Here is a 57671-nt window from a genome sequence, read left to right as displayed (position 1 = left end):
CCGTCATCGCTGTTCAGGGACGCAAACTCGACCCCCTCCTCGGCATAGAGCCCGACCGGGGTCATGTCCGCGTGATACATGCCCGCATTCATTGCCAGCAAAGGCGTTCGTCCGTCTGCGGCCAGGCCCGCCACAGCCCGGGCGACGCTGCCATAAGGGGTAGCATCGCGGTCCCGGTAGACCAGCGCGATATGGTGACGTGCCGGATCCACCACACACACAATCGCCCGCGCACCCTCAAACTCGGTCTCTTCACAGATGTCGGGCTTGTTTGGCGCATCCATGCTCCCGGCCTCCTTTTGTGTTGCCTGCGGTTGCTGCCTGTGCACCGGCGTGTCTGATCCACCCGGCACCACTGTCCAAACAGCCCAGAGCGCGGCAGCAGCCAGCATCCCAAGCAAGACATAACCAGCGTAACGCGTTTCCATCTGATCACTTATAGAGCCGAGCTTCTTGTCTTGTCATCCATGGCACGTTATCTGAAGGACAACGAATTTCGTGGCCACACGTTCTGAAAGGATCCAACAATGTCCGGCATCCATGATTTTATCGAAAATGAAGTGAAGACCAACGATGTCGTGGTGTTCATGAAAGGCACCCCGCAGTTCCCGCAATGCGGTTTTTCGGGCCAGGTGGTTCAGATCCTGGATTACCTCGGTGTCGCCTACAAGGGCATCAACGTGCTCGCGGACGACGCCCTGCGTGACGGCATCAAGCAGTATTCCAACTGGCCGACCATCCCGCAGATTTACGTCAAGGGCGAATTCATCGGCGGTTGCGACATCGTCCGCGAGATGTTCCAGTCCAACGAATTGCAGCAGCACATGACCGATGCCGGTATCCCGGTCAAAGCGGCCTGAAGCTGTTCGATTGAAGCGACGGCAGGAGGCGGTTTATCCGCCTCTTTTCGTATCCGTGGACATCACCACGCGGCTCAGACTTCCGCACCCAACCCATTGCGACTGGAGACAAGACCATGACCTGGACCATCTATCTCTCGGGCGAAATCCATTCCGACTGGCGCCAGCAGATTGAAACCGGCGCCCGCGCCGCCGGTCTGCCGGTGGCCTTCAGCGCCCCCGTCACCCATCATGAAGCCTCCGACGATGCCGGCGTTGCCATACTCGGTGCCGAGCCGGACAAGTTCTGGCACGATCACAAGGGCGCCCAGATCAACGCCATCCGCACCCGCACGCTGATTGGCAAGGCTGACATCGTCGTGGTCCGCTTCGGCGAGAAGTACAAGCAATGGAATGCAGCATTTGATGCCGGCTATGCCGCCGCGCTCGGCAAGCCGCTGATCGTGCTGCATTCAGACGAGCACGCTCACGCGCTCAAGGAGGTCGATGCTGCGGCGCTGGCGGTTGCCAGGACGTCCGAGCAGGTGGTGTCGATCCTGCGCTATGTCATTGACGGCGCGCTTTCAGGCTACACCACAGCACAGGACACAGCCAGGTGAGCACTGGCTATCAAGGTTTTGGCGACAAGGCCCTGCCCTTTCTCAAGGCGCTCGGTTTCCACCAGAACCGCGACTGGTTTCACGACAACAAGGAACTCTTCGAAGAGCATCTCAATGAACCGCGCGGCCGGCTGATCGACGATCTGGCCGCGCGTCTGGCCGAGAGCAACATCCCGCTCACCTGCAACCGCAAGTCCTCGACCTTCCGCATCAACCGCGATATCCGCTTTGCCAAGCAAAAACACCCCTACAACACCCATGTCAGCGCGGTCATCACCCGCTCGGGCACCAAGAAGGACCAGGGGCTGCTGTATTTTCACGTTTCGCCTGGCGATTGCTTCCTCTCGGTCGGGTTCTACGCCATGGAGCCGGACGAGCTCAGAGCTTTCCGCGACGCCATCGTGACACGCAGGACCATGTTCGATACAGCACTCGAGCCTCTGATCGATCTGGGCTATGTTTTCGATCAGGAAAACAGCCTCAAGCGCACGCCCCGCGGCTTCGAACAGATCACCGACCCCGAAACGCTCGCTCTGATTCGTCTCAGACATCTGACGCTCTCACGCCCATTTGCCGAGGAGCGGCTTGAGGGCTCGATATTGCTTGACGATCTCACCGAACTGGCCGAGGCAGCGCAGCCTTTCCTCAGCTTCGGATGGCGGGTCCTTGACCCGGTTCGCGCCGCGCGCAACGAAAAGCAGCCATAGGATGGGCAGGCCACTATCCAGCACTGCAGACCACCTACCCGATTTTAGCTGATATCAGTAGCTTGCCGGATGGCCGGGCCGGGTCTATGTAGCGTCTTGGCGATGGCTGGCCCGGCTCGCCTTCTGGTTCCCACACCAAGACGGGTTCCGGCCTCTTCGCAAGGGAGTGGCTGGGGTTCAGCTTTGCAATGAACAGATACTCTCCCACTGTTCCCGATAGAATGGAATACTCAATGCACGGAACACCGGCCGCTGGCGCAAGTCAGCCTGCGAGCATCGGAGGCATTGGCCGCCCGCATTTCATCGCCATTGTCGCCTCCCTGATGGCGCTCAATGCGCTGGCCATCGACATCATGCTGCCGGCCTTTCCGCAGATGGCCGCAGGCCTTGGCGTCGCCGATCCCAATCAGGTCCAGTTCGTGCTGCTGTCCTATATCATCGGGTTCGGCGCAGCACAGTTGGTCTTCGGCCCGGTTTCCGACCGGTACGGCCGCCGCATGCCTTTGTTTTTCGGCATCGCGCTTTATGTGGTCTGTGCCCTCGCCGGCGCTTTCGCGCCAAGTTTCGAATTCCTTCTGGCGGCGCGTTTGCTGCAGGGTGTTGGCGCAGCCGCGACGCGTGTCATTGCGCTGTCGGTCGTCCGCGACACCCATTCCGGCCGGGGCATGGCTGCCACCATGTCGTTGGTAATGATGGTGTTCATGGTCGTTCCGGTGTTCGCGCCGATGATTGGCCAGGTCATCATCCTGGCCGGCAACTGGCATCTGATCTTCGTGTTCATGGCACTGGTCTCGCTGGCCGTCGGCGCATGGGCCGCCTACCGCCTGCCCGAAACACTGAAGCACGAGAACCGCCGGCCCCTGACCCTCAAGAGCGTGCGCGAGGCCTTTGCGATCATCGTGTCCAACCGCATCGCGCTGTTTTACACCCTGGCAACAAGTTTTTATTTCGGCTCCCTGTTCGGCTTTCTCAATGTGGCGCAGCCCATCTACGTCGATCTGTACGGCCTGGGCGCCTATTTTCCGGTTGCCTTTGCCGCCGTTGCTGTTGTCATGGCCGGATCGTCGTTTCTCAATTCCCGTCTTGTCGGGCGCTTCGGCCAGCGCCGGCTCTCCCATGGGGCATTGATCGCCTATCTCGGATTTGCGCTGCTCCTGGCCGGGTTGAGCGCAATCGGGCCCATATCGTTTTCGGTGTTTTTCGGAATTTCCCTGCTTATGATGCCGCTGTTCGGGTTTGTCGGATCCAACTTCAACTCCATTGCCATGGAACCGCTGGGCGCCATTGCCGGCACCGCGTCCTCCACGCTCGGCTTTGCCCAAACGGTCGGAGGCGGCATCGTCGGCGCGCTGATTGGCCAGGCCTATGACGGCACCATTTTCCCGCTCGTCGCCGGATACGCCGTGGTGTCGGCCATTTCGCTGCTGATGGTTCTGATCGCCGAAAAGGGCCGGCTGTTTGGCGTCGGCGAATAGACGCCAAGCCTTGGCTTGACCGAGTCGCCAGTCAGCCTCGCCACAGCGCTTCGCGCACCATCTGCCAGCTTTCCACATCGCTGGTTGCCAGTATGCCGCCGTCGAGATGCTCCGGCCGGTAGGCGCTGCCATCGAAACGACGGACATAGCCGCCCGCTTCCTCGGTGATCAACGCGCCGGCGAGATGGTCCCACGGCATCAGCTTGTTGTAGAGCGCAAAATGAATATGGCCGCCAACCAGCAAGCGGTACTCCTGCGCCGCGCAGCGATACGCCACGCCGCCCAGGCACAGCGCCTGATTGCGGGCAATCGCGCTGCGATCGGGCTCTGGCATGTATTGCCACGAAGCCGACCCGATCATCTCGCCAATCGAACCGGCAGGATCAGCTACCTTCAAGGCGCTGTCCCGCCCGTCAGGCCGCCGCAGCACCGCGCCGCCGCCCTTTTGCGCCATGATCCAATCCTTGCCCACCGGATCGTGAATGATCCCGGCCAGGGTTTCGCCCCCCTTGACCACCGCAAGCATCACGCCGAATGCGGCGACGCCCGAGGCAAAATTGAAGGTGCCGTCAATCGGATCGACCACGAAGGCCAGCCTGTCGGTCCGGCTCCAGCCCTCAAGCAGCGCCGGATTGTCCTCCACCGCTTCCTCACCAATCACCACCGAACCCGGAAACCGTTCAAGCAGGGCCGCGGTGATCACGCGCTCCGCCTTCACATCGGCTTCGGTCACAAGATCGGCTGCCGACGTCTTCTGCTGAATCGCGCCCGCACCGAGATTGCGAAACCGTGGCATGATTTCTGCCGCGCCCACATCCAGCAGCAGCGCCGCAAGCCAATCCATATCCGTTGAACTTAAAGTGGTCATGAGTCCGCCTTCCTTGGGTGTGCGGTAAGAGCCGCAAAATCAAACAGGGATCTGTCAAGCAGGTGTGACGGCCGGGTGTTCGACAGAGCCCGGATCATCGAATCCTTGCGACCAGGCATGCGTTGCTCGATGTCCGTGATCATCGTCTTCATGGCGTTGCGCTGCAGTCCGTCCTGGGAGCCGCACAGATCGCACGGTATGATGGGGAACCTCAGCGCTTCGGAAAACCGCGCGAGATCTTCCTCGGCGCAATAGGCCAATGGCCTGAGCACCATCAGGTCGCCGTCGTCGTTGAGCAGTTTCGGCGGCATCGCTTCGAGCCGCCCGCCATGAAAGAAATTGAGAAAGAAGGTTTCGAGAATGTCATCACGATGGTGCCCCAGCACCAGCGCTTCGCAGCCCTCTTCCCGCGCAATCCGGTAGAGATTGCCGCGCCTGAGCCGCGAACACAGCGCGCAATAGGTGGCGCCTTCCGGTACCTTCGCGGTCACCACCGAATAGGTGTCCCGGTACTCGATCCGGTGCCGAATTCCGTGCGCGGTGAGATAATCCGGCAGAACATGTTTGGGGAAGTTCGGCTGGCCCTGGTCGAGATTGCAGGCAATCAGATCAACCGGCAGCATGCCGCGCCATTGCAGGTCCATCAACAGCGCCAGCAATCCGTAGGAATCCTTGCCGCCCGACAGCGCCACCAGCCAGCGCGGCCGCATGCCCGATTCCGTCTCTGCAGGCCGCACCATGGCAAAATCTTCGATCGCCTGCCGCACATTGCGGATCAGCCGTTTGCGCAGCTTGTTGAACGAAACGCTCGAAGGCGCCTCGGCATACAGCGACGGCCCGGCCATGGCGATTGGCTCGGCCGAGGCCGCAACACTGTCCATCTGATCTCTCACATCACTCATGGCCACCGGGATGATGACTTTGTCCGGATCAGTCAAGCCCCGAACACCGACCATTCCATCTGCCGGGCCAATTGTTCGAGCGCCGCACTTCCGAGCTTCGAATTGCCGACCGGGTCAAGCCCCGGCGACCAGACCGCAATCGAGGCCTTTCCCGGCGCGATCGCCAGAATTCCGCCGCCGACACCGCTCTTGCCGGGCAGGCCGACGCGGAAGGCGAATTCACCCGATCCGTCGTAATGACCGCACATCAGCATGATGGCATTGATCCGGCGCGCCCGTTGTTCCGACACCACCTGCGCTCCGGTGACAGGATCGCGTCCCTGATTTGCCAGGAACAGTCCGGCCCGGGCCAGTTGCTGGCAGGTCATGACGATGGCGCATTGGTGGAAATAGACCCCCAGCACATGGTCAACCGGATGATCGATGGCGCCGAAGGAGCGCATGAAATGCGCCAGCGAGGCATTGCGGTCGCCATGGTCGGTTTCAGACCGCGCCACATGCTGGTCAATCAGAATCGAATCATCATCGGTCAGATGACGGATGAACTGGACGATTTCGCCAATCGCTTCCTTCGGCTGGTGTCCGGCCATGATCAGGTCGACCACGGCGATGGCGCCGGCATTGATGAAAGGGTTGCGCGGGCGGCCTTTTTCCTGCTCAAGCTGCACGATCGAATTGAACGGATTGCCCGACGGCTCGCGGCCGACGCTGCTCCAGACAGCATCGCCCAGCTTGCCCAGCGCCAGTGCCAGCGTGAAGACTTTTGACACGCTCTGGATCGAGAACCCGGTTGCGGCGTCACCAGCCGAAAACACCCTCCCGTCCGTGAGCGCCACCGAAATGCCGAACTGACTGGGCTCCACCTTGGCCAATTGGGGAATATACTGCGCCACCAGGCCGCGATCTTCCGCCACCGACGCGTCAAAGGCGATCTCGTCAAGAACCTCCTGCAACTCAGCCATCGCCTGCTCCTAGCGCATGTCGCGTTCAAATGGACTCATCAAGACGATAACGTACATGCCGTGATCCCAACAGATACAGCGTCCCTTGCGCGTCCAGCGGGATAGCCAGCGCGGTGGATTCAGGTCGAACATTCCGCTTTCCCATGCAAAAAGGCCGCCCCGAAGAGCGGCCTTGATCTGGCACAATCCAATGAAGGCTGATGGATCAGCGCGAATAGAATTCGACGACCAGGTTGGGTTCCATCACCACGGCGTAAGGAACGTCGGCCAGTGTCGGCACGCGGACAAAGGTCGCTGACATCTTGTGATGATCGGCATCAATGTAATCCGGCACGTCCCGCTCGGCCAGCTGGGTCGATTCGAGCACGATGGCGAGCTGCTTGGACTTTTCCCTGACCGCAACGACATCGCCCGGCTTGCAACGGTAGGAGCCGATGTTGACGCGCTGGCCATTGACGGTGACGTGGCCGTGGTTGACGAACTGGCGTGCAGCGAAAACGGTCGGCACGAACTTGGCGCGGTAGACGATGGCGTCCAGACGCTGCTCAAGCAGGCCGATCATGTTTTCAGGCGTATCGCCCCGCATCCGGTTTGCTTCGTCGTAAATCTTGCGGAACTGCTTTTCCGAGACGTCGCCATAGTAGCCCTTGAGCTTCTGCTTGGCGCGCAGCTGCACGCCGAAGTCGGAAAGCTTGCTCTTGCGGCGCTGGCCGTGCTGGCCGGGGCCATATTCGCGACGGTTGACCGGGGACTTCGGACGACCCCAGATGTTTTCGCCCATACGGCGATCCAGCTTGTATTTTGACGATTCGCGCTTGCTCATCGCATTTCCTTTCGAACGGTTGCACCGGTCTGTCATCAGACCGGTTGAAGGAAACGCGCCCTCCTCTGGCCCCTGTTCTTGAGACCTGACAGAACGGTTCACGCACGCATTGTGATAAAACCGTCCACGGGACACGTAAGAAAACACGAGGGCATGACCCCTCGCGCTGCCGGTCTCTAGAGGATAGCGAGGCGGCTGTCAATGTGGACGGCAGACATCGTCGGATGCGGCCCGCAGCGCCGGCGCCGGGCGAAACCCGGCACAGCCGAAATCGTGGCTGCCGCAGCCGGTGATGTTCCCGTCGGACGCCAGGACGGCTATAGCAGACCCATCAGCAAACCGGAATCCATTGCCATGACCGACACTGTTCTAGACCGCCTGCTCCGTTACGTCGTGATCGACACCCAGTCGGACCCGGCCTCGCAGTCCCAGCCCTCGACAGAGAAGCAAAAGCATCTCGGTCATGTGCTGGTTGCCGAGTTGCTGGCGCTCGGCCTCACCGACGCCCACATGGACGAGCACGGCAACATCTATGCGACGCTGCCTGCCAACACAGACAAGACCGTGCCTGTCATCTGCTTCTGCTCGCATATGGACACCGCCCCCGATTTCACCGGTGCGGGCGTCAAGCCCAACCTGGTGACCAACTACCAGGGCGGCGACATCCAGCTTGCCGGTGACACCAGCCGGATCATCCGGGTCAGCGAGCATCCCGATCTCAAGCAGCAGATCGGCCATGACATTGTCACCACCGACGGCACCACGCTGCTTGGCGCCGATGACAAGGCCGGCATTGCCGAAATCATCACCGCGGTCGCGTTCCTGATTGCCAACCCCGGCATCCGCCACGGGGCAATCAGGATCCTCTTCACCACCGACGAGGAAATCGGCCGTGGCGCCGACAAGGTCGACATTCAAAAGCTCGGCGCTGCTTTCGCCTACACCATGGATGGCGGCCGCATTGGCGAAATCGATGACGAGACGTTTTCCGCCGACGGCGTCGAGATCGACATCCTTGGCGTCGCCCAGCACCCGGGCACCTCCAAGGGCGTGATGGAAAACGCCATCAAGATCGCCGGCGACATCATCGCCCGCCTGCCGAAGGATCTGTCCCCCGAAACCACTGACGGCCGACAGGGCTTCATCCATCCCACCGATGTCACCGGATCGATGGACCGGGCCAATCTGAAATTCATCATCCGCGATTTCGACACCGAAGGGCTCGCCGGAAAGCAGGCCCTGCTCAGATCAATCGCCGACCAGGCGATGACCGCTTATCCCGGTTCGAGCATGCGCTTCACCGCGACCGAGCAATACCGCAACATGAAACAGGTGCTCGATCAGCATCCCGAAATCATGGCCAACCTCACCGAAGCGGTCCGCCGCGTCGGTCTGGAACCGGTGACCAACGCGATTCGCGGCGGCACCGACGGCTCGCGCCTGTCGTTCATGGGCCTGCCCTGCCCCAACATCTACACCGGCGGTCACTCCTACCACTCGCCGCTGGAATGGATCAGCGTCCAGGACATGGAGAAGTCGGTGGAGACGATCGTCGAACTGGTGAAAGTCTGGGAGGAGCGGGCGTAGATCGCGCGACCGGAAAGTCTTGCCCCTCAGGCAGCGGGGCTTCAACGCGATGGCCCATCGTTCCTGAACACGACGGCGGCACCTGTCTCCACATCTTTCGTTGACATCGGCGGCCCGCTTGCTTTGTCAGATTGTGAGCACCGCTCTTCTGTTCAATGGAGTCGCATCCGGCGGGCTGGAACCATCCAGATCCATCGACGGTTGCCGGATCATCACCGCCGCTGCTGCCGGGCTGCTGCGGACAGGCCAGACCTAGGCCGGCCATTCCCAGACCACCGCTTCAATGGTGCGATGGCAGGGTGCAAACGTCTCCCCGACCCCATGAAATTGGACCCTTTGATTATTGTGAATGGACCTTTGAAGCAGACCAATGCAGCCTGTTTATTCACTCTGCGGACTCAAGAAGCTTGGAAGTCTCGCGCGACTGCGACCGTAAGCGCCGGCTCCGTGAGCGGCACCCAGGGTCTCAAATGAAACCGAGCACGCACCACAAGGATAGCAACATGAAATTTCTGGGAACCAAACTGTTGGCCACCGCAGCGGTATTCCTGTCCGTTTCGGGCGGCGCTTCGAAGGCCGAGACCTTGCGCCTCCTCACCTGGGGAAGTTATGCACCTGATGAGGTGATCAAGCTGTTCGAAGCGGAATACCCGGACATCACTGTCGAACCCACATTCTCCAACAATGAAGAAATGATCGCCAAGCTGCGCGCCACCGGTGGTTCCGGCTTTGATCTGGCACAGCCTGGTTTCAACCGTGTTGCGGCCGCGCAGGACGAATACGACATCTACAAGCCGATCGATCTTTCCAGGATCAATACCGAGGCTCTGCGTCCGGATTTTCTCGAGCAGGTCAAGCGGGTCGCCGCGGTGGATGGCGTGGTCTATTCGGTCCCGCACATGTGGGGCACGTCCGGTCTTATCGTCGACAAGAGCCAGGCCCCCGAGATCAACGATTGGCTGGATCTGTGTGATGCGAAATACGAGGGCAAGACCTCCATGCGCCTGAAGCGGTCGATCCTCGTCGGCACCGCCTTTGCGCTCGGTCACAACCCCTATGAGGCCTACGCCGACCTGGACGCCTACCAGACAATCCTCGACGAAGTTGGCGAAAAGCTGATCGCGTGCAAGTCCGTCATCAAGACCTACTGGACCGGCGGGGACGATCTCTCCAATCTGATGCTGTCCGGCGAAGTCGTGGCGTCCGACACCTGGGATTCGACTGCCTTCAAGCTCAATCAGCAAAAGCCCGACCTTGTCTATGTTCCCCCGAAATCAGGCACGCTGGGATGGATTGACACCTTCACGCTGCCAAGAAAGGGTGAGGCCGACGATGCAGCCTACAAGTGGATCAACTTTCTGCTTCGTCCGGAAATCATTCCCCTGATCTCGGCAAGCACCGGTTCGATTGTCGCCACCAAAAATGGCATCGAGCTGCTGCCCGGCGACATGAAGACCATTGTGGAAAACTCCTTCACCGAGGAAGATCTGGCCAATATCAAGTTTGCGGCCCAGATCCTGCCCGGCGTCGAGGACATCGAAGGCCATCTGCTTGAGCGGATCAAGGCCGCCAACTAGCGCTGCTGCGATTTGCCGGGGGGACACAGCCTCCCGGCAAATCGCCAACGACACTCTGCCTCCTCCAATTCACTCCGCCGCTTGCGCGCTGCCGTCTTCTTCATCCGCCGCATCAGCCGCCCCCGGCGCGGTCTCGGCCTGCAGGTCCGGTATCCCGACAATGCGGTTTCCCGCCAGGTCGGCGTGGACGATGATCAGGTCCTGCTCTTCGAAATAGCCCAGGAGACGCCGCGCCCGGCGGGCCGAATGGGTGCCGTAGGCGCGGGCGATGCGCGCATCCGACGGGCACGGCTCGCCCCGGATTGCGGCACAGGCGAGCATCAGAAAGACGCCCTGAAGATCTTCCGATACCATGGTCGACAGGTTCAGTGCTGTTTGCCAGGCATCCGACCCGGCGGTTTCGGCGTCGACACCCGAGCGGGCGATGGCGACGCGGCGGCGGAAGTCACTGAGCGACATCGGCGACCCCGGCACCCGCCGCATCCGCAGCCGCACCAGAAAGTCCTGATACAGCGTCGCGTCGGTCCGGTAGCCCGACTCCGGGTCGGCCAGGATTTCGCCCAGCACGGCGGCGATCCGCTCTTCACGCTCTTCGTCCGTCATTGCCGGCCGCGCGGCCTCACCGCCAGCCCTTGCCAGCGGTGCGTCGGTGAGCGGCGTGGCGCGCGAGAGCTCCGCCAGAATGTCGGTGGTTGGCCGTGGCGCTGGCCGCGCCCGCCGCTGAAGCGGCCGCGTCAGCTCATCCGCATCCGGGGTAAAGATCAGATCTTCGACATCGGCCACAATGTCCGGCATCGGCATCAGTTTCGGGCTCGAGGAGCGGGCCTGGGTTTCGACAGCACCAATGGCAATCGGCAGCGGCCGCCGCGACAGCGCCGGCCCGAGACCGACAAAATTGCCCCGCTGCAGATCGCGGAACATTTCCGCCTGACGCCGGTCCATGCCCAACAGATCGGCGGCGCGGGCCATGTCGATATCAAGAAATGTCCGGCCCATCAGAAAGTTCGAGGCTTCCGCAGCGACGTTCTTGGCCAGTTTTGCCAATCTTTGCGTGGCGATCACGCCCGCCAGACCGCGCTTGCGGCCACGGCACATCAGATTGGTCATGGCGCCGAGCGACATTTTTCGCGCGTCCTCGGACACATCGCCGCCAACGGCGGGCGCAAACAGTTGCGCCTCGTCGACCACCACCAGCACCGGATACCAGAACTCGTGCTCGGCCTCGAACATGGCATTGAGAAACACGGCGGCGGCGCGCATCTGCTGCTCGACATCGAGCCCTTCCAGCGACAGCACGCAGGAGACCCGGTGCCGCCGGATGCGGCTGGCAATGCCCATCAGCTCGGCTTCCGTGCGCTCACCTTCAACCACCAGGTGTCCATATTTGTCGGAAAGTGTGACGAAGTCACCCTCGGGATCGATGATCACCTGCTGCACCCATTGCGCCGATTGCTCGAGAAGCCGCCGCAGCAGATGCGACTTGCCGGACCCGGAATTGCCCTGCACCAGAAGACGGGTCGCCAGCAATTCCTCGATGTCGAGCTTGGCCGGCTGTCCGCCAGCCAAATTCCCCATGTCAATTCCGACCTGCACTTTAGGCTCAACTCCGTTTACCGACACCACACCTGACTGATTCTCTGCAACAGTCAGCTACCCGTCTCCCTAGCAGACTATTTCCACCACGCGGCGCGCGATCGGCGAAATACACAGGATTTCAGATCCCCCGGCAAGCTGACGCGGGCCGCTCAGGGGCGGAGTCTGGACGGCCGCCCCCTGTGACTGCGCCCTGTAACCGGCCCCTGTGACTGTGGCCTATGACGCGCTCCTGTGGCGGGCTGCTGTGACGGGCACCCCGTCCGGCCAGCGGCCGGTTTGGCTGGTCGCATCTGGACACGCGGTCACCCGGCAGCGCCGGTCGAATGCGCAGGGGGGCAACAAGCGGCGGGTGAGATCCGGGCCTGGCAGCCCCCTACCCGCTGTCCTGGCTCAACCCGAACCCGTGCATCAGCCGCTGCGCGCTGAGATCCGGACCGCCCGAGGTAAACACCACCGTATCCTTGGCATCGGGCAAGGCGCCGCCGACGGGCAAACCGTCCACAATGGCCAGCGCCCGCCGTGCGATCGCTTCTGCCGGGTCGATCCAGTCGACCGGCCACGGCGCCATCTTGCGCATGCGGTTGACCAGAAACGGAAAATGCGTACACGCCAGCACCACGATGTCGGTCTTGCGCCCATCCTGGCTGACAAAGCACGGTTCGATTTCCGCCTGCACCGCGGCCTCGTCGACAAAACCGTTCCGCATATAGGTCTCGGCCAGGCCGGCCAGATGTTCCGATCCCACCAGCCGCACATGCACCTTGTCGGCATAATCGCGGATCAGGTCGCGGGTGTATTGCCGCTTCACCGTGCCCGGCGTCGCCAGCACCGAGATCAGACCCGAGCGCGTGCGTTCGGCAGCGGGCTTGATCGCCGGCACCGTGCCGACAAAGGGCAGGTCCGGATAGGCCTGGCGCAGCGCCGGCAGGACGATGGTCGAGGCAGTGTTGCAGGCAATCAGCGCCAGCGCCGGATTGTGCCGCTCGATCAGGCCGGCAAACAGCGCGACAATTCGGTCACGCAGCGCCTCCTCTTCCCACCGGCCATAGGGAAAGCCCGCATCATCGGCAACATAGACGAAGCGGCGCCAGGGCATGATCACCCGCGCCTCGCGCAGCACGCTCAAGCCGCCGATGCCGCTGTCAAACACCAGAACCGGCTCAGCGCTCATTCCTCAGTCCCCCGGTTATCATCCAAAGCCTCGCCGGTCCCGGCCGGCATCCGCTGGCCCGGACGACCAAACCGGTCAAATGAGGCAAAAAGACCGCGCAGCACATTGATTTCGTCCGTGGAGAATCCCGGCCGGGTCAGCACCGCACGCAAATTGTCGACCGCCTTCATCCGCTTGGTCTCGGAGCGGAAATAGCCCCGCGCATCCAGCCCCTCCTCGATCTGGGCGAACAGCCCATGCAGGTCGGATTTCGGCGCCGGTTCCACCTCCGGCTTGTCAAAGGCTGTCTCGTGCGGATTGGACAGACCCGATTTCATCCATTCATACGACATCAGCAGCACCGCCTGGGCAATGTTGAGCGAGGCATAGGCCGGATTGACCGGGAATGTGACGATCTCGTCGGCGAGACCCACCTCCCAGTTGCGCAAGCCGATGCGCTCGCGCCCGAACAGGATCCCGGTGCGTTCGCCACCGTCTTCCCGCCGGCGCAAGATCTCGCCCGCCTCCACCGGCCCGCGCACCGGCTTGTGCCCGTCACGCGGCCGCGCCGTGGTGGCATAGACGAGATTGAGATCGGCAAGCGCTGCCTGCAATGTGTCAAACACCAGCACGCCGGCGATCACATGATCGGCGTGCGCTGCGGCGCTGACGGCCTTGTCGTTGGGCCAGCCGTCGCGGGGATTGACGATGCGCAAGTTGGACAGTCCGAAATTGGCCATGGCGCGCGCCACCATGCCGATGTTCTCGCCCAGTTGAGGTTCCACCAGAATGATCGCCGGTCCGCCTGTGATGATCTGGCGCTTTCTGTTGGTTCCGGCCACTATGTCACTCCCCGGCGCATGCCCGCCCATTCGTCAGACCGCAGTGGGTAACGGACCTCGCCGTCCCCGTCACCCTTGAAGATGGCGCGGGAGCAAATATGCCTTGTGTTGCCCATACCGATCCCTTGCATCCGCCACCGGGCCGGCCACATGCGGCGACCGCAACCGAAAAACCTGTGCAGGGGCAATCGCCCGCATCCTGCGGCCACCACGGCATTTGCATCTTGCGCCGTCAATCAGCCAGGATGCAAATCTTCCGGTGCTGCCGGACAGGTCAAAACGGCCAGGACGGATCCCGTTTTTTCTGACCGACAGCACTACTGCCGCTGCCATCCACAATCAAGCTTTGCCCCTGGCCATCCACAAACCCCACAGCTTCGCCGCGATCCGGCACTGCCGGGCTGTCCGCATGTTGTGCGCGCGTCTGGCTTTTGTTAAGAGATGCGCCAACTACACGGGTGGCCATTCGCCGCCCACCGACAACACTCTCAAAAGGTCAATCAGAATGGCAAAAATCAAGGTTGCAAACCCCGTCGCGGATCTCGACGGCGATGAGATGACACGCATCATCTGGCAATTCATCAAGGAAAAGCTGATCCTGCCCTATCTTGATCTGAAGATCGATTACTACGACCTCTCGGTGGAAAATCGCGACGCGACTGACGACCAGGTGACCGTCGACGCCGCCCACGCCATCAGGAAGCACGGCGTCGGCATCAAATGCGCCACCATCACGCCGGATGAAGGCCGGGTCGAGGAATTCGGCCTGAAAAAGATGTGGCGTTCGCCCAACGGCACCATCCGCAACATTCTCGGCGGCGTGATCTTCCGTGAGCCGATCATCATGAAGAACGTACCCCGTCTGGTTCCCGGCTGGACCAAGCCGATCATCGTCGGCCGTCACGCCTATGGTGACCAGTACCGCGCCACCGATTTCAAGTTCCCCGGCAAGGGCAAGCTCTCGATCAAGTTCGTCGGCGAGGATGGCGAAACCATTGAGCACGACGTCTTCGATGCCCCTTCGTCCGGCGTTGCCATGGCGATGTACAATCTCGATGATTCGATCCGCGATTTTGCCCGCGCGTCTCTCAATTATGCGCTGCTGCGCAAGGTGCCTTGCTACCTGTCAACCAAGAACACCATCCTCAAGACCTATGATGGTCGCTTCAAGGATCTGTTCGAGGAAGTCTTCGAGGCCGAGTTCAAGGACAAATACGCCGAAGCCAAGATCTGGTACGAACACCGCCTGATCGACGACATGGTCGCCGCGGCGCTGAAATGGTCCGGCGGGTACGTCTGGGCCTGCAAGAACTATGATGGCGACGTCCAGTCCGACATCGTTGCCCAGGGATTTGGCTCGCTCGGCCTGATGACCTCGGTGTTGATGACGCCGGATGGCAAGACGGTCGAAGCCGAAGCCGCTCACGGCACAGTCACACGTCATTACCGTCAGCATCAGAAGGGCGAGGAAACCTCGACCAACTCGATCGCCTCGATCTTTGCCTGGACACGTGGTCTCGCCCACCGCGCCAAGCTCGACGACAATGCGGACCTGGCAAAGTTCGCCGATACGCTCGAGCAGGTCTGCATCCAGACTGTTGAATCCGGGTTCATGACCAAGGACCTGGCGCTGCTGATCGGTCCTGACCAGCCTTGGCTGTCCACCACCGGCTTCCTCGACAAGGTCGACGAAAACCTGCAAAAGGCCATGGCCTGAACAATGGCCACCGGGATTGGCGTCACGCTTGAAAAGCTGTGGCGGCACAACCGGTGGCTCACTGTGTCGTTTCTGATCACATTGACGCTGGCGCTGTTTTTCATCATCCGCGCCGGCGTTTTTTTTATCTATTGGCAAAATCACGCCGACGAACCGATTGAAGGCTGGATGACGGTTCGCTATGTCGCCCGGTCTTACCGGGTCGACCCCAGAATCGTCCATGACGCCATCAACCTGCCCGAAAAGACGCCGGATCGGCGGCCGCTGATCAAGATCGCCCGCGAGCAAGGCAGGCCATTGGACGCGCTGACCGCGGCAATCATCCACGCGGTCGAGACAGACCGCGCAGCCCTCGGCCGGCCTCCGGGTGATGCATCCTCCCCGCCCGCCGCGATCCCTCCGGCAGCACCGCAGCCATGACGGGGCAATTGCTCGAGTTCCTCACCATCTATGGTCTGCCGGCTGCGGCTTTGCTGTTGGCAATCGGACAATTTGGCGTGCCGATACCCACCTCTCTGGCGCTGCTGACGCTGGGCGCACTTTCGGCCAGTGACGACACGGACGTGACCACCGCCTTCATCTGGGCGCTGGCAGGGGCGTCGTTGGGCGATCAGGCCGGCTTTTTCACCGGGCGTCTCGCCGGCCAGTCCGCCGAGAGCCGCCCTGGATTGATCGGCGGCCTTGCCAGAAAGGCCCGCGCGGCTGAACCCCGGCTGGCAAGATGGGGCGGCAGCGGCGTGTTCTTCAGCCGCTGGCTGGTTACCCCTCTGGGCCCGGCAATCAACATCGCCAGCGGCATCACCGGCCTTTCCTGGACCAGGTTCACCCTGTGGGGGGTGGCCGGCGAAGCCCTGTGGGTGTCGATCTACATCGCTCTGGGGTTTAGCTTTGGCTCCAACATCGAAACCCTCGCCGGAATTCTCGGCAATCTGACCATGGCGCTCGCCATGCTGGCTCTGGCTGCCTTGCTGGGCTGGCGGCTGAAACTGGCGGTGCAGACAGCGCAGGCCCGCACCCGCCAAAACCGGAACCCACACCTGTAACCCACCGCTGCGTTGGTTCAGTCCGCAACAACGGACCCCGGGCAGTCGCTTCGTCAATCCTGCGCCGGTCCACGGCAGCGCACGGCACGCGCCACCGTAGCGGCACAAGCAAGACGCCCGGAGATCAATCCGGGCGCAAGGTGCTCTTTGTCAACAATGGCCGGCCAGTCGCGGCCGGGCGATCAGCCGATGGCAGCGGCCACCGCGTCTATCGCCGCATCGGCCTTGGCGCCGTCCGGACCGCCGGCCTGGGCCATGTCGGCCCGTCCGCCGCCGCCCTTGCCGCCGATGGCCTCAGAAGCCGCACGCACCAGATCGACCGCCGACAGCCGCTGCGTCAGATCTTCGGTGACACCGACCACAACACTGGCTTTGCCGTCGTCGCTCACGGCAACGAATACTGCCACGCCGGAGCCGAGCGAGGCCTTGGCGGCGTCCACCAGGCCCTTGAGCTCTTTCGGCGCCACGCCGGCAACCACCTTGCCGAGATATTTGATGCCGCCAATATCCCGGCTCTCATCGCCGCCGGCGCTGCTGCCGCCAAGCGCCAGTTTCTTGCGCACGTCCGCCAGCTCACGTTCAAGCTTCCTGCGTTCATCCATCAGGGCTTCGATCCGTGAGGTCACCTCGCCCGGCTGCACTTTCAGTATCGACGCCACCTGCTTCAGCTTCTCGTCCTGATCGGCAAGGTGGCGCCGTGCCGCTTCGCCGGTCAGCGCCTCGATGCGCCGCACCCCGGCGCTGACCGCGCTGTCCGACAACACCCGCACCAGGCCGATATCGCCGGTCGCCGCCACATGGGTGCCACCGCAAAGCTCGACCGAATAGGGTCGGTTGGCCTTGTCGCCCTGCGTCGCCGTGCCCATCGACACGACCCGCACCTCGTCACCATATTTTTCGCCAAACAGCGCCATGGCGCCTTCGGCAATGGCGTCGTCCACGGCCATCAGCCGTGTCGTGACCGCGCCATTCTGCAATATCATCTCGTTGGCCATGGCCTCGACTTCGCCCAGCTCGTCGGCGGTCATCGGCTTGGGGTGAGAGACGTCGAACCGCAGCCGTTCGGGCGCCACCAGCGACCCTTTCTGGGCCACATGACTGCCCAGCACCTCGCGCAATGCCTCATGCAGCAGGTGGGTTGCCGAGTGGTTGGCGCGAATCTTCGAGCGCCGTTCATGATCGACAGTCAGCTGCGCCACGGCGCCGCGGGCGACCTTGCCCTCGACCACCTTGGCTCGATGCACGAACACACCTTCGCCTCGCTTCTGGGTATCCGTGACCTCAAGCGTGTAGCCCTCGCCGGCAATGATCCCCTGATCACCCATCTGGCCGCCCGATTCGCCATAAAACGGTGTCTGATTGACCACCACATCGACCAGCTCTCCGGCCGCGGCGGTCTCGATCTGGGCGCCATCGCGCACCAGCGCCACAATCACGCCTTCGGCGATTTCCGTGTCATACCCGAGAAAGTCGGTGGCTCCGGCCTTGTCCTTGATTTCGTACCAGACTTTTTCCGTCGCCGTGTCGCCGGACCCTGACCAGTGCTTGCGCGCCTCGGCCTTCTGCCGCTCCATCGCTTCGGAGAAACCGGCGGTGTCAACCTCGACCCCGCGCTGGCGCAGCGCATCCTGCGTCAGATCGAGCGGAAAACCATAGGTGTCGTAAAGCTTGAACGCGGTCTCGCCATCAAGCCGGTCGCCCTCGCCGAGATCAACACTGGCCTCGTCAAGCAGGCTCAGGCCGCGCTCCAGGGTCTTGCGGAAGCGGGTTTCCTCAAGCTTCAGCGTTTCCGAAATCAGCGCTTCAGCGCGTTGCAACTCCGGATACGCCCGGCCCATTTCGGCCACCAGCGTCGGCAGCAAACGGAACATCAACGGATCCCGCGCGCCCAGCAATTGGGCATGACGCATGGCCCGGCGCATGATCCGTCTCAGAACATAGCCCCGGCCTTCATTCGACGGCAGCACGCCATCGGCAATCAGGAAGGCCGACGAGCGCAGATGATCGGCGATCACCCGATGGCTGGCGCGGGTCTTGCCTTCGGCGGGAACGCCGGTGGCGTCTTCCGATGCGGTGATCAGCCGGCGGAAAAGATCGATGTCGTAATTGTCATGCTGGCCCTGCAGCAGCGCGGCGATTCGCTCCAGTCCCATGCCGGTGTCGATCGACGGCCGCGGCAGATCAACCCGCTCATCGGTCGTGATCTGCTCGAACTGCATGAACACCAGGTTCCAGATTTCGATGAACCGGTCTCCGTCCTCGTCGGCCGAGCCGGGCGGTCCACCCCAGATATGATCGCCGTGGTCATAGAAGATCTCCGAGCACGGTCCACACGGGCCTGTATCGCCCATGGCCCAGAAATTGTCATTGGTCGGGATCCGGATGATGCGGTCTTCCGGGATGCCGGCGATCTTGCGCCACAGGTCGAAGGCCTCGTCATCGGTGTGATAGACGGTGACCAGCAACCGATCCTTGTCGATACCGAATTCCCGGGTCAAGAGGTTCCAGGCAAGCTCGATCGCCCGGTCCTTGAAATAGTCGCCAAACGAGAAATTGCCCAGCATCTCGAAAAAGGTATGGTGCCGCGCCGTATAGCCGACATTGTCGAGATCGTTGTGCTTGCCGCCGGCGCGCACGCATTTCTGCGAGGTTACCGCCGTCGAATAGGGCCGCTGCTCAAGTCCGGTAAAGACGTTCTTGAACTGCACCATGCCCGCATTGGTAAACATCAGCGTCGGATCATTGCGCGGCACCAGCGGGCTGGAGGCCACGATTTCATGTCCGTTCTTGTTGAAATAGTCGAGAAACGCCGACCGGATTTCATTCACGCCACTCATGATCGACCCTTTGTCAGATAGCAGGCAGAGCCCGGAAGAATTTCGAGGCCACGATTTCCAAATCCGCCGCGCGACTGACGGACCGCCGCTTTTATCGTTCACCCGGTTGCCTGTCCAGACGCCAGCGGCCGCCACCAAAGGAAAACGGCCGCCAGTCCCGTTCGGGACTGACGGCCGGATCAAGTCAGGCACACATCATCTGGTGGGCCAACCGCCCCATAGGGGGGCGAAACGCCCCGGGCCGGAGGCGACGCGGCTCAGCCCTCTGCAGCCTCGCCATCATCGCCGCCACTGCGGTCTTCATCGAGAAACTTCTCGGCGATCAGCCCGGCATTCTGGCGCAACAACAGCTCGATCTCGTCGGCCACGGCCGGGTTGTCGCGCAGGAATTGCTTGGAGTTCTCGCGCCCCTGCCCCAGCCGCTGGCTGTTGTAGGAAAACCAGGCTCCGGATTTTTCGACCGTTCCGGCCTTCACACCCAGATCGATCAGTTCGCCCACCTTCGACACGCCTTCGCCATACATGATGTCGAATTCGACCTGCTTGAACGGCGGCGCCATCTTGTTCTTGACCACCTTCACGCGGGTCTGGTTGCCCACCACCTCGTCGCGGTCCTTGACCGCGCCGATGCGGCGAATGTCGAGCCGGACGGAGGCATAGAATTTCAGCGCATTGCCGCCGGTCGTGGTTTCGGGCGAGCCGAACATGACGCCGATCTTCATGCGGATCTGGTTGATGAAGATCACCATGCAGTTGGACCGCGAGATCGAGGCCGTGAGCTTTCTCAGCGCCTGGCTCATCAGCCGCGCCTGCAGACCCGGCAGGCTGTCGCCCATCTCGCCCTCGATTTCGGCGCGCGGCGTCAGGGCCGCAACCGAATCGATGACCAGAACATCGAGCGCGCCGGAGCGAACCAGCGTGTCGGTGATCTCGAGCGCCTGCTCGCCATTGTCGGGCTGTGAAATCAGCAGACTTTCCAGATCGACGCCGAGTTTGCGGGCATAGACCGGGTCAAGCGCATGCTCGGCATCAATGAAGCCGCAAATGCCGCCCTTTTTCTGCGCTTCGGCGATGGTCTGCAGCGCCAGCGTGGTCTTGCCCGAGCTTTCCGGACCGAAAATCTCGATCACCCGGCCACGCGGCAAACCGCCGATGCCAAGCGCGATATCAAGGCCCAGCGAACCGGTGGGAACCGTCTCGATCTCGACCACGCCCTCATTGGCGCCAAGCTTCATGATCGAACCCTTGCCGAACGAACGTTCGATCTGGGAAAGTGCGGCGTCGAGCGCCTTGCTTTTATCCACGGATTTTTCCTCTACCAGTCGCAAAGAGTTCTGTGCCATTCGGTCCACCTTTAGGTTATCATGCCGCTGCAGGCAATGAATGCTCATCTGCATCGTTTGTACTCCATTTGTTCCATTCGCGCAAGCCCCGGCGATGCCACTGAAATAACGAGACAAATATCTTCATGTTCGCTTTTTGTTTCCCAAACCGGCCCTCGTGCCCTGTCGTGCAGGAAGACGCAGTCCGGCGACAGCTGCCGCGGCCGGCGATTCGCGCAGCCCGCGTCACCGGGGCGCTGTAGCATGGCGCGAATTCTGGCCATCGGCGGCGCCCATATCGATCGCAAGGGCTGGCTTGCCCGCCCGCACCGGGCCGGTGCTTCCAACCCCGGCCACTGGGAAACCGAGGCCGGAGGCGGCGTCTTCAATGCGGCGCGCAATCTGGCCCGTCTCGGTCACGAGGTCAGCCTGGTGGCGCCACGCGGCGGTGATCAAGCGGCCGCCGTGGTGGCAGCGGCGGCTGCCGATGCCGGGGTCGAGGATTGCCCGCTCACCTTTCTCGACCGGGCAACGCCGAGCTATTCGGCGATCCTCGAACCCGACGGCAATCTGGTCACCGCACTGGCCGACATGGCGCTTTATGACCAGGTTCCCGGACGGCGGCTGCTGACATCGAGGCTGCGCCGCCGTCTTGCCGGGTCGGATCTGCTGCTGGTCGATTCCAACCTGCCGGAAAGCGCTCTCATCTTGCTTGCCGAAACGGCGGCCGACCTCGGCCTTGCGCTGGCGGTCATCGCCGTGTCCCCGGCCAAGGTGGTGCGCTGGCGCTCTGTTCTCTCCCGCATCACCTGTCTCGCCATGAATGTTGCCGAAGCCGCCGCCCTCACCGGCGAAGGCTCCGATCAGCCCGGCGGCTGGCCCTGGCATCTGGCCGCCGCCGGGCTGGCGGGCGGCCTCATCAGCGCCGGCGCTGGCCCCGTGTCCGCCTATGCAGGTGGTCAATCCGCTGTCTGCCTTCCGCCCCGGCTGGAAGACCTTGCGGATGTCACCGGCGCCGGCGATGCGCTGGCCTCGGGCTACCTTGACGGCTGGCTCGCCGGCGGATCGATCGAGGCCAATCTGACCCGCGGCATCGCTCTCGCACAGCTGACGACCGCCGTGCGCGGCCCGGTGCGGCCGGATTTGTCCCCCGCATTGCTTGCGCAAGCCGTGGCTGGCATGCCAAAGCCGGTGCACACCTAAGTCCGAGCCAATTCAGGAGCTCCAAATGACCGGATCCATCAAGATCGAAACCACCCGGGAAGTCGCCGACGCATTGGCCGCGGGCCGGCCTGTGGTGGCGCTTGAATCCACCATCATCACCCACGGCATGCCCTGGCCCGGCAACCGCGACATGGCGCTCGAGGTTGAGGCCACGATCAGGGCCGAGGGCGCGGTTCCCGCCACCATCGCCGTGCTGGAGGGGCAGCTGCATGTCGGCCTCGATGAAGCTGCAATCACCGGGCTGGCGCAGGCGAAGAACGTGATGAAGCTGTCGCGCGCCGATTTCGCCTTTGCGCTGGCCGAAGGCCGCACCGGCGCCACCACGGTTGCCGCCACCATGATGGCAGCAAAGCTGGCCGGCATCAGTGTCTTTGCCACCGGCGGCATCGGCGGCGTGCACCAGGGCGCGGAGCTGAGCTTTGATATCTCCGCCGACCTTGACGAGCTGGCCCGCACTGCGGTCATCGTCGTCTCCGCCGGCGCCAAGGCCATTCTCGACATTCCCAAGACGCTCGAAGCACTCGAAAGCCGCGGCGTTCCGGTGGTGGCCTATGGCCAGGATCAGATGCCGGCCTTCTGGTCGCGCGACTCGGGCTTGCCGGCCCCCTTGCGGCTCGATGACGCCGCCGCAATCGCCCGGTTCGAGATCGCCCGCCGCGCGTGCGGCGGCCATGGCGGCATGCTGATCGCCAATCCGGTTCCCGCGCGCGACGAAATCCCGGCCGATCAGATGCGAAAGCACATTGCCACCGCACTGGATTCGGCCAAAGCCAGGGGTATCGAGGGCAAGCAGGTCACGCCGTTCCTGCTCGGCGAGATCCTCACCCTCACCAATGGCGCCAGCCTGAAGACCAACATTGCGCTGGTGCTCAACAACGCCCGGCTCGCCGCCCGCATCGCCACAGCACTGGCCTCGGCGGCAAAATGAGCCCCGGCCGTCCCCTGCTCTCACCTGTCAAAGGATACAGTCGATGAAACCGACCCGACGCACCGGCAGCGCGCTCGATCGCGCCGAAGCCGCCTTCAAGTCTGCGACCAGCAAGCCCGTGGACGCAGCTCCCAAACCCGCAACCGTGCCCGAGGGCAAGGAGCTGGTGTCCTTGCGCCTCGACCGGGCCGTGCTCGAGCATTTCCAGGAAGACGGCCCCGGCTGGCAGGACCGCATCAACGCGGCGCTGCGCGCGGCTGCGGGACTTCGATAGCCCTCAGAGTGGTCACAACGGCAGCTTTGCCGCAGTCTCGCAAACGCCCCGGCGAAAGCGGATTCCAAGCACGAAAAAGCCCGACAGCCGAAGCTGCCGGGCTCAGAGTCGCCTCAAACGATCTCTGAAACGGGTGTGATCAGCTCAGCGGCGAGATCTGGATTTCGACGCGGCGGTTGGCGGCGCGGCCCGCATCGGTGCTGTTGTCGGCAATCGGACTGCTTTCGCCAAAGCCCTGGGTGTAGAAGCGGCGCGGGTCGTTGCCCTGCGAAATCAGATAGCTCGAAACCGACTGGGCCCGCTGTTGTGACAGGGTCAGATTGTAGCTGTCCGAACCGGTCGAATCTGTGTGGCCGGCGACATCGACCAGCGAGCGGTTGAATTTCTGCAGCACCAGCGCCACCGAATTGAGCGTCGGGTAGAACTGCGGCTTGACCGCCGACTGGTCTGTATCGAAGGTGATGTTGGAGGGCATGTTGAGCACGATCTTGTCGCCCATGCGCGTCACCGACACCCCGGTTCCCTGCAATTGCGCCCGCAATTGGGCCTCCTGCTGGTCCATGTAGCCGCCAATTGCGCCACCGGCGAGTGCCCCGACCCCTGCACCGATCAGCGCGTTCTTGCGGTCGTCCCCACCGGCGAGTGTGCCCAGAGCCGCGCCGCCCAGCGCGCCAAGGGCTGCGCCGCCGGCCAGGTTGGAGACCTTGGACTGACCGGTATAGGGATCGGTGGTGCAGCCGGCTACGAAGACGGCGGCAAGCGCCGCGATCAGGAGTTTGGATTTCATGATGGCCCCTCTTGGCAAATCTGGAACTGCGAAGTTTAGCCGAAAATGCGGCAGGATGATGAATATTCCGTCACCGCGAAATTAACCCCGTGCCGAACGGTGCTGGCCCTGCGCCGCTGCGCCTTCCTGTCGTGGTTCTGCTGCGCTCTCCTTTCGTCAACTTCGGCCATCGGGCAAGACAAGCGAAGCGACGTCGGTGCCTCCCGCTTTCGTCAACCTCGGCCTTCCGAGCCGAGCATCCATCCCGTGCTCTATCGGCGAATTGGGCTGTGTGGACAGATCGCGGAATGGATCCCGGGGTCGGGGCCCAGGGATGACGACGGGAGGTGTGGGGTGCGCCGCCAGGCAACCTGTCACGGGGGGAAGAGGCCGGTGTGGTTGACCGCCGGTTCGCACGGGCGCCCCTGCCCGTCCGTCAGGGTATCCGCCGCCTCTCGCGTGGTTCACGCGTTCACCCGAAGCGGCCGCCGGCTGCCTTGCGGCCGAGCTATTCGTCCAGCATCTCGCGCACCGACGTCGCCAGTTGCTTGAGCGAGAACGGCTTGGCCAGAAACCCGAACTTGGCGTCGGCGGGCAGGTTCTTGGCGAATGCGTCCTCGGCATAGCCGGAGACGAAGATGAACTTCATGTCCGGATAATCCTTGCGCAACTCGACGAGCAGCGTCGGACCATCCATTTCCGGCATCACCACATCGGAAACGACGATGTCCACCTTTCCGCCAAGCTCCTGCAACACCTCGAGTGCCTCAACCCCGGTGCCGGCTTCATGCACCTGGTAGCCGCGCGCTTCCAGCATCCGCTTGCCGCCGCGCCGCACCGCTTCCTCGTCCTCGACCAGCAGCACCACGGCGGAACCGGTGAGATCCTCCGGCCCTTCTGCTGCCAGTTTGGCCGCCTTTGCTGCGTCCGGTCCGGCGGCAAGTGTCGCGGCAGCCTCGGCGGCGGCGACGGCCTTTTCCGCCTCGTCCTCGACATGGCGCGGCAGATAGATACGGAAGGTAGTGCCTTGACCGACTTCCGATTCGGGATAGATGTAGCCGCCCGACTGCTTGATGATGCCATAGACCATCGACAGCCCCAGCCCGGTTCCCTTGCCGACATCCTTGGTGGTGAAGAACGGTTCGAAAATCTGCTCCATCACCTCCGAAGCAATCCCGGTGCCGCCGTCGGCGAGTTCGATCAGCACGTAATCCCCCACCTGCATGCCGCGATGATTGAGCTGCGCAATTTCATCGGCCGCAACATTGCGGGTCCGCACAGTGATCGTGCCGCCATCCGGCATCGCATCCCTGGCGTTGACAGCCAGGTTGATCAGCACCTGCTCGAACTGGCCCAGGTCGGTCTTGACCGGCCACAGGTCGCGACCGAATTCAAGCACCAGCTTGACATTGGTGCCGATCAGGCGGTCGATCAGCATCCTGAGATCACCGATCACATCAGTCATCGACAGCACGGTCGGACGCATCGTCTGCTTGCGCGAGAATGCCAGCAACTGCCGCACCAGCACAGCGGCCCGATTGGCGTTGCGCTTGATCTCGATGAGGTCGGCAAAGCTCGAATCGGCAGGCCTGAGCGACATCAGCAGATGATCGGCGGACAACAGGATCGCGGTCAGCACATTGTTGAAGTCATGCGCGATGCCGCCGGCAAGCGTGCCCACCGCGTTCATCTTCTGGGTCTGCGCCATCTGCGCCTCGAGCGCCTTCTGCTCTGTGGTCTCGACTGCATAGACGATCGCGGTTTCCTCGGGCGCCTCTTCCGAATGTTCGATCACGGCGTTGACGTAAAAGCGGAAATGCCGCTCTTCGTCGTCGGCGCGGCGGCTGTCGATCGGGCTGATGTCGCCTTGCTTGTCGGCCGCCTGGCTGATCGCCTCCTGGAACGCCTTGCGGTCGTCCTGGCGCAGCACCGTCTCGAACAGCGCCCCGCGCTCCATGTCGTCGCGGGTCACCAGACCATTGAACATCTGCAAGAACGGGCCGTTGGTGCGCAGGATCTGGCCACGTCCGTCGACCGAAGCAATGGCCATCGGCGTATTGTTGAAGAACCGGGTGAAGCGCATTTCCGCGCTCGCCGCGTCATGGACCTCCGATCCGCCCTCTTCCCGGCTGATCACGATGGTCCGGCTTTCGCCCGGCGAGCCGTCGCGGGTGGCGCTAACCCGGTGCACCAGCCGCACGGGCAAGCTCTGACCATTGGATTTGAGCAGGTCGAGATCAAGATGGGCCGTGCGGTTGAGGCCAGGTTCGGCTTGCACCGATTCCACCAGCGCCATGCCGGCACCAGCCACCAGATCGCGCAGCATCACTTTGCCCGGCTGGAACGAAGTCAGGTCCAGCCCCAGCCAGTCCGCCAGCGTGGCATTGAGATAGACGATCTCGCCGGCTCGCCCGGCCGAGAAAAATCCGACCGGTGCATGATCGAGGTAGTTGATGGCGTTCTGCAGCTCCTTGAACACCATTTCCTGCTCGGTGCGCTCATGGCTGATGTCGGACAATTGCCATGCCATCAGCTTGGTGTCGTCCAGACCTGTCGAGATCGGGCGTCCGCGCAAGCGGTACCAATGCACCGGGCCGGCATTTGCCTGCGCACCGCCCAGCGGCTGGGTCATGCGGAACTCTTCCTGTCCCTCATGGCCATCCCGCATGGCGTTGGTCAGCCGGTACACCGCTTCCGCCGATTCGCGATGCCGCGACAGGATCGCTTCGATTGACTGAACTTCCGCAGCACTGGTCGAACCGGTCAGACGTCCATAGGCATGATTGGCGTAAATCACCCGATCCTTCTCGTCGGTGACGAGAATGCCTTCGGGATGGGTGTCGGCAAAGGCGCGGGCCAGGGGATCGGCAGTCGTCTTCGGCATGATGTCGACAAAGCCGATGACCGTTGAGACCATGAAAAAGATCCCGACCACCGCCAGCACGCCGAGAATACCCAGCATCACCTCGTTGTTGAGCCTGTCCTTGAACAAAAAGAAGACAACGGACGCGCCGATCATCACGAGCGCGAGGAATATCAGCCTCGACACCGAGCGAGGTTTCGCGCTTCGGTCTACAAGCGCTGCCGGATTGCCGGCCGCTGGTGTCGTTTCAGTCATGAATCGCTCTTTCCATCCCCCGCGGATCCGTTCGGTTTGAATCACATTCCGCCGCAGATGGAAAGCCCAAAGGCCGATCCGCCGCCGGTGCCACCCAGCTTTGCCGCAGAAATTCCGCATTCTTGCGTCATCGCACAGGCTTCTGACCGCTGCCGGACCCAACGCGATACGGGAAAACCCTCCTGGCAGCTTGTGGTGCAGGCGGAAAAAACGTCAAATGTCACCGGGAGCCGGTCAGAACCGGCGCAACAGGGCCGATTTGAGCGGTCACAATCGATTGGAACGGAAGGACACCGGATGCCGGACAGCATAATTGGCGGCCAGGGTGCAACTTTGTTGACCGCCATCCTCATCGTCGCCGTGGCCTTGCTGGCGCTGGTGGGCGTGTTTTGGCTGATACGCGCCCGCGCGTCGTCGACCTTCATTCGTGGCGGAAAGACCCGCCTGCCGCGGCTGGCGGTGCTTGACGCAACCGCAGTCGACACCCGCCGTCGGCTGGTGCTGATCCGGCGCGATGATGTCGAGCATCTTGTCATGATTGGCGGACCCACCGACATTGTCATCGAAAGCCGCATTTCCTCGCAGCAGACTCAATCGGACGGTCCGCAGGTCCAATCCCAGGACCAGCGCCCGCCCCAGCAGGCACACTCGGCTTCAGTGCAACCGGCCCTGCCGACCGCTGTGACGGCAGCCGTGGCATCAACGGCCGCCAAAGCAGCCCCTGCCGCAAAAACCGAATCAGCGCCTGCGGCCGGATCCATCCGGAGTGAAGCGGCCGACGTCCTTGATTCTGCCAGAACCCGTGTTTTCGAGGAACCGAGCTTCGACGAAAGCACGTTCGATGACTTGACCGAAGTGCCGCCGGCCCAGGCCTCACACGTGCCCCGCCCGGCGTCCTCGCCGCGGTCCATGACGCCCACACCGCCGACCGGTTCAACCGCGACGATGCCACCGCGGGTTGCGCCCACGCTTCGCGCTGAAGACGCCGCCGACCTGCTCGAAAGCGCCAGAACACGTGTTTTCGAAGACCTCGAGGCTGGCGATTCCCCGCAGCCAGCGGCACCGGTCGCACCGGCACAGACATCAACCGGCGCTTCCAGCCCCGGCCCGACCCGGACGCCGGTCGCTGGGAAAGCCTCTGTGGGAGCCGATTTCGAAGCCGTGCTTGCGGCGGAATTGTCCGATGATCTGACGCTTGATGAAACCGGCGACGCTTTTCTGACCGATCCTTATTACGAGCATCAGCTCGATCCCGACGAAGCCGAGCTGATCGAGGCGCCCGAGGTCAAGCCGGAATCACAGTCATCGCGCGATTCGCTGGAAGAGGAAATGGAACGGCTGCTTGGGGATTTGTCGCGCAAGCCATAGGCCCGCTACAAGCAGCGCCAGGCACAATCACCGCCGGATATGATCGCCGCCGGATATGGTCGCTGGATGTGCCGCGCTGAATGGACAAGACCGTCTCGCGCCGACAGGCGGCACAGCGACAAACAGGCTCCGAAACGAAAAAAACCGGCCCTGTAGCCGGTTTCTCCCATATCCGTTCCCGTGGCGGAACTACTCGTCGCGATACACCTTCTCGCGCCGTTCATGACGCTCCTGCGCCTCAATCGACAAGGTTGCAATCGGCCGGGCATCGAGCCGTTTCAGGCTGATAGGCTCCCCGGTTTCCTCACAATATCCGTAGGTACCGTCATCAATACGCGCAAGCGCGGAATCAATCTTGCCGATCAGTTTGCGTTGCCGGTCGCGAGCGCGCAGTTCGATCGCACGGTCCGTTTCCGAGGATGCACGATCAGCCACATCGGGTTGGTTGGCGCTTTCCTCTGCGAGATGCTCAAGCGTCTCGCGAGCCTCCTTGAGAATATCATTCCGCCAGGCTACCAGCTTGGCCCGAAAATAGGCGCGCTGTTTAACGTTCATGAAATCCTCGTTTTCCGAGGGCACATATGAGGAACAATCGAAGTCTTCAATCATTACGATTCTCCCAGCTAAGCTCTTGCGGGGGTGTATAACCAGACGACAGCACCGGTACAAGTCGTAAAATTGCCGGACACTGCAATTTGATTCCCCTTTGAAATTGCAAGCAATGAACTGAATCCACTGACTTTCCGGACCCGGACTGGTTATGGACGATGCCCGGACACTGCAATCTGATGGGTTCCTTCGGGCGCCGGGCCGGGATCTGTACAGACGGTGTTTTTGCTGCATTGCACTTTGTGCTTTTGGCGAATTGAAGCCGCGGCGCAAATGACTACAGTCAGCCAATGAGCCCATCACCCAACACAGCTTTGCGCGTTTATCTGGTCCGTCATGCCCATGCGGCATGGCCACTTCCCGGTGTGCGTGATTTCGATCGCGGACTGGACGAGCGCGGTCGTGAAGAGGCCGCGCGCCTTGCCGCGACCCTGAGCGTCAACGCTTTCGAGCCGGATCTGGTCCACTGTTCCAGTGCGCGCCGCTGTCGCGAAACACTTGACCTTCTTCTGGCGCGCGCGGCATACCAACCAAAGGTCGAACACAGCGAGATCCTTTATACGACCAGTCACGAGGGCTATCTCAATCTGATCGCAGAGGTTGAAGATCCAGCCATCCGGTCGGTCATGCTCATCGGCCACAATCCGATGATCGAGGACGCTTCCCACGCACTACTGCGCAACGAACCGAGCGCGTACGAAACCGCGTTGGGGGGTGGCTTTCCCACCGGCGGCATGCTGATCGCCGATTGTGACGTGCAGGGGCGCGGCGCGGTCAACGGTGACGCCAGATTCATCGCCCTGCTCTCGCCTGTCGATGCATGAAACCGGCGTCACAGCTCCGCCGCCGCTTTCAATACCGGGCCCAGCCCCCTATATCTGACCAGGATCGTGTTACCGACCGGACCTTTTCGAAAGGCTGCCTGCAAACGTGTCACCCTCCTACACAAACCTCGCTGACGAAGCGTTGATCGCGTTTGACACGCTGACCGACCGCGCCAGCAACATCATCCAGCCGACCATGCGGCTTGGCGTCACCGGCCTCTCGCGTGCCGGCAAGACCGTGTTCATCACCGCGCTGGTCCACAACATGCTGCATGGCGGCCGATTGCCGATGTTCGAAGCCGCCCATTCCGGTCGCCTTGCCCGCTCCTTTCTCGAACCGCAACCTGATGACGCGGTACCGCGGTTTCAGTATGAGGACCACGCCGCGCGCATGATCGACGAACGCATCTGGCCCGAATCGACCCGCGCCATCTCCGAACTCCGTCTGGTCATCGAATACGAATCGGCCAGCGGCTGGAACCGCTTCTTCTCCGGCGGCAGGCTCTGTCTCGACATTGTCGATTACCCCGGTGAATGGCTGCTCGACCTGCCCCTGCTGGGTCAGGATTTCGCCGCGTTCTCGCTCAACGCTTCCTCGCTGGCAAGATCACCGGTTCGCGCCGACCTGGCCGCACCCTGGCTTGAGAAGGCCGGATCCATTGATCCGCACAAACCCGCCGACGAAAGCGACGCGCGCGACCTGGCGCGGCTGTTCACGGATTATCTCAGGGCCTGCAAGCAGGAGGTGCGCGCACTTTCCACGCTCCCCCCGGGCCGCTTCCTGATGCCGGGTGATCTCGAAGGCTCTCCGGCGTTGACTTTCGCTCCGCTTCCCAATCTGCCCGACACACCAACCCCCAAGGGCTCGCTAAGGGCAATGATGGAGCGGCGGTTTGAGAGCTACAAGTCGGTGGTGGTCAAACCCTTCTTCCGCGAGCATGTCGCCCGGCTTGACCGCCAGATCGTGCTGATTGACGCAATGCAGGCCATGAACGCCGGACGCGAGGCGGTGATCGATCTCGAACGGGCTCTGTCTGATGTGCTCTCCTGTTTCAGGCCGGGAAGCAGCAACCTGCTTACCAGCCTGATCTCGCGCCGGATCGACAAGGTTCTGATCGCCGCCACCAAGGCCGACCACCTGCACCATGAAAGCCACGACCGGCTGGAAGCCATTGCCCGCCGCATCGTCGACCGCGCTTCCCGCAACATCGGTTCGTCCGGTGCGCATATCGAGGTGATGGCGATAGCGGCGGTACGGGCAACGCGGGAGGCGACTGTGCGTCAGGATGGCGAAGTGCTTCCGGTGATTGTCGGAACCCCGCTCGAAGGCGAGCGCATCGACGCTGAACTGTTTGACGGCAATCGCAAAACAGCCATATTTCCCGGGGACTTGCCGGCAAAACCGGAATCATTTTTCAAAACCGTTGATTCACCATCTCAGCAACCGCTGCCCGACTTTAACATCGTCCGCTTCCGGCCGCCGCTGATCGAGGAAACCGAAACCGGCGTCAAGCTGTCGCTGCCGCATATCCGGCTCGACCGGGCGCTGCAATATCTGCTGGGAGACCGGCTGGCATGATTGACAGCAACGCTTCATCCGGGTCCCGCAAGCCGCGCTCCTTCAGCGTCGACGACCCCGCTGCCAAGGCACCAACCGGCGCCGCCGAGAGCAAGGCGAAAACAGCGCGCAAGCCTGCTGCGATTCCCGTCACCGTCGAAATGACCATGGAGCAGGATGATCCGTTCATGGCGCCGCTGGAGGATCTTGAGGCGCTGACCCCACCCCCGGCCATGCCGCGCCGCCGGCGGCTGACTGCCGGCAAGCTGCTGATGGCAAGCCTTGGCTTCATTTTCGCGCTGGCGCTCGGCATCTGGATCGACACGCTGATCCGCAGCCTGTTCGAGCGCCTGCCCTGGCTCGGCTGGGTCGCAGCGGCTGCTGCCGCAATCGCGGCGCTGGCGCTGCTGGCGGTGGCGGTCAAGGAGTATTCAAGCATCCGTCGCCTGACGAAGGTTGCAGCTCTGCGCGCCGAAATCGCTCAACGGAAGAGCCAGTCAACAGCCAAGCAAGCGCGTGCGCTGGCCGCCGAGGTCTCTGGACTGATCGCCGCCAACCCGCTGACCGCCCGCGGTCGCAAGAACCTCAAGGCGCTCGATGACGAGGTCATTGACGGGCCGCATTATCTCGGCTTTGCGGAACGTGAACTGATGGCGCCGCTTGACCGTCAGGCCCGTCAACTGATCGTCAACGCCGCCCGCCGGGTTTCTGTCGTCACCGCCGTCAGCCCGCGCGCCTTTGTCGATCTGGCCTTTGTCAGCTTCGAGGCCGTGCGGCTGATCCGCGCCCTGGCCGAACTCTATGGCGGCCGTCCCGGGACCATCGGCATGATCCGCCTGTTCCGCGATGTCATTGCCCACCTTGCCGTCACCGGCGCCATTGCAGCGGGTGACAGCCTGATCCAGCAGGTGGTCGGTCACGGCCTTGCTGCCAAGCTGTCCGCAAGACTAGGCGAAGGCGTCATCAACGGCCTGATGACCGCACGGATCGGCATTTCGGCGATGGATCTGTGCCGCCCGATGCCGTTTTCCGAGCTCAAACGGCCCGGCATCAGCAATTTCCTGTCCGATCTTACTGGCTTCACCGCCAAAGGCGGCAAGGTTGGACCGGGCGAAGACGAGGCATGACAGCTTCGAAAAAATGCGTTACTGCGGTTATGATCACTGTCCATTAACCATTCTGCGTCAATTTCGAACTTCATTTCCAGCCGCAACAGGTGTGACCATGTTCTCGAAGTTTCGCATCCTCCCGCTTTGTCTTGCGGCTTTCAGCTTGCTTTTTGCCGCGCCGGCGCTCTCGCGCGACAAGGACAGCATCTTCTTTCAATCTGCCGCCGGAAGCTGGAAGGGCCCGGGCGAAATTGTCGCCGGAAAATACAAGGGCACAAAGTTCGTCTGCAATCTCAGCGGTGATCCGGTCAACGGCAAGGCCACCGGCATCTCGCTTGACGGCAGTTGCCGGGTCGGGGTTTTCAACCAGAAAATGTCGGCTGTCATCACCCGCAAAGGCGCCACCTACACCGGCCGCTTCCTTGACGGCTCGGCCGGCGACGGCCTCGACATTGTCTCCGGCAAGATCACCGGCAACAGAGCCGTCATGGGCATCAACCGCAAGACATTGAACGGCGCCATGATCGCCCGCCTGCAAGACACTGAAACGATGAATGTGACCATCTCGGTCAAGGTCGGCGAACAGATGATACCGGTCATCGGCATGACGCTCAAACGCAAGGTCGACAACGTCAAGACCGGCGCATTGCGCTGATCCGGCCTGCAATCATGCCTCGTCCTGCCACCAGTCTCCGGACTTGCTCAGGGCTTCAATCCCTGCCGAATCGACCTCGCTCGACCAATCCGCGATGCTTTGCAGATTGACCACCGCTTGCGGTGCGATATCGGCAAGCGGCACCATCACGAAAGCCCGCTCGGTCATCCGCGGGTGCGGCACCGTCAGATCGGCATGATCGGACAGGAAGTCGCCGTGCAGGAGCACGTCGAGATCGATCGTGCGCGGTCCCCAGCGATCCGTGCGGACCCGGCCTAGCTGCAATTCTATCTCCAGGCACACTTTCAGCAATTGATGCGGATCGAGCGTCGTTTCCACCAGCGCACAGGCGTTGTGGAACCACTCCTGATCGGTATTGCCCCAGGGCGGTGTCCGGTAAAGCTTCGAGACCGTGCGGATTGCCACGTCGTCGCGCGCTTGCAGCAGCTTCAGCGCCCGCGCCATCGTCTGGCGCGGATTGCCGATGTTGCCGCCGAGCCCGATCGCCGCGATGACGGCCGCGGAATCAGCCACGATGTTCGACCGTGACTTCAATATGGTCCAGGATTCCTGGCACCGGTGCGCTGGGCTTGCGAACGGTGATGCGCGCCATGCGGATTTGCGGAAACCGGGCCGACAGTGCCTTGGCAATATCAAACGCCAGGGTTTCGATCATGCACCGCCGCTTGCCGGTGACAATCTCCTCGATCACCTTGAATGCCAGGCCGTAATGGACAGTCCCTTCGATGCGATCTTTGTCCAGCGCATCACCCCGCTCAACCTCAAGCTCGGCATCAACGAAGAAGCGCTGGCCGAGGACTTCCTCCTCGTCATGAACGCCATGGCGGGCAAAAAACGCACAATTGACCAGACGGATGGTGTAGCAGTCAGCCATGACCGGGCTCCTTTTCGCGGCTGCTTTGAACCATCGCGTCCGCAACCGCAAGTCCATCCCGGTTGAAAGCGACATTGTGCACCCGAAACATCGCCGCACCGGCAAACCGCAGAGCCACGCTGGTCGCCACCGTCCCGACATCGCGGTCGGACGCCTCACGCCCGGTCAGCGCGCCGACGAACCGTTTGCGCGACGTTCCCGCCAGCAACGGCAGCCCCATCGCATGCAATTCGGCAAATCGTGTCATCAGCTCCAGATTGTCTGACGCGTCCTTGGCAAATCCGAACCCCGGATCGAGCAGGATCTGGTCGTCTGCAATACCTGCGCTCCGGGCGATCTCCAGCGAGCCGGCGAACCAGTGGAGCTGGTCGTCAATCAGATCCGGCAGACGCGTCCGATCGCGCCCGGTATGCATGATGACGACTGCCGCGCCCGCCTCCGCCGCCTCGCGCGCAATCTGCGGTTCGCGCTGCAGCCCCCAGACATCGTTGATCAGATGCGCGCCGGCGGCAAGCGCCAGCCGGGCGGTTTCAGCCCGCCACGTGTCCACCGAGATCAGGATCTGGTGATCCTGCACCAATGCCTCGATCACCGGCATGATTCGCTGCTGCTCTTCCAGGGCGCTGACAGCATCCGCTCCCGGCCGGGTTGATTCACCGCCGATATCGATGATGTCGGCCCCCTCGCCGACCATGGCGCGCGCCGCGTTGATGGCCGCCTCCGCATCGGCGTGCCGGCCACCATCCGAAAACGAATCCGGGGTCACATTCAGAATTCCCATGATCCGTGCGCGCAGACCCAGCTCGAGCTGCCGATGACGGCCCAGCCTGTAAGGTCTCGGATCAAACACACGTTCGGAGGTTAAGGGCATGAGGCTTGTTTCCCGGCAACTGTGGCAATTTGGCTCCTGCTTGCTGTTGCATGAGCTGACGCCATGGCGCAAGTTCCCGGGCACTGTTTGAGACGGGAGTTTTCCATGGGCGCTGTTCGCCTCACCTTAACGGCGCTGTTGTTGCTGTGTCTTCCCGCAAGCCAGGGATCCGCCGACCCGTTGATCACAAAAACCTACGCCTATTTCACCGTTGGCGGCCTGACCGGTGCCGACCTCGAGCGCGAATTGTCCAAGCATGGACCGGTCCTCTCGAAATCCGGAATCCGGCATCCCGGCGCCACCAGAATCAAGCTCGGTGGCTCGGTCAAATATAAAAATGCCGGAGGCAAATGCCGCGTTGTCGCCGCCACCGTCAAACTCGAAACCCACCTGACGCTGCCACGCTGGAAAAACCGCAGCAAGGCAGACCGGCAAACGGTCCTGATCTGGGACACGCTGTCATCCGACATCAAGCGCCACGAAGAGCGGCATGCCGAAATTGCCCGCCAATATGCCCGCAAGCTGGAAAAGGCGCTGGAGGCGCTTCGTCCCGAGCCGACCTGCAAGCTGATGGAAGCCCGCGCCAGCCAAACCAGCAAGTCGATCATCGACAAACATGCGGCGGATCAGGAAAGATATGACCGGGTCGAGGCCGCCAGCTTCGAGCGGCGCATGCTGCGCATGCTTCGTTTCAAGGTCGAAAAGCTGCGCAGCGGCGGTTGATGCCGGGAGTGTGCGGCAAATGCCGGAACCGGGTCTGCGGGTCTACTCCCAAAGTTCCGATCTGACCTTCAAGGCGGAATTGCACTCAGATCAGTTTACAGCAGAGGCACTATCGGCAGGCACAAAATTCAGCACCGGCTGCAAAGATCGAAGAAAGAATGGAAAATCCGCTACGCGAAGAGCCGCATTGACTGTGCAGTGCAGCGCCGGACCTGTCAGGGCAGGCCTTCCGGTAGAGATACTTGCTCATGTCAAGGTAAAATGGCGCCCTTTCGGCGAACCCCAATTTTACACCCGGCACTCCTGACAATATTCGCACAAGGTTAATTAGTCGACTGTGATCTACGCGATTATCGCTGATTGATTGGTTACCCACTTGATCCAGATTTGGAGCCAAAGAAGCCTGATCCATTTGAGGATGAGGCGGAAGTTGTATCCGATGGCGGCGAGGATCGGGTTGATGGCGTCGCCTTTTTCGTGGGCGAGGTAATTGCGGTCCATTCTGTGTCCGGCTTTGAGATGCCCGATGACCGGTTCGACAGCTGATCGTCGTTTCATCTGGCGTTTGATGGCCGGTGTGACGCGGCGTTTCTGGCCTGCGGTGAAGACACGGAATTTGTGGCTTTGTGGCGCGTTGTGGCCTTTGTATCCGGCGTCTGCGAGGATGCGTTTGAGGGTCGCGCCTGTCAGCGCTTCGATCTCGGGGATCACTGTTGCGAGCGTATGGCCATCATAAGGCCTGCCGGGCAGCGCCTTGGCGTGGATGGCGAACTGGCCGCCCTTTGAGCGGTTGAGCGTTGTGGCGATCGAAGCCTTGACGCCGAACTCGTAAGGTCTGTGAGCCTTGCCCTTGCCAATACATTCGACCTCTGGCGCATGCAGGGAATAGATCTTCTTGGGGATGGCGTCGCGCGGCTTCTGGGTCATCACCCGTTCGGCCAGCCAGAGGGGACGCAGGAAGGCCTCTTCAAGCGCGGCATTGCCTTTGCTCTTGCGGCCGATGTCGCGAATGGTGCGCCCCAGATAGGTCTTGAGCTTTCTCAATTGCTTTCTCGCCCGTTTGAACTGCTTGGCGTGGGCGTAGCGCTGGTGGGCAATCAAGGCGCGCTTGCCGACCCTGGCATAGGACTGGCGCAGATCAATGCCTGCATCCCGGGCCTGCTTGACCAGCTTTTGGCGCGCCCGGTGGATCAGTTTGGCGTCGGTGGGAAAGGCGACATTCTTTTCCTGCACCGTGGTGTCAACGATCGCCTGGGTGAAGTCAGCAGGTCTGGCTGCCCCGACCTTCACTGCGACCGCTAGGCTTTCCTGCAGCAGCGACTGAATGTTTTCCTCACCCATCCGCTGACGCCAGCGGGTCATGGAGGAGCGGTCCAGCGGCAAGCTGTGGGAGAAGAATTCCTCGCCGCAGAAGTGCTGGTAATAGGGGTTCTCGACCCAGCGGGCGCAAACCTCCTCATCTGACAGGTTGTCGGCATATTTGAGAATGTGCAGCCCTGCCATCAGACGGGTGGGCAGCGCCGGATGACCGGGCTTGTCGCTGTAGTTGCCACCGCATTTTTGCGACAGGAATTGCCAGTCGATATGACCAGCCAGAACCACCTTTTCGTGGCCCATGTCGATGATCTGATCGAGCCTGGAGCGAAAAAGGTCGCTCTGGCCGGTTTGAACAACGTCACGAGGCTTCATCGCACCCTCCAAATCAACGATTGGAGCAGTGAATCACACCGAAAAGCACAAATCAAATTGCAAGAAACCCGCGCCAAAAAACCCGATCTCTTGCGAAAACGAATACTTGAAAATACCCGGTCAGGCAGTGAAATCAAATGGTTGGGAATTCTTCACGGACGACTAATTAGTTAAATATGATTTCAAGAGCACATTCAAAGAATTGATTCGGGCTCCCTGGCGCAAGGACCTCACTTGTTGATCCTCCCTCATCGAGTCTGGTCACTGATGCGCCCATTAGCCCCGTTTTCTCCTGTGGAAAGCGGGGCTATTTTTGCCTCATTACACCATATTACTTCACCCATGGATGAGAGCGGATCAACCGCCAGCCTCACTTGACCCCGAGCTTCTTCTGCAGGCTGGTCGAGGAGGTGGTGTACTGGAACACCAGCTTCTGATCCGGATGGGCAAGACGCTTGACCGCCTGCGTCATCAGGGCAGCTTCATGAAATCCCGACAGGATCAGCTTGAGCTTGCCCGGATACCAGTTGATGTCACCGATGGCGAACACGCCGGGGATGTTGGTTTCGAACTTCTCGGTGTCGACCGCAACCAGGTTTTCGTGTTGATTGAGGCCCCATTCAGCGATCGGGCCGAGCTTCATGGTCAAGCCGAAGAACGGCAGCATGCGATTGCACGCCACATCAACTTCGCCGTCCGGCGCCTTGATCGTTGCCGCGGCAAGCTGGCCATCCTCGCCCTTCAGTCCGGTCACTTGTCCGACCTGGAAATCGACCTTGCCCTCGTCGCGCAGGGCAAACATCTTGTTGACACTGTCGGGCGCCGCACGGAAATCGGCCCGGCGGTGCACCAGCGTCACCGACTTTGCCACCGGCTGCAGGTTGAGCGTCCAGTCGAGCGCGGAATCACCGCCGCCGACAATCAGCAGGTCCTTGTCACGAAACTCTTCCATGCGGCGCACGGAATAGAACACGCTCTTGTCTTCATAGGCCTCGATACCGGGCACCGGCGGTCGTTTCGGCTGGAACGATCCGCCGCCAGCGGCGATGACAACCGCATGGGTATGGAACAGTTCGCCCTCATCGGTCTCGACTTCGAAACGGCCATTGTCGAGCTTGCGAAAGCCCGCGACCATCCGGTTGAAATGGAACTGCGGCGAAAACGGCGCAATCTGCTCCATCAGCCGGTCGACAAGCGCCTGACCCGAGATCTCCGGCCAGGCCGGAATGTCATAGATCGGCTTTTCCGGATAGAGCTCGGTGCATTGCCCGCCTGGACGGTCAAGAATGTCGATCAGATGACATTTGAGATCGTAGAGGCCAAGTTCGAAAACGGCAAACAGACCCACCGGCCCGGCGCCAACAATAACGACATCGGTTTCAATCGGTGTAGACATCACAATTATCCGGATATGAGAGGAAAATCAGGCCTGCCGCTCGGGCACATGCACAACCAGTCCGTCGAGTTCTTCGCGAACCTTGATCTGACAGGAAAGTCGCGATGTCGGACGCACATCGAAGGCAAAGTCGAGCATGTCCTCTTCCATCGCCGCCGGCGCACCGACAATTTCCGACCATGCCTCATCGACATAGACATGGCAGGTCGCGCAAGCGCAGGCCCCGCCACACTCGGCTTCGATGCCGGGTACGGAGTTGCGGATCGCGTTTTCCATCACGGTTGAACCGTTCTCGGCTTCGACATCAAAGCGCGTACCGTCAAACGTGACAAGGGAGATTTTGGTCATTGCGGCCTCTGGCATTAACATGGGGTTGAGGCTTTCATACACGCTGGACAGTGTGAGGCAAGAATGAAAACCACGCTGCGACAGTGATACGCGGCATGGTTTTCCAAACTGGCTGTTTAACAGTGCAATTGCGGCGCCGCTTAGCGCGTCAGCCCGATAATGAACGTATCGGCATCGACCACAGCCCTGGTGAACGCCACCACTGCGGCGGAACTGTCCGGCTCAGCCTCAAGCGTGGCGGCGCAGCGCGCGACCTCGAAGGCTCCCACGCCCTTGGCAGCTCCGGCGATCTTGTGTGCCAGTTCGGAGCGGGCAGCGGCTTTCATCTCGTCAATCTGGGCCACGGCCTGCCGGACCTGGCGGGCAAACAGAGCCAGAACTTCCGTCTCCAGCGCCTTGTCCCCCCCGGTCTGGCGGGCAAGATGCACAAGGTCGATGGGTCGGCTTCCTGACGGGCGAGGCTGACAGCTAAGGTCCTGAACTTCAAACGCGATACTGAGCGCCGCCATTGCGGAATTCCTTTACTTCAACGATAGATGAGACAAGAATGGCTCCGTGAGGCTCTAGATCAGGTAAAGATTGCTGCGATGCCCCCTGGAAAACCTGCCGGAATGGTTAACAGCCCGTAAATATGGCGTTTCATTGACGTTTGTGGTTCTTTTCGAGACACGCAGATGTTAAAAACCAGTGGACGCAGCCCGTATCCCACCGCTTTAATTTGTTAATTAGCGTTGTGTGTGTCACTTATTTGAGAGTTTGAGGGTCTAGAATCGGTTAGCCCCGGTCGCGTCGTACGTCTATGCAAGCCGGTTGTGCTCGCCTGAGAGGTTCGAAATCGGGCTGTGCGCGCGCCCATACCCTGTTGAGAGTAACGAGGCTTGAGTGGCATGAGTAAGACACCAGCGGACAAGAGCATTGAAGAGCAGACCTTTGAGGCGCTTGAAGACGCCTTGAAGATCGACCTGGGTGATGACAGCCTGGACGCGCTTGATGAAATCTCGCTTGAAGAACTCGAGGTCAAGGTCTCCAGCGCGGCACGCGAACTCAAGGACGCCGGTGCGAAGAGCGCGGCTGCAGCAGGGACGGACAACACAGCCCCGAGTGAAAGCACAGCGCCCCGGTCTCCCACGCCGCCCTTCACGCCTGCAGGCCCGATGGCCCCTGCCAATGACGACAGCCGCAAGACCACGGCCGGATTGCTGCGGGCGCTCGAAAGCCGTTCAAGCCGCGGCGCCCTGCGCAACGCGGCACTGATATCGCTGTTGTGGACAGTCGGTGTGCTCGGCCTGGCCAACCTGCTGTTTGCGCCGGCCATCTGGCAGATCCGCTCTGTCACGGACCTGCTGGCCATGCCCGCAGCCATCGGCTTTCTTGTGGCCATCATCATCCCGATCCTGATTTTCTTCGCCTTTTCGATGATGATGGCCCGCGCCCGCGAAATGCGCTCCGCTGCCCGCTCAATGGCCGAAGTTGCCCTGCGTCTGGCTGAGCCCGAGAACGTCGCCGGCGACCGCATTCTCACCGTCGGCCAGGCTGTGCGTCGCGAAGTCTCGGCCATGAATGAAGGCATCGAACGGACCATCGCACGCGCGTCCGAGCTCGAAACGCTGGTTCATTCGGAAGTCAATGCGCTGGAGCGCAGCTATACCGACAATGAAATGCGCGTCCGCGGGCTGGTGCATGAACTCGGCAGCGAACGCGATGCCATCGTCAACCATGCCGAGCGCATCCGCGCCTCGATTGCCGGCGCCCATGAGCAGCTCAAGGAAGAACTGACGACCGCCAGCGAGGAAATCGCCACCCGGATCTCGACATCCGGTGAAGCCTTTGCCCAATTGATGGAAATCCGTGCCGCGGCGCTTCAGGAGCGCACGTCCAAGACCAGCCAGGAACTGGAGAACGTGCTTGACGGCCGCACCGAGGCGCTGATCACGGCCCTCAAGAGCTCCGGCGGCGAACTGACGGACGAATTCGACACCCGACTGGAAATGCTCAATGTGCAGCTCAATCATCGCGGCAAGGCGCTGTTGTCGGAATTTGAAACCCGGGCCTCGACACTTGACGCCAACACCGAGAAGCTCAATGCAGCGCTGGGCGAGCGCGCCCGTCAACTCAATGAAACGCTGATTGCCCGCACCCGCGAGATTTCCGACAGCCTGTTCGATGGCCAGCAGGCCATTGCCTCAGGCCTTGAGGCGACCCTTGCCTCGCTCAATTCCGCTCTCGATGAGAAGGGCGCGTCGTTCAGCCAGGCGCTCAAGTCGAGCGCCGACGATGCCATCATGGATCTCGATCTGCGCTCCGGGTTCTTCGAGGAGAAGCTTGAATCCACCGTCGGCCGCCTGACCGGCGCCTTCGACGAGCGTGTCGGCGAATTCACATCCGCCTTCGACAGCCGCATTGGCAGCCTCGACGGCAAGCTGTCTGACAGCCTGTCACGCATCAACGAGACTCTGAACGGTGGCACCAGCGCCATGGACGGCATTCTCGCCGCCAGCCTCGAGCGCATTGGCTCGACCCTCTCGGACCGCAGCCAGGCCCTCGAATCCGCGCTGGCCGGCGGTGCCGACCGCATCGAGAGTTCCACATCCGATGTCGCCGAGCGGATCGAGGTTTCCGCTTCGAGCGCGGCCGAACGTGTCGAAGCCACGGCAGCAAGCGTCGCCGAGCGGATGCAGTCCACAGTCGACGAACGCACCGGAGCCCTTGAAAAGGCGCTCACCGACGGGGCCGAGCGTATCGTTGCCTCCAGCTCCACTGTTGCAGAGCAGATGGATGCCTCCACCGCCACGGTGGCCGAGCGCATGGAAGCGACGGCAGCCGAGCGCACCGGGGCGCTTGAGAAGGCGCTGACGGAAGGGGCAGAGCGCATTGTTGCCTCCACGGCCTCGGTTGCCGAACACGTCGATCTCTCCACAGCCAATGTGGCCGTGCTCATCGACACGACACTGACAAACCGGACTGACGCCATGGAGAAGGCTCTCGCCGCTGGCGCGGAGCGGATTGATGCCACCTTGAACGAGCGGTCCGCCGCGCTGTTCGGTTCGCTTGCCGAAAGCACCGAGAGCCTCGATCGCAGGCTGGCCGAGCGCGCCGGTACGTTCAGCGCATCGGTCGATCAGGCCGGTGATGCCCTCGACGAACGCCTGGCAGCCCGCGCCAAGGCGATCGAATCCGGGCTTGCCTCGGCATCGGAACGGCTCGCGGCCACGCTCGATGTCGAAGGCCAGCGCTTCACGGAAATCGCCAAATCCGCCTCCGATCAGGTTGATGCAACGTTCCTCAAGGGCACCGATCATATCGACGAGCGCCTGACGACAATGAACAATATGCTGGGCATCGGCCTCGACACCGTGTCCAAGACAATCGAAGGCAAGGCAACAGGTCTCGCCGCCAAACTTCGCGAAGCGGTCTCACAAGCGTCAGCCGAACTTGACGCCGAAGCCCTCAAGGCCGGCGAAAGCCTTCAATCTGTCAGCACCGGCTTTGCCGGCCGCATGGATGAACAGACGCGTGAGTTTGTCCATCGTATCGACACGCATGTCGACGAGCGCACCGCCAACATTGCCAGCCACGCCGAAAACATTGCTGCGCGGATTTCGGCCGGCGCCACCGAACTGAGTGGCGAAGCCAACCGGATCAGCGATCTTGTCGAGCGCGTCGGCGAGACCGTCGGCAAGCAGGCCGATGCGATTTCCGAAACTCTTGACGCCACCGAAGCCCGCTTTGCCGCGCAGGCCACTGCACTGGCGTCCCGCCTGGAGCAGGAAACCGGAGCGATTTCGACCCGTATCGGAGAAACCGCCAGCGAACTGGTGTCCAGTCTCGATGACAAGGCAGAAGCCATTAACGTCCGTCTGGCCGATTCCGGTGACAAGCTTGTTGCCCGCACCGGTTCACTGGGTGAAGCGCTCGATCAGAAGGCGGTCACAATCATCCAGCGGCTGGTCGAGGCAGAGCAGGCTATGGATGTTCGCGCCACTGCGGTTCATTCCACACTTGATGAGCGCACGCGTGAACTTAACTCGATGCTTGCCAGCCGCTCCGCGGAACTGTCACGCGTCATCGATGAGCAGGCCCGTCCGCTGGTGGACCGCTACGTGTCCAGCGGCGAGGAATTCGCCGACCGCCTGACCGAGGTCACCCAGGCTTCGACCGATCGTCTGCGCGCCGAAAACGCAGCTCTGATCAACGCCATCACCAACCGCACCAGCGAGACCCTTTCGGCCATCGAGTCCGTCAATCAAAGCCTCAGCGGCAATGTTGGCGCCTTGCTCGAGCGTCTTGGCGCCAGCAATCAGGAAATCTCCAGCGTCATCGCCACGGCGGCGAGCACACTTGGCGCAGCCAATTCCCAGCTCTCACAGACCTCCGGCGAGATCTCCGCCTCGACCGAAAAGGCAGCCGAACTGCTGTCGGGCTCGGCCCGCCTGCTCGATGGCAAGGTCGAACGGCTCACCGATATTTCCAGCCGCACCCTCAACCAGGTTGGCGCCATCGCCGGTCGCTTTGACGATCACTCCAAGGTTCTGGCCTCTGCATCCGACCTCCTGGGCGCGGCGCAGTCCAACCTGGCAACCACGCTCGAAGAGCGCCGCGAAGCGCTGCAGTCGCTTTCACTTGGGCTGGTCAGCCGCTCCGAGCAGATCGAGGCCACGATGCAGTCGCTCGAAGGCATCGTCGAGCAGGCTTTCGCCGGCGCCGACGACCTTTCCAAGCGTGCGGCCATGCGCCTCGAAGGCGGCCTGCGCAACGCTGCAGAGAATGCCGGCAAACTGTTGGGCGAAACCGAGGACCGGGCTCATGCCGCCGCCGGCCTGATGCGCGAAAGCATGCGCGAAGCCCTGAACGAAGCCGATACGATTTTGAGCCAGACCGAAGGCCGCGCCCAGAAGGCAGCAGGATCGGTGCGGATCAGCCTGCAGGCCGCGATGGAGGATGCCGACAAGCTTCTCAACTCCACCGAAGGCCGTGCCCAGTCGGCTGCGGACTCCTTGCGCCAGAGCCTCAATGCGGCAATGGCCGATGCCGACAAGCTTCTCAGCACAACCGAGACACGGGCCCAATCCGCTGCCGGTTCGATGCGCGAAAGCGTCCGCGAAGCCATCGAGGACGCCATTGGCCGGTTCTCCGGTGCGACCGAGGAAATCCGTCAGTCGGCGGCAAGCATCCGCAGCGAGCTGGACGACACCCGCAGCGAGCTCAAGCGCGGTGCATTTGATCTGCCTGAAGAAACCCGCGAGAGTGCTGCAGCGATGCGCCGCGCGGTCGGCGATCAGATCAAGGCGTTGCAGGAACTGTCTCAGATCGTCGGTCAATCCGGCTATCGTGCCGAGGTCGCCGAACCGGCGCCGCGCCCCCGTGCTGTGGCACAACAGCAACCGGCGCCACGCCGCGACCCTGCGCCTGCTGCTGCTGCCCCGGCACCCCGCGCCGAACCGGCAGCACCCGCCCAGCGCGCGCCCCTGCGTGGCAGTCTCGACACTGCGGCAGCCGCGCCGGCCAAGAGCCAGGGCTGGGTCAGCGATCTTCTGCGCGCCGCCTCGCGCGAGGAAGAGGCGCCCGCGCCTGCTCCCGTTGCCAACCGCACCCCGGAGCGCAATCCGCGTCATGTGGTTGAATCGCTGAACTCGCTGTCGGTCGACATTGCCCGCGCCATCGACCATGACGCCTCGGTGGATCTGTGGCGGCGGTATCAGCGCGGTGAGCGCGACGTCTTCACCCGCAGGCTTTACACCCTCAAGGGCCAGCAGACCTTTGACGAAATCAAGAACAAGTACGGCCGCGAGCCGGAGTTCCGCGCAGCCGTCGATCGCTATATCGCCGATTTCGAAAAGCTGCTGTCCGATGTTGCGCGCAACGACCGCGACAACATGATGACCCAGACCTATCTGACTTCGGACACCGGCAAGGTCTATACCATGCTGGCCCATGCCAGCGGCCGCTTCGGACGCAACTGACGGCACGCGCCATTGTCGATGCCGCGACCCGGCCATCTGTCGAAAACCCCGCCACCGCGCGGGGTTTTCAGTTTCTGGCTCGGGTGAAATCACCTTTCACGGCGAGGCAGCACCGACCTTAACGCAGCGTGCGGCAAACCCGCCCTGATGCGTCCTTATGCCATCCGGCCCGCAGCCGGAAAATATGCAAAACCAAGGCCGTACTCCGCTCTCGTGACTCATGCGAGCGAAACCGAAAACAGCATCAGCATTCAGGAAGAGTTTCTATGGCGTTGGCACTCATGGCCTATGGTTCAATCATTGGCGTTCTCGCCTGGGCCGCATGGCGGGGCGGAGATACCGAGAAGGTGATGTTTGTCATCAACACCCTCTTGCTGTGGCTGAGCGCCATATGGCTGTTCGGCTATCCCGCCTTGATCGGCCCCGCGATAGTGGCAGCCGTCGGCTATCTGGCCCTGCTGGTGGTGTTAACGTCGTCAGACATGATGTCGCAGACGGCGGCTCAGGCAGCGCCCACGGCCCCGCAGGGCGATGACAGCTGAGCGCCAGAGGCAAACACGTCAATCTGACAGCAGGCGCGAGCCGGTCCGGGATTATCCGGTCTCAGATCCTGGACAATGTCCAGCCGACCATATCGCGCACCACGACCTCGAAGGCACGGTCGAGCGATTGCACATAGGCGGCATTGCTGGAGCCTGACACCGGCGCGGTCGAGCGGAACACCTTCGACGCCAGCACCACACCATTGCGGTCATTGAGCACTTTGGCCGAAATTTCGACAACCGCCTGTTCGCCCGCATCCGCCTTGATCTCGAAGGCGCGGATGGCGGTAATGATCTTGTAGTCGATTGCCAGACCGTCGCCGGGACGGCCAACGCCGCCGACCTGGCCGGAGTTCTCGAACGCCTGGACCAGCTTGTCCTGCACGATGTTGGGCAGCCGGTCGGACCATTGCGACTTTGCCAGATACTGGATCGCCGACGGCGTTGGACGGATCACGATCTGCTCGCTGTCGAGCGCCTTGAGCGCTGTCGGCTCGGAAATCAGGATCTGGCGGTTGCGGGCCGTCTGACCTGCCACCTCAGGCGCAGTCGAAAGGCCATAGGTATCGGGCGGCGTGCTGGCGACAAGGCCGCCCGCGCAACCGGACAGGACTGTTGCCAACACCATTGCAGCAATCCGTTGACTCGCTTTCACGCTTACGCCACTCCCCCAGGCCGCACCCGGCCGATTAGCAATTCGTTAACATTTGTCTTGCGACGCAGCAGCAAAAGAGTCAACGCCGTGTACGCCCGTCATATTGTTTGACCGTGTCTCCACCAAAAATAAGCCGTTGCGGATCCTTCTCGATTGTCGATACCGAGCGCTCGATGCGCTGGATCGAACGCCGCGCCTCATTGACCAGCGCCTCGACATCACGCAGTCCGGAACCGGAAAACCGTTGCAGGTTGTCGGCTATCGGGCCAATGCGGGCATTGAGCGAATCGGCCATATCCCGGAACGATTTCAGCGTCGCCTCGGCATCCGCGATCAGCGTTGAGGCGTCGCTCTCGCCGAGGAAATTGTCGAGCTTGGCCAGCACGCCGTCGACACGGGCCGAGGCTGCATTGAGCCGTCCGCTCATTTCCTTGACGTCGGTGATGATCAGATCGAAATCCTCCTGCCGCGCGCCGAAGGTCTCGGCCACGCCGCGCGCGTCGGCGAGTGCCTTGCGGGCATCGGCGCTGGCAACCGCGATGTCATCCATGGCCTGGCCGACCTTGGCCGGGTCGATCCCGTCGATCACCTTGTCGACCTTGGCCAGCGACGTGCCGGCATCGGCGGCCAGGGTCTGCAGCGATTGCGCCGTCGTGCTGAAACTCTCCAGGGTCTTGGTGATCTCGCCCGAAGCGCTGGCGACCTCGCCGGTGACCTTGTCGACATTGGCCAGAATGCGATCGATCTTGTCCGGATCAACCGCATTGATCAGGTTTTCCGCCGATCCGAGCGCGCTGTCGATCCGTCCCGACAGCGATTTGACCGTTTCCGACAGACTGGCGACGCTCTTGAGAAAATCGTCGATGCCGTCGGCATTGTCCTTGAGCGCGCCGGTGAACACTTCGGTGTTCCTCAGTGTTTCGGTCAGCGGTGAGCGCGCATCCTTGATGAAGCCCTCGACCTCCCCGATCACCCGGTTGGCCCGGGTGAGAATATCATCCGCCGTTGCCAGAAGGTTGGTCACACCCGACGGGTCGGCTTCGATCACCGGGATGGCGCCCTCGTCCCTGGCCTTGTACAGGACATTGTCCTTGGTCGGGGTGCCGCCCTGCAATTCGATATAGGCCGATCCTGTCAGGCCCTGAATCTCGAGGGCCGCCTTCGTGTCGGTGTAGATGGGCGTGTTGGTCTGCACCTCGGTCTGCGCGATGACGAAGTCGGGACTGTCGGGATCAATGCTGAGCCGGCGGACGACACCGGACTGGATGCCGTTGAAACGCACCGGCGAGCCGACGGAAAGCCCGTTGGCCGATCCCGGAATGCGCACGATCAGCTGGATGGTTTCGCCCGCCCCGCCATAGCGCGCCATCCAGTAGACAAAGCCGAAGGCCGACAGCATCACCACAAGAGTGAAAAAGCCGACAATGGCGTAATTGGCCCGCGTTTCCATTACTTCGTTTCGCTTTTCTGGCCGCTTGAGTGCTGCAGGCCGGTCTCTTGCTGCTGGCTTCGGCGCGGGATCATCCGTGCCCGCTTGCCTTGGAAATAGGACTGCACCCAGGGATCGTCAAATGAAAGCATGTCTTCAACCGTTCCTTCCACCAGCACCCGCTTCTGACCCAGCACCGCGATGCGATCACACACCGAAAACAGGCTGTCGAGATCGTGGGTTACCATGTAGACCGTCAGGCCAAGCGTGTCACGCAACTGCGCGATCAGCTCATCGAACTCCGCCGCCCCGATCGGGTCAAGCCCGGAGGTCGGCTCATCGAGAAACACCAGATCCGGATCGAGTGCCAGCGCCCGCGCCAGCGCCGCGCGCTTGATCATGCCGCCGGACAATTCCGAGGGGTATTTGTCGGCGGCGTCCGGCGCCAGTCCCACCATCGCCACCTTGAGATCCGCCAATTCGTCCATCAGCGATTGCGGCAGGTTGAGATATTCCCGCATCGGCACCTGAATGTTCTCGCGTACAGTCAGGGCCGAAAACAGCGCGCCGTGCTGGAACAGCACACCCAGGCGCATGTCGAGTTCGATCTTCTTGGCGTCACCGACCTTGTCGTAATCTTCGCCGAGAATGCGGATGACACCTTTCTGGCGCGGCAGCAGCCGCAGGATGGCGCGCATCAGCACGGATTTGCCGGTCCCCGAGCCGCCCACAAACCCGAGAATTTCACCGCGATAGACGTCGAGGTTGAGCTGATCGAGCACCACATTGGTGCCGAAGGCAACCCGGATGTCGTGCGCGGAAAGGATCACTTCGGGTCGGCTGGTATCAGTTGGGCGAGATTGCGGCATCGGGTCCGGACTCAAAAATCGATGGCTGCGTAGAACATGGCGAACAGCCCGTCGACGAGAATGACAATGAAGATCGACTTGACCACCGAAGCGGTCACGCGCTGACCCAATGATTCGGCGCTGCCGCCGACTTTCATGCCTTCCACCGCGGCAACAATGCCGATGATCAGCGCCATGAACGGGGCCTTGATCATGCCCGAGGTCACGGTCGACAGATCGATCGCCTCGCGCAGCCTGGTGATGAAGACATCCGGCGTGATCCCCGAATAGCTCCACGAGACGGCGGCGGCGCCGGCCAGCGCGGCAAAGTTCGCCACCACCGTGAGCAGCGGCAGCACCACCGTCAGGGCCACCAGCCGCGGGAACACCAGCACCCCGACCGGGTTGAGCCCCATCACCTTGAGCGCGTCGACCTCCTCGCGCATTTTCATCGAGCCGATTTCGGCGGTGATCGCACTGCCTGAGCGGCCCGCGATCATGATGGCAGTCAGCAGCACACCGATTTCGCGCAATTGCAGAATGCCGACGAGGTCGACGACGAAGACCTCGGCCCCGAAATAGCGCAGCTGGAAAGCGCCCTGCTGGGCGATGATGGCGCCGATCAGGAAGCTCATCAGCATGATGATCGGCACCGCGCGGACACCCATACGGTCGATATGGGTGACGATCGCCGCCGGCGAGATCCCGGCCGAGCGGTTGAGCTTGAGCTGCGCGCCACGGACCGCCGATCCGAGGATATAGAGCGATGCGACGAAATCATCGGAGAGCTCGTACACGGTCCTGCCGATGGGGGCGAAGATCCGCTCAAACCCGGGTGGCTTTTCCGGCGCGGACCGGGCTGCGCCGTCGACCATGTCGGGAATCGCCTCGATCAACTCGGCCACCTGATGCGAAGCGCCGGCCAGCTCGACCCCGGCGCCGCGGGCTTTCGCCGCCGCCATCAATTTGCGCACCAGCCAGGCGCCGGCGGTGTCGAAATTGCTGACATTTTCAAGATCGATGACCAGCGGTTCGCCCGAAAGCCGGGCCTGCAGTTCCTGCAACTTGCCATAGACGCCGGAAATCGCCGCATGCCGCCAGTCGCCTGTCAAAACCAGCCGCTCACCCGCCGCGTCGACCTCGTGCCTGATGCGCGCCGACGGGCTTGTGTTGTCGCCTGAAGGGACCTCGACTCCTGTCTCATTTTGTTGTTTGGTCAACATGCCTCACACATATAGGCTCGTTGCAGACCTGTCACCGCACGGACAGCGGATTCGGGTCCAAGTTGCCTGCTTATCGACCCTTATTTACGGACCCGTTGCAATGCCCCGTCAACTTCACGTCACGATCGACAGTTTTCCGCTGACAAAAGCTTTCAACATTTCGCGCGGCGCCAAGACCGCCGCCGATGTGGTGACCTGCACCATCACCGAAGATGGCAAGTCCGGCCGTGGCGAATGCGTGCCCTACCCGCGCTACGGAGAGACGGTCGAAGGCGTGCGCGACACCATTCAATCCTTCCACGACGCCATCGCATCGGGCATGAGCCGGGATGAGCTGCAAAGCGCCATGGCGGCCGGTGCGGCGCGCAACGCCATTGATTGTGCCCTGTGGGATCTCGAAGCCAAGCTGAGCGGCACACGCGCCTCCTCCACGGCCTGCCGCATGCTGCCCCGCCCGGTTCCCACCGCTGTGACGATTTCGCTCGGCGAACCCGCCGACATGGCTGCCGAAGCCCGCGCGCACGCGTCGCAGAAGCTGCTCAAGGTCAAGGTCGGCACATCCGATGACCGGGCCCGCATGCATGCGGTGGCCAGCGCCGCCCCCAATGCGGAAATCATCCTTGACGCCAATGAAGGCTGGGATGAAGGCAACATTCGCGAACATCTGTTGCTGGCTGCCGAACTGCACGTGGGCCTGATCGAGCAACCATTGCCTGCCGGCAAGGACGAGATTCTGGCCCATATACCGCGTCCGGTGCCGATCTGCGCCGATGAAAGCGTTCACACCCGCGCCGACCTCGATTCGCTGCTTGGCCGCTATGACGCAATCAACATCAAGCTGGACAAGACCGGCGGCCTCACCGAGGCTCTGAAGATGCGTGATCGTGCCCGCGAGCTTGGCTTCGGGGTGATGATCGGCTGCATGGTCGGCTCCTCGCTGGCAATGGCGCCGGCGGTGCTGCTGGCCCAGGACGCCGATTGGGTCGATCTTGACGGGCCGCTGCTGCTCGCCCGCGACCAGTCGCCGGGCCTGGTCTATTCCGGCTCGCTCGTCTCCCCGCCCTCGGCCGACCTCTGGGGTTGAAACCGCCCATCAAACAGGTTCCATTTGAGCGTGATCGGTTCTAGAACTGAATCGAACCACTGAAATGGTTTTTGGAGGGGGGTTGCATGACTTTCGACAGGCTCGGCGCCGATTGCGCTGCATTGAGCCGCCATGCAGCCGCCCGCCTCTCCTCGCACCCAATCCTGATGCCCGGCGAATCGACCGCGACCGGCACACCCATTTGCTTTCAGTAAAGAAGAGCCGCAGATGACCTCCACCGACACCAAACGCGCAGCCGATCCGAAGCCGTCCAGTGGCGAACTGGATGAGAACGCCCTGTTCTATCATCGCTACCCACGTCCCGGTAAGCTCGAGATCCAGGCAACCAAGACGCTGGGCAACCAGCGCGATCTGGCGCTGGCCTATTCGCCCGGCGTTGCCGCGCCCTGCCTCGCCATCCGGGACGACCCCGATGCGGCAGACTCCTACACCGCGCGCGCCAATCTGGTGGCGGTCGTGTCCAACGGCACAGCCGTGCTCGGCCTTGGCAATATCGGGCCGCTGGCCTCCAAGCCGGTGATGGAAGGCAAGGCTGTCCTGTTCAAGAAGTTTGCCGGCATCGACGTTTTCGACATCGAGATCGACGCCCCGGATGTGGAGCGCATGGTCAGCGTGATTTCCGCACTCGAACCGACGTTTGGCGGCATCAATCTTGAGGACATCAAGTCACCGGAATGCTTTGAAGTCGAGCAGCAGCTGCGTGAGATCATGGACATTCCGGTGTTTCATGATGACCAGCATGGCACCGCCATCATCGTCGCAGCCTGCATCCTCAATGGCCTTGAACTGGCCGGCAAGACGCTCGAGGATGCCAAGATCGTCACTTCCGGCGCTGGGGCAGCCGCCCTTGCCTGCCTCAACCTGCTGGTGACGATGGGCGCCAGACGCGAAAACATCTGGGTTCATGACATTGACGGCCTCGTCTATGAGGGGCGCACCGAAATGATGGACCAGTGGAAGTCGATCTACGCGCAGAAATCCGACAACCGGGCGCTGGCCGACTCGATCGGCGGCGCCGACGTGTTTCTCGGCCTGTCGGCTGCGGGCGTGCTCAAGCCGGAGATGCTTGCCAACATGGCAGAGCATCCGTTGATCATGGCGCTGGCCAACCCGTCGCCGGAAATCATGCCGGACGTTGCCCGCGCCGCACGCCCCGATGCGATGATCTGCACCGGGCGGTCCGATTTCCCCAACCAGGTCAACAATGTCCTGTGCTTCCCCTATATCTTCCGCGGGGCGCTCGATTGCGGCGCGCGAACCATCAACGAAGAAATGAAGATGGCTGCCGTTCGCGCCATAGCGGGGCTGGCAAAGGAAGAACCCTCCGACATTGCGGCGCGTGCCTATTCCGGCGAAACGCCGGTGTTTGGCCCGGAATATCTCATTCCCTCTCCCTTCGACCAGCGTTTGATCCTGCGCATCGCACCGGCTGTGGCCGAAGCGGCCACAAAATCCGGCGTCGCCCGCCGGCCGATTGCCGACATGGAAGCCTATGTCGACAAGCTCAACCGCTTTATCTTCCGCTCCGGCCTGATCATGAAGCCGCTGTTCACCTCCGCCAAATCCGCCACCAAGAAGCGCGTGATCTTTGCCGAAGGCGAAGATGAGCGGGTTTTGCGCGCCGCACAGGTGCTCTTGGAAGAAGGCATCGCCGAGCCGATCCTGATCGGCCGTCCCAGCATCATCGAATCCCGCCTCAAGCGATTTGGTCTCCGAATCAGGCCGGGCGTGGATTTTGCCGTCACCAACCCCGAAGATGATCCACGATTTCGCGACTATGTGGATGAATATTTCTCAATTGTCGGACGCAAGGGTGTGATCCCGGAAGCGGCACGCACCATTGTCCGCACCAATGCGACGGTTATTGGCGCCTTGTCCGTGCGCCGCGGCGAGGCCGACGCGCTGATTTGCGGGCTTGAAGGCCGCTACTCCAGACATCTGCGCGATGTGGCGCAGATCATTGGCAAGCGCGAAGGCGTGATCGATTTTTCCGCACTGAGCCTGCTGATTTCGCAGCGGGGCGCGACATTCTTCACCGACACCTATGTCTCCTTCGACCCCAGCGCCGAGGAAATTGCCGAAACCACGATCATGGCGGCCGAAGAAATCCGCCGTTTCGGCATCATCCCGAAAGCAGCACTGCTGTCGCATTCGAATTTCGGCTCACGCGATTCCGAGAGTGCGGACAAGATGCGCCGTGCCCTCAAGATGATCCGCGCGCTGGCCCCCGAATTGGAGGTGGATGGTGAGATGCACGGCGACTCCGCCATATCCGAAGCCCTGCGCCACCGGGTGATGCCCGACAGCACGCTGACGGGTGAAGCCAATCTGCTGGTGTTCCCCACGCTCGACGCGGCCAATATCGCGCTGGGTGTGGTCAAGACGATGACGGACGCCCTGCATGTCGGACCGATCCTGCTCGGCAATGCCCTGCCCGCCCATATTCTTTCGCCATCGGTGACCTCACGCGGTGTGGTCAACATGGTGGCCCTGGCGGTGGTGGAGGCGTCATCCACCGGCTAAGGGCAACGCATCAATGGCGGTTTCCCGGATCCGGCCCCTCGCCCCCGGTTAAGGTAAACAAACGGTTGTGGTTGGCGCCGCCGCGTCTCAGCACTAGTATGAAGACTGTTAGGGTATCCAGGCTATTGTTTGGATACGAAACAACTTTGTACCTGTCCTGGAGACTGTCATGCGTCGCGTTTTTGGTCGCTGTTCCATGATCCTGCTCGCTCTGGGCCTGGCCGGGACTAGCGCGGCGCAGGCATCGAACGTCTGCACACGGCTTCAGGCACAGCTCGGCAACGCCGCCGCAACCGCAGGCTCGTCCGCCAAATTCCAGCGCTACGCCGATGCCGCGGTTCGCCAAGGCCAGCAGATCCGCCAGGTCCGGGCCGATCTCAGCCGTTTTGGCTGCAGGAGCGGCAGCTTCATCGTCAGAGGCGGTCAGAACGCCAAGGCCTGCGCCAAGCTCGGTGCAGCGCACGTCAAAATGCGCGCCAATCTTGATGCGCTCGAACGCAAGCGCGATTCCTACGCCAGCCGCGACAGCAAGCTGGCCGTCCGCCGCATCGAGGCGGCCCTCAGGGCCAATGATTGCGACGGCAGACGTGCGCGCGTGCAGGCCGCCAAGCTCAAAGGGGAGCAGGCAGCCTTGAGCCGGCCCTCCAGAAAACCGGCGGGCGCCGTCTCGGTTGTCCGCACGCAACGAAACCGGGTCGAACGCGCGGCGAGCGCCGGCCGCTCGGACACAAACCGCGCCCGTATCGTCATAGAGCCGAAGGCCTCCCGCGGCGGCAACTACCGGACGCTGTGTGTGCGCAGTTGCGACGGATTTTTCTTTCCCGTCTCCTCCGCTGCGGCTGCGTCGGATTTCGCCCGCGACGAACGCACCTGCCAGATGATGTGTCCGGGGATCAAGACCGAATTGTATTTCCACTCGGCACTGGGTCAGGAAAGCCAAGATATGGTCTCGGCCCGCACCCGGACCCCCTACACGGAAATGCCCAATGCCTTCGCCTACCGCAATGCAGGTGCACCGATGAGCAAGGCCTGCGGCTGCAACATGGCTGCATTTTACAAGGAAATGCAGCGCCGCGAGGCCCTGTTGAATGGCGAGACCAGTGGTGATGAGGCGGTGACCACATGGGTTCGCCCGTTCAGTCGGCCCGATCCCGGCGAGGATCCCGAAACCGCGCTCGAGGCCGACATACACCTGAACCTGAGAGATGTCGCCGCCGTGCTGGCCGCTTCCACCGCAGAACGTCCGCTGACCGAGGACCGGCAACATGTCCGCATGGTCGGCCCGACATTCCTGCCCGATCAGTCCGACCATCTCGATCTCAAGGCTGGCGGCCAGCCGCTGATCCGCTGATCCGGCCCAAACCGTCGCGCGATTGCGACGCCGCGCTAATTCCGGGCGTTGCGCGCCAGCGCTCGGCGGCTGACCTGAATCAGCACCACACTGATGAGCACGCTGTAGACGCCCATGGCAGTGATCTGGGCCGGATAGGACACGCCGGCGTCGATCAGCCCACCGGTCAGACCCGGCCCGACCGCAGTGCCGAATACCATGAAGGCGACGATCAGCGACCTGATCCCGCCAAGATGCCTGGTACCGTAAAGCTCCGGCCACAACGCCCCGAACAGGGTTGACGAAAATCCGTAGGACACGCCCATCAGCGCCATGAACACGTAAGCACCCCAGGGCGCATTGGTGAACGCCAGCACGAAGCACGACAGTGACAGCGGCAGCAGAAAGATCGGCAGCATCCGGATCGCCGAAAACCGGTCAATCAAATGCCCCGAGACCAGCGCAAACAGGATGTTCATCGCCGACATGAGCGCAAAGGATGCAGCAAACACGCTGGGATCCCAACCCCGCAATTCGGACAGGTAGACCTGGTGAAAGAACACCGTCGTGCCGATGAAGGATGGCGCCAGAACCCCGGCCATCGCCGCCCAGAACAACGGATCATGGATCACTTCACTGCGGGTCCACTCCCTTGCAGCCGGTCGGTTGGGGTCGACAACAACCGACTGCGGCGTGCGCTCGCGCCTGAGCAGCGCGTAAATCACCGGCAAGGCCACCAGCATCAGCACGCTTGCGGCCAGCAGCCAGGTGCCGCGCCAGCCCACCAGAGCCGCCGCGGCGACAAAACTGATTGGAAACAGCGCCTCGCCGAAATTGACACCGATGGTGGTCAGCGAGATCGCCCGGCCGCGCTGCGCCGCAAACCAGCGCCCCATCGCGGTCATGGCGATATGGGTGAACATGCCCTGCCCGAACAGCCTGAGCAGATAGATCGCCAGCACCAGAAGCGCCAGGGAGGTGGACCACGCCATCAGCAGGCAGGCAAGCGCCAGCACCGGGGCGGCCAGAGCCACGGTCGAGGCAACGCTGATCCTGTCGATAATCTTGCCGACAAACGGCAGGCTCGCGGCACTCGCCAGCGTGGCGATCATGTACAGGGAGCCAAATCCGCCATGGCTCAATCCATACTCGGCGCGGATGTCGCCGGCTGACAGCGAGATGAAAAACGTCTGCCCGAACGAGGAGAAGAACGTCAGAAAAAAACCGCCGGCGACCCAGCGGGCATTGTCGCGCAGAAATGTCAGAAGCATCAGCGATCCCTGAACCGGTTGGTAATCGGGTAGCGCCTGTCGCGTCCGAAATTCTTGCGGGTGATCTTGACCCCAGGCGCCGACTGGCGGCGCTTGTATTCGGCGAGGTAGAGCAAATGCTCGATGCGGTGGACAATGGCCACGTCATGGCCGCGGGCCACGATGTCCTCGACGCCCATCTCGTTCTCCACCAGGCATTCGAGAATGTCATCAAGCACCGGATAGGGCGGTAGCGAATCCTGATCGGTCTGGTCCGGACGGAGTTCCGCCGAGGGGGCCTTGTCGATAATGTTGACCGGAATGACTTCCCCCGAAGGCCCCAGCGCACCCGGCGGCACATGGGCATTGCGCCAGCGCGACAGGGCATAGACCTGGGTCTTGTAGAGATCCTTGATCGGGTTGAAGCCGCCGTTCATGTCGCCATACAGCGTGGCGTAGCCGACCGACATCTCGCTCTTGTTGCCCGTCGTCACCACCATCGAGCCGAACTTGTTGGAGATCGCCATCAGGATGACGCCGCGCGCCCGGCTTTGCAGGTTCTCTTCGGTGACGCCATCCTCGGTGCCTTCGAACATCTCGCCCAGCGCCGAGAGAAAGCCCTGCACCGGCTCTTCGATCGCCACCGTATCATAGCGGCATCCCAGTGCGGTGGCGCAGGCCTGGGCATCAAGGAGTGAGGTTTCGGTGGTGTAGCGGTAGGGCAGCATGACGGCGCGCAAGCGCTCCTCCCCCAGCGCATCGACGACCAGCGCCGCGCAGATGGCCGAATCAATCCCGCCCGACAGGCCCAGCACCACATTGCGGAAACCGTTCTTGTTGACGTAGTCGCGCAGCCCCAGCATGCAGGCCCGGTAGTCGGCCTCCTCGCGTTCCGGGATGGCCGACATCGGCCCCTTGGCGCAGACCCAGCCGCCATCCTTCTGCCGCTTCCAGGTGGAGACGGACACGGTATCCTCGAACTGGCTCATCTGGAAGGCGAGACTCTTGTCGGCGTTGAGCGCGAAGCTGGCGCCGTCAAACACCAGTTCGTCCTGGCCGCCGACCTGGTTGGCATAGATCAGCGGCAGGCCGCTTTCGATCACCTGTTTGAGCACCACCTGCTGGCGAACTTCAACCTTGCCGCGATAATAGGGCGAACCGTTGGGAACCAGCAGGATTTCAGCACCGCTTTCGCTCAATGTTTCGCACACGCCAAGCTCGCCCCAGATGTCCTCGCACACCGGAATGCCGAGGCGCACGCCGCGCACCGCCACCGGGCCGGGCATGTCGCCGACATCAAACACCCGCTTTTCGTCGAATTCACCGTAATTGGGCAGGTCGACCTTATCGCGCCAGGCGATCTGCTTGCCGCCGTCGAGCACCGCCACCGAATTGAAGCGCTTGCCGGCTTCCGCGCGCGGATAGCCGATGATCACCGCAGGGCCGCCGTCGCCGGTGTCGGCCGCCAGCGCGTCGACCGCCTTGAGGCAACTGGCGAGGAAGGCCGGTTTGAGAACCAGATCCTCGGGCGGATAGCCGGCGATGAACAGTTCGGTAAACAGCACCACATCCGCGCCATGGCGG

General features: G+C 62.1%; 50 protein-coding genes (2 of these 50 running past the window's edge). 23 read left to right on the top strand and 27 right to left on the bottom strand.

What is annotated here, in order from left to right; translation table 11 throughout:
- Window positions 1–284, bottom strand: the start of a protein-coding gene (locus tag PZ897_RS04680) for a phosphodiester glycosidase family protein (protein ID WP_275750362.1). 421 nt of this gene lie to the left of the window's left edge; 284 of the gene's 705 nt are visible here — the first part of the coding sequence; it begins with the start codon at window positions 282–284; its stop codon lies beyond the left edge, outside the window.
- 243 nt (window positions 285–527) lie between these two features.
- On the opposite strand from PZ897_RS04680, the gene grxD reads away from it, so the two are divergent.
- From grxD to PZ897_RS04660, 4 genes are all read left to right on the top strand, one after another.
- Window positions 528–860 carry a Grx4 family monothiol glutaredoxin gene (grxD, locus tag PZ897_RS04675; RefSeq protein WP_275750360.1) on the top strand — a complete coding sequence of 111 codons (333 nt, stop codon included), beginning with the start codon at window positions 528–530 and terminating at the stop codon, window positions 858–860.
- A gap of 116 nt (window positions 861–976) precedes the next feature.
- Window positions 977–1459, top strand: coding sequence for a YtoQ family protein (locus tag PZ897_RS04670; protein ID WP_275750358.1), 483 nt, complete (start codon window positions 977–979; stop codon window positions 1457–1459).
- Window positions 1456–2166, top strand: a complete 711-nt coding sequence (locus PZ897_RS04665; RefSeq protein ID WP_275750357.1) for a TIGR02453 family protein — start codon at window positions 1456–1458, stop codon at window positions 2164–2166. The genes PZ897_RS04670 and PZ897_RS04665 overlap by 4 nt, the downstream gene beginning before the upstream one ends.
- A gap of 233 nt (window positions 2167–2399) precedes the next feature.
- Window positions 2400–3641, top strand: coding sequence for a multidrug effflux MFS transporter (locus tag PZ897_RS04660; RefSeq protein WP_275750355.1), 1242 nt, complete (start codon window positions 2400–2402; stop codon window positions 3639–3641).
- Between the two features lie 31 nt (window positions 3642–3672).
- On the opposite strand, the gene PZ897_RS04655 is transcribed toward PZ897_RS04660, so the two are convergent.
- The 4 genes from PZ897_RS04655 to rpsD form a co-directional block, all read right to left on the bottom strand.
- A complete protein-coding gene (locus PZ897_RS04655; protein WP_275750354.1) occupies window positions 3673–4509 on the bottom strand; it encodes an inositol monophosphatase family protein in 837 nt (278 codons plus the stop codon).
- Window positions 4506–5390 (bottom strand): tRNA 2-thiocytidine(32) synthetase TtcA, encoded by an 885-nt coding sequence (gene ttcA, locus PZ897_RS04650; protein ID WP_275750477.1) that lies wholly within the window; start codon window positions 5388–5390, stop codon window positions 4506–4508. The genes PZ897_RS04655 and ttcA overlap by 4 nt, the downstream gene beginning before the upstream one ends.
- A 53-nt stretch (window positions 5391–5443) precedes the next feature.
- Window positions 5444–6373 (bottom strand): glutaminase, encoded by a 930-nt coding sequence (locus PZ897_RS04645; protein WP_275750352.1) that lies wholly within the window; start codon window positions 6371–6373, stop codon window positions 5444–5446.
- Window positions 6374–6578: 205 nt separating this feature from the next.
- The gene (gene rpsD / locus PZ897_RS04640) at window positions 6579–7196 is read right to left on the bottom strand and encodes a 30S ribosomal protein S4 (RefSeq protein ID WP_275750350.1); all 618 of its coding nucleotides are present in this window, start codon (window positions 7194–7196) and stop codon (window positions 6579–6581) included.
- Between the two features lie 354 nt (window positions 7197–7550).
- On the opposite strand from rpsD, the gene pepT reads away from it, so the two are divergent.
- Window positions 7551–8783 carry a peptidase T gene (gene pepT, locus PZ897_RS04635; protein ID WP_275750476.1) on the top strand — a complete coding sequence of 411 codons (1233 nt, stop codon included), beginning with the start codon at window positions 7551–7553 and terminating at the stop codon, window positions 8781–8783.
- Between the two features lie 503 nt (window positions 8784–9286).
- On the top strand, window positions 9287–10360 hold the full coding sequence (locus PZ897_RS04630; protein ID WP_275750348.1) for an extracellular solute-binding protein: 1074 nt from the start codon (window positions 9287–9289) through the stop codon (window positions 10358–10360).
- 69 nt (window positions 10361–10429) lie between these two features.
- Here the strand turns inward: PZ897_RS04630 and PZ897_RS04625 are convergent, their stop codons facing one another.
- From PZ897_RS04625 to PZ897_RS04610, 4 genes are all read right to left on the bottom strand, one after another.
- The gene (locus PZ897_RS04625) at window positions 10430–11953 is read right to left on the bottom strand and encodes an ATP-binding protein (protein WP_275750346.1); all 1524 of its coding nucleotides are present in this window, start codon (window positions 11951–11953) and stop codon (window positions 10430–10432) included.
- A 376-nt stretch (window positions 11954–12329) separates the two neighbouring features.
- Complete coding sequence (murI, locus tag PZ897_RS04620; RefSeq protein WP_275750345.1) at window positions 12330–13127, bottom strand: glutamate racemase; 798 nt, start codon at window positions 13125–13127, stop codon at window positions 12330–12332.
- Window positions 13124–13948: an RNA methyltransferase gene (locus PZ897_RS04615; protein WP_275750344.1), complete on the bottom strand. Its 825-nt coding sequence runs from the start codon at window positions 13946–13948 to the stop codon at window positions 13124–13126. Before PZ897_RS04615 ends, murI begins: the two co-directional genes overlap by 4 nt.
- Before the next feature lie 274 nt (window positions 13949–14222).
- On the bottom strand, window positions 14223–14414 hold the full coding sequence (locus PZ897_RS04610; protein ID WP_275750342.1) for a hypothetical protein: 192 nt from the start codon (window positions 14412–14414) through the stop codon (window positions 14223–14225).
- A 39-nt stretch (window positions 14415–14453) separates the two neighbouring features.
- Here PZ897_RS04610 and PZ897_RS04605 point away from each other — a divergent pair, with 39 nt between their 5' ends.
- From PZ897_RS04605 to PZ897_RS04595, 3 genes are read left to right on the top strand one after another with little or no spacing between them, the layout of a single operon-like run.
- A complete protein-coding gene (locus tag PZ897_RS04605; protein WP_275750340.1) occupies window positions 14454–15665 on the top strand; it encodes an NADP-dependent isocitrate dehydrogenase in 1212 nt (403 codons plus the stop codon).
- A 3-nt stretch (window positions 15666–15668) separates the two neighbouring features.
- Window positions 15669–16085, top strand: coding sequence for a hypothetical protein (locus PZ897_RS04600; protein WP_275750338.1), 417 nt, complete (start codon window positions 15669–15671; stop codon window positions 16083–16085).
- Window positions 16082–16708 (top strand): DedA family protein, encoded by a 627-nt coding sequence (locus PZ897_RS04595; protein WP_275750336.1) that lies wholly within the window; start codon window positions 16082–16084, stop codon window positions 16706–16708. Before PZ897_RS04600 ends, PZ897_RS04595 begins: the two co-directional genes overlap by 4 nt.
- Before the next feature lie 182 nt (window positions 16709–16890).
- Here PZ897_RS04595 and alaS read toward each other — a convergent pair whose 3' ends face one another.
- Both alaS and recA read right to left on the bottom strand, forming a co-directional pair.
- On the bottom strand, window positions 16891–19545 hold the full coding sequence (gene alaS, locus PZ897_RS04590) for an alanine--tRNA ligase (protein ID WP_275750334.1): 2655 nt from the start codon (window positions 19543–19545) through the stop codon (window positions 16891–16893).
- A gap of 257 nt (window positions 19546–19802) precedes the next feature.
- Window positions 19803–20888: a recombinase RecA gene (gene recA / locus PZ897_RS04585; protein WP_275750333.1), complete on the bottom strand. Its 1086-nt coding sequence runs from the start codon at window positions 20886–20888 to the stop codon at window positions 19803–19805.
- Between the two features lie 243 nt (window positions 20889–21131).
- Between recA and PZ897_RS04580 the strand changes: the two genes are divergently transcribed.
- Genes PZ897_RS04580 through PZ897_RS04570 form a run of 3 tightly spaced genes read left to right on the top strand, consistent with a single transcriptional unit; the run spans window position 21132 to window position 23293 of the window.
- The gene (locus tag PZ897_RS04580) at window positions 21132–22070 is read left to right on the top strand and encodes a PfkB family carbohydrate kinase (protein ID WP_275750332.1); all 939 of its coding nucleotides are present in this window, start codon (window positions 21132–21134) and stop codon (window positions 22068–22070) included.
- Between the two features lie 25 nt (window positions 22071–22095).
- Entirely contained in the window at window positions 22096–23019 is a 924-nt protein-coding gene (locus PZ897_RS04575; protein WP_275750330.1) for a pseudouridine-5'-phosphate glycosidase, read from the top strand.
- Window positions 23020–23062: 43 nt separating this feature from the next.
- Complete coding sequence (locus PZ897_RS04570) at window positions 23063–23293, top strand: BrnA antitoxin family protein (protein WP_275750329.1); 231 nt, start codon at window positions 23063–23065, stop codon at window positions 23291–23293.
- Window positions 23294–23432: 139 nt separating this feature from the next.
- Here PZ897_RS04570 and PZ897_RS04565 read toward each other — a convergent pair whose 3' ends face one another.
- Both PZ897_RS04565 and PZ897_RS04560 read right to left on the bottom strand, forming a co-directional pair.
- The gene (locus PZ897_RS04565; protein WP_275750328.1) at window positions 23433–24080 is read right to left on the bottom strand and encodes an OmpA family protein; all 648 of its coding nucleotides are present in this window, start codon (window positions 24078–24080) and stop codon (window positions 23433–23435) included.
- 487 nt (window positions 24081–24567) lie between these two features.
- Window positions 24568–27177: a response regulator gene (locus PZ897_RS04560; RefSeq protein ID WP_275750326.1), complete on the bottom strand. Its 2610-nt coding sequence runs from the start codon at window positions 27175–27177 to the stop codon at window positions 24568–24570.
- Window positions 27178–27474: 297 nt separating this feature from the next.
- On the opposite strand from PZ897_RS04560, the gene PZ897_RS04555 reads away from it, so the two are divergent.
- Window positions 27475–28545, top strand: coding sequence for a flagellar biosynthetic protein FliO (locus PZ897_RS04555; RefSeq protein WP_275750325.1), 1071 nt, complete (start codon window positions 27475–27477; stop codon window positions 28543–28545).
- Window positions 28546–28734: 189 nt separating this feature from the next.
- Here the strand turns inward: PZ897_RS04555 and dksA are convergent, their stop codons facing one another.
- Entirely contained in the window at window positions 28735–29154 is a 420-nt protein-coding gene (gene dksA, locus PZ897_RS04550) for an RNA polymerase-binding protein DksA (RefSeq protein ID WP_275750324.1), read from the bottom strand.
- Window positions 29155–29444: 290 nt separating this feature from the next.
- On the opposite strand from dksA, the gene PZ897_RS04545 reads away from it, so the two are divergent.
- From PZ897_RS04545 to PZ897_RS04530, 4 genes are all read left to right on the top strand, one after another.
- Window positions 29445–29978: a histidine phosphatase family protein gene (locus PZ897_RS04545; RefSeq protein WP_275750323.1), complete on the top strand. Its 534-nt coding sequence runs from the start codon at window positions 29445–29447 to the stop codon at window positions 29976–29978.
- Window positions 29979–30084: 106 nt separating this feature from the next.
- Complete coding sequence (locus PZ897_RS04540; protein ID WP_275750322.1) at window positions 30085–31557, top strand: YcjX family protein; 1473 nt, start codon at window positions 30085–30087, stop codon at window positions 31555–31557.
- Entirely contained in the window at window positions 31554–32663 is a 1110-nt protein-coding gene (locus PZ897_RS04535) for a TIGR01620 family protein (protein WP_275750320.1), read from the top strand. The genes PZ897_RS04540 and PZ897_RS04535 overlap by 4 nt, the downstream gene beginning before the upstream one ends.
- A gap of 97 nt (window positions 32664–32760) precedes the next feature.
- Window positions 32761–33300 (top strand): hypothetical protein, encoded by a 540-nt coding sequence (locus tag PZ897_RS04530; protein ID WP_275750318.1) that lies wholly within the window; start codon window positions 32761–32763, stop codon window positions 33298–33300.
- A 12-nt stretch (window positions 33301–33312) separates the two neighbouring features.
- Here the strand turns inward: PZ897_RS04530 and folK are convergent, their stop codons facing one another.
- Genes folK through folP form a run of 3 tightly spaced genes read right to left on the bottom strand, consistent with a single transcriptional unit; the run spans window position 33313 to window position 35066 of the window.
- Complete coding sequence (gene folK / locus PZ897_RS04525) at window positions 33313–33834, bottom strand: 2-amino-4-hydroxy-6-hydroxymethyldihydropteridine diphosphokinase (protein WP_275750317.1); 522 nt, start codon at window positions 33832–33834, stop codon at window positions 33313–33315.
- Window positions 33827–34195: a dihydroneopterin aldolase gene (gene folB, locus PZ897_RS04520; protein ID WP_275750316.1), complete on the bottom strand. Its 369-nt coding sequence runs from the start codon at window positions 34193–34195 to the stop codon at window positions 33827–33829. Before folB ends, folK begins: the two co-directional genes overlap by 8 nt.
- The gene (gene folP / locus PZ897_RS04515) at window positions 34188–35066 is read right to left on the bottom strand and encodes a dihydropteroate synthase (RefSeq protein ID WP_275750314.1); all 879 of its coding nucleotides are present in this window, start codon (window positions 35064–35066) and stop codon (window positions 34188–34190) included. The genes folB and folP overlap by 8 nt, the downstream gene beginning before the upstream one ends.
- A gap of 105 nt (window positions 35067–35171) precedes the next feature.
- On the opposite strand from folP, the gene PZ897_RS04510 reads away from it, so the two are divergent.
- Entirely contained in the window at window positions 35172–35789 is a 618-nt protein-coding gene (locus PZ897_RS04510; RefSeq protein WP_275750312.1) for a DUF922 domain-containing protein, read from the top strand.
- 342 nt (window positions 35790–36131) lie between these two features.
- Here the strand turns inward: PZ897_RS04510 and PZ897_RS04505 are convergent, their stop codons facing one another.
- From PZ897_RS04505 to PZ897_RS04490, 4 genes are all read right to left on the bottom strand, one after another.
- A complete protein-coding gene (locus PZ897_RS04505; RefSeq protein WP_275750311.1) occupies window positions 36132–37478 on the bottom strand; it encodes an IS5 family transposase in 1347 nt (448 codons plus the stop codon).
- Window positions 37479–37848: 370 nt separating this feature from the next.
- Window positions 37849–38874, bottom strand: coding sequence for an NAD(P)/FAD-dependent oxidoreductase (locus tag PZ897_RS04500; protein WP_275750309.1), 1026 nt, complete (start codon window positions 38872–38874; stop codon window positions 37849–37851).
- A 27-nt stretch (window positions 38875–38901) separates the two neighbouring features.
- Window positions 38902–39222, bottom strand: coding sequence for a 2Fe-2S iron-sulfur cluster-binding protein (locus PZ897_RS04495; RefSeq protein WP_275750307.1), 321 nt, complete (start codon window positions 39220–39222; stop codon window positions 38902–38904).
- 140 nt (window positions 39223–39362) lie between these two features.
- On the bottom strand, window positions 39363–39731 hold the full coding sequence (locus PZ897_RS04490) for an Hpt domain-containing protein (RefSeq protein WP_275750305.1): 369 nt from the start codon (window positions 39729–39731) through the stop codon (window positions 39363–39365).
- Window positions 39732–40109: 378 nt separating this feature from the next.
- Between PZ897_RS04490 and PZ897_RS04485 the strand changes: the two genes are divergently transcribed.
- The gene (locus tag PZ897_RS04485; RefSeq protein WP_275750304.1) at window positions 40110–45182 is read left to right on the top strand and encodes a hypothetical protein; all 5073 of its coding nucleotides are present in this window, start codon (window positions 40110–40112) and stop codon (window positions 45180–45182) included.
- A gap of 266 nt (window positions 45183–45448) precedes the next feature.
- Window positions 45449–45724 (top strand): hypothetical protein, encoded by a 276-nt coding sequence (locus PZ897_RS04480; protein ID WP_275750302.1) that lies wholly within the window; start codon window positions 45449–45451, stop codon window positions 45722–45724.
- A gap of 61 nt (window positions 45725–45785) precedes the next feature.
- Here the strand turns inward: PZ897_RS04480 and PZ897_RS04475 are convergent, their stop codons facing one another.
- The 4 genes from PZ897_RS04475 to PZ897_RS04460 form a co-directional block, all read right to left on the bottom strand.
- Window positions 45786–46352 (bottom strand): ABC-type transport auxiliary lipoprotein family protein, encoded by a 567-nt coding sequence (locus tag PZ897_RS04475; RefSeq protein WP_275750300.1) that lies wholly within the window; start codon window positions 46350–46352, stop codon window positions 45786–45788.
- Between the two features lie 106 nt (window positions 46353–46458).
- On the bottom strand, window positions 46459–47829 hold the full coding sequence (locus PZ897_RS04470) for an MlaD family protein (RefSeq protein ID WP_275750299.1): 1371 nt from the start codon (window positions 47827–47829) through the stop codon (window positions 46459–46461).
- Window positions 47829–48677 (bottom strand): ABC transporter ATP-binding protein, encoded by an 849-nt coding sequence (locus PZ897_RS04465; RefSeq protein WP_275750297.1) that lies wholly within the window; start codon window positions 48675–48677, stop codon window positions 47829–47831. Before PZ897_RS04465 ends, PZ897_RS04470 begins: the two co-directional genes overlap by 1 nt.
- A gap of 11 nt (window positions 48678–48688) precedes the next feature.
- Window positions 48689–49879: an MlaE family lipid ABC transporter permease subunit gene (locus PZ897_RS04460; protein ID WP_275750295.1), complete on the bottom strand. Its 1191-nt coding sequence runs from the start codon at window positions 49877–49879 to the stop codon at window positions 48689–48691.
- A gap of 100 nt (window positions 49880–49979) precedes the next feature.
- Between PZ897_RS04460 and dgcA the strand changes: the two genes are divergently transcribed.
- The 3 genes from dgcA (at window position 49980) to PZ897_RS04445 (ending at window position 54858) form a co-directional block, all read left to right on the top strand.
- Window positions 49980–50963: an N-acetyl-D-Glu racemase DgcA gene (gene dgcA, locus PZ897_RS04455; RefSeq protein ID WP_275750293.1), complete on the top strand. Its 984-nt coding sequence runs from the start codon at window positions 49980–49982 to the stop codon at window positions 50961–50963.
- Window positions 50964–51191: 228 nt separating this feature from the next.
- Entirely contained in the window at window positions 51192–53507 is a 2316-nt protein-coding gene (locus tag PZ897_RS04450; protein ID WP_275750291.1) for an NADP-dependent malic enzyme, read from the top strand.
- Window positions 53508–53676: 169 nt separating this feature from the next.
- Window positions 53677–54858: a DUF2865 domain-containing protein gene (locus PZ897_RS04445; RefSeq protein ID WP_275750289.1), complete on the top strand. Its 1182-nt coding sequence runs from the start codon at window positions 53677–53679 to the stop codon at window positions 54856–54858.
- Between the two features lie 35 nt (window positions 54859–54893).
- Here PZ897_RS04445 and PZ897_RS04440 read toward each other — a convergent pair whose 3' ends face one another.
- Entirely contained in the window at window positions 54894–56111 is a 1218-nt protein-coding gene (locus PZ897_RS04440; RefSeq protein ID WP_275750474.1) for an MFS transporter, read from the bottom strand.
- Window positions 56108–57671, bottom strand: the 3' portion of a protein-coding gene (locus PZ897_RS04435; protein ID WP_275750287.1) for an NAD+ synthase. The gene runs 122 nt beyond the window's last position; only the last 1564 of its 1686 coding nucleotides appear in the window; its start codon lies off the right edge, out of view — the gene reads right to left on this strand; it ends in the stop codon at window positions 56108–56110. The genes PZ897_RS04440 and PZ897_RS04435 overlap by 4 nt, the downstream gene beginning before the upstream one ends.

Source organism: Hoeflea sp. YIM 152468, assembly GCF_029210485.1.
Lineage (GTDB): Bacteria > Pseudomonadota > Alphaproteobacteria > Rhizobiales > Rhizobiaceae > Hoeflea.
Note: the sequence above shows the minus strand (reverse complement) of the source record. Positions and strands in the feature narration are given on the sequence as shown.

Bases quoted from the DNA above. Each gene is read 5' to 3' on its own strand.
- PZ897_RS04530 (WP_275750318.1), top strand. From the start codon at position 32,761: ATGTTCTCGAAGTTTCGCATCCTCCCGCTTTGTCTTGCGGCTTTCAGC.
- PZ897_RS04565 (WP_275750328.1), bottom strand. From the start codon at position 24,080: ATGAAATCCAAACTCCTGATCGCGGCGCTTGCCGCCGTCTTCGTAGCC.
- PZ897_RS04445 (WP_275750289.1), top strand. From the start codon at position 53,677: ATGCGTCGCGTTTTTGGTCGCTGTTCCATGATCCTGCTCGCTCTGGGC.
- PZ897_RS04660 (WP_275750355.1), top strand. From the start codon at position 2,400: ATGCACGGAACACCGGCCGCTGGCGCAAGTCAGCCTGCGAGCATCGGA.
- PZ897_RS04630 (WP_275750348.1), top strand. From the start codon at position 9,287: ATGAAATTTCTGGGAACCAAACTGTTGGCCACCGCAGCGGTATTCCTG.
- PZ897_RS04580 (WP_275750332.1), top strand. From the start codon at position 21,132: ATGGCGCGAATTCTGGCCATCGGCGGCGCCCATATCGATCGCAAGGGC.
- PZ897_RS04605 (WP_275750340.1), top strand. From the start codon at position 14,454: ATGGCAAAAATCAAGGTTGCAAACCCCGTCGCGGATCTCGACGGCGAT.
- murI (WP_275750345.1), bottom strand. From the start codon at position 13,127: ATGAGCGCTGAGCCGGTTCTGGTGTTTGACAGCGGCATCGGCGGCTTG.
- rpsD (WP_275750350.1), bottom strand. From the start codon at position 7,196: ATGAGCAAGCGCGAATCGTCAAAATACAAGCTGGATCGCCGTATGGGC.
- PZ897_RS04610 (WP_275750342.1), bottom strand. From the start codon at position 14,414: ATGGCCACCCGTGTAGTTGGCGCATCTCTTAACAAAAGCCAGACGCGC.
- PZ897_RS04490 (WP_275750305.1), bottom strand. From the start codon at position 39,731: ATGGCGGCGCTCAGTATCGCGTTTGAAGTTCAGGACCTTAGCTGTCAG.
- PZ897_RS04560 (WP_275750326.1), bottom strand. From the start codon at position 27,177: ATGACTGAAACGACACCAGCGGCCGGCAATCCGGCAGCGCTTGTAGAC.
- PZ897_RS04555 (WP_275750325.1), top strand. From the start codon at position 27,475: ATGCCGGACAGCATAATTGGCGGCCAGGGTGCAACTTTGTTGACCGCC.
- PZ897_RS04480 (WP_275750302.1), top strand. From the start codon at position 45,449: ATGGCGTTGGCACTCATGGCCTATGGTTCAATCATTGGCGTTCTCGCC.
- PZ897_RS04475 (WP_275750300.1), bottom strand. From the start codon at position 46,352: ATGGTGTTGGCAACAGTCCTGTCCGGTTGCGCGGGCGGCCTTGTCGCC.
- alaS (WP_275750334.1), bottom strand. From the start codon at position 19,545: ATGAGTGGCGTGAATGAAATCCGGTCGGCGTTTCTCGACTATTTCAAC.
- PZ897_RS04600 (WP_275750338.1), top strand. From the start codon at position 15,669: ATGGCCACCGGGATTGGCGTCACGCTTGAAAAGCTGTGGCGGCACAAC.
- folB (WP_275750316.1), bottom strand. From the start codon at position 34,195: ATGGCTGACTGCTACACCATCCGTCTGGTCAATTGTGCGTTTTTTGCC.
- PZ897_RS04495 (WP_275750307.1), bottom strand. From the start codon at position 39,222: ATGACCAAAATCTCCCTTGTCACGTTTGACGGTACGCGCTTTGATGTC.
- dgcA (WP_275750293.1), top strand. From the start codon at position 49,980: ATGCCCCGTCAACTTCACGTCACGATCGACAGTTTTCCGCTGACAAAA.
- PZ897_RS04460 (WP_275750295.1), bottom strand. From the start codon at position 49,879: ATGTTGACCAAACAACAAAATGAGACAGGAGTCGAGGTCCCTTCAGGC.
- PZ897_RS04465 (WP_275750297.1), bottom strand. From the start codon at position 48,677: ATGCCGCAATCTCGCCCAACTGATACCAGCCGACCCGAAGTGATCCTT.
- grxD (WP_275750360.1), top strand. From the start codon at position 528: ATGTCCGGCATCCATGATTTTATCGAAAATGAAGTGAAGACCAACGAT.
- dksA (WP_275750324.1), bottom strand. From the start codon at position 29,154: ATGATTGAAGACTTCGATTGTTCCTCATATGTGCCCTCGGAAAACGAG.
- PZ897_RS04595 (WP_275750336.1), top strand. From the start codon at position 16,082: ATGACGGGGCAATTGCTCGAGTTCCTCACCATCTATGGTCTGCCGGCT.
- PZ897_RS04575 (WP_275750330.1), top strand. From the start codon at position 22,096: ATGACCGGATCCATCAAGATCGAAACCACCCGGGAAGTCGCCGACGCA.
- PZ897_RS04510 (WP_275750312.1), top strand. From the start codon at position 35,172: ATGGGCGCTGTTCGCCTCACCTTAACGGCGCTGTTGTTGCTGTGTCTT.
- PZ897_RS04655 (WP_275750354.1), bottom strand. From the start codon at position 4,509: ATGACCACTTTAAGTTCAACGGATATGGATTGGCTTGCGGCGCTGCTG.
- PZ897_RS04470 (WP_275750299.1), bottom strand. From the start codon at position 47,829: ATGGAAACGCGGGCCAATTACGCCATTGTCGGCTTTTTCACTCTTGTG.
- PZ897_RS04570 (WP_275750329.1), top strand. From the start codon at position 23,063: ATGAAACCGACCCGACGCACCGGCAGCGCGCTCGATCGCGCCGAAGCC.
- recA (WP_275750333.1), bottom strand. From the start codon at position 20,888: ATGGCACAGAACTCTTTGCGACTGGTAGAGGAAAAATCCGTGGATAAA.
- PZ897_RS04670 (WP_275750358.1), top strand. From the start codon at position 977: ATGACCTGGACCATCTATCTCTCGGGCGAAATCCATTCCGACTGGCGC.
- PZ897_RS04545 (WP_275750323.1), top strand. From the start codon at position 29,445: ATGAGCCCATCACCCAACACAGCTTTGCGCGTTTATCTGGTCCGTCAT.
- PZ897_RS04485 (WP_275750304.1), top strand. From the start codon at position 40,110: ATGAGTAAGACACCAGCGGACAAGAGCATTGAAGAGCAGACCTTTGAG.
- PZ897_RS04450 (WP_275750291.1), top strand. From the start codon at position 51,192: ATGACCTCCACCGACACCAAACGCGCAGCCGATCCGAAGCCGTCCAGT.
- ttcA (WP_275750477.1), bottom strand. From the start codon at position 5,390: ATGGACAGTGTTGCGGCCTCGGCCGAGCCAATCGCCATGGCCGGGCCG.
- PZ897_RS04500 (WP_275750309.1), bottom strand. From the start codon at position 38,874: ATGTCTACACCGATTGAAACCGATGTCGTTATTGTTGGCGCCGGGCCG.
- pepT (WP_275750476.1), top strand. From the start codon at position 7,551: ATGACCGACACTGTTCTAGACCGCCTGCTCCGTTACGTCGTGATCGAC.
- PZ897_RS04535 (WP_275750320.1), top strand. From the start codon at position 31,554: ATGATTGACAGCAACGCTTCATCCGGGTCCCGCAAGCCGCGCTCCTTC.
- folP (WP_275750314.1), bottom strand. From the start codon at position 35,066: ATGCCCTTAACCTCCGAACGTGTGTTTGATCCGAGACCTTACAGGCTG.
- PZ897_RS04505 (WP_275750311.1), bottom strand. From the start codon at position 37,478: ATGAAGCCTCGTGACGTTGTTCAAACCGGCCAGAGCGACCTTTTTCGC.
- PZ897_RS04645 (WP_275750352.1), bottom strand. From the start codon at position 6,373: ATGGCTGAGTTGCAGGAGGTTCTTGACGAGATCGCCTTTGACGCGTCG.